The organism is Geodermatophilus sp. URMC 62, from assembly GCF_052931475.1.
The window spans coordinates 689,920-746,410 of record NZ_JBRFHY010000001.1 but is presented as its reverse complement, the minus strand read 5'-3'; the positions used below and the strand labels follow the sequence as shown (position 1 = coordinate 746,410).

At 75.3% G+C, this 56,491-nt stretch carries 55 protein-coding genes and 1 tRNA gene (2 of these 56 running past the window's edge); 27 read left to right on the top strand and 29 right to left on the bottom strand.

What is annotated here, in order from left to right:
- The 5 genes in view from ACU616_RS03530 to ACU616_RS03510 are tightly spaced (at most 34 nt apart) and all read right to left on the bottom strand, a layout consistent with a single transcriptional unit that may run on beyond the window.
- Nucleotides 1-179 carry the 5' end (the start) of a hypothetical protein gene (locus ACU616_RS03530; RefSeq protein ID WP_446757110.1) on the bottom strand. 253 nt of this gene lie to the left of the window's left edge, so 179 of the gene's 432 nt are visible here — the first part of the coding sequence; it begins with the start codon at nt 177-179; its stop codon lies beyond the left edge, outside the window.
- Nucleotides 180-198: 19 nt separating this feature from the next.
- Entirely contained in the window at nt 199-1,146 is a 948-nt protein-coding gene (locus tag ACU616_RS03525; protein ID WP_446757109.1) for an NAD-dependent epimerase/dehydratase family protein, read from the bottom strand.
- Entirely contained in the window at nt 1,143-1,739 is a 597-nt protein-coding gene (locus ACU616_RS03520) for a hypothetical protein (RefSeq protein ID WP_446757108.1), read from the bottom strand. Before ACU616_RS03520 ends, ACU616_RS03525 begins: the two co-directional genes overlap by 4 nt.
- Before the next feature lie 5 nt (nt 1,740-1,744).
- The gene (locus ACU616_RS03515; RefSeq protein ID WP_446757107.1) at nt 1,745-2,455 is read right to left on the bottom strand and encodes a hypothetical protein; all 711 of its coding nucleotides are present in this window, start codon (nt 2,453-2,455) and stop codon (nt 1,745-1,747) included.
- A gap of 34 nt (nt 2,456-2,489) precedes the next feature.
- Nucleotides 2,490-2,816 carry a hypothetical protein gene (locus ACU616_RS03510; RefSeq protein ID WP_446757106.1) on the bottom strand — a complete coding sequence of 109 codons (327 nt, stop codon included), beginning with the start codon at nt 2,814-2,816 and terminating at the stop codon, nt 2,490-2,492.
- Nucleotides 2,817-2,883: 67 nt separating this feature from the next.
- Here ACU616_RS03510 and ACU616_RS03505 point away from each other — a divergent pair, with 67 nt between their 5' ends.
- The gene (locus ACU616_RS03505; RefSeq protein ID WP_446757105.1) at nt 2,884-5,790 is read left to right on the top strand and encodes an AfsR/SARP family transcriptional regulator; all 2,907 of its coding nucleotides are present in this window, start codon (nt 2,884-2,886) and stop codon (nt 5,788-5,790) included.
- A gap of 289 nt (nt 5,791-6,079) precedes the next feature.
- On the opposite strand, the gene ACU616_RS03500 is transcribed toward ACU616_RS03505, so the two are convergent.
- From ACU616_RS03500 to ACU616_RS03480, 5 genes are all read right to left on the bottom strand, one after another.
- Complete coding sequence (locus tag ACU616_RS03500) at nt 6,080-7,057, bottom strand: NAD(P)-dependent alcohol dehydrogenase (protein WP_446757104.1); 978 nt, start codon at nt 7,055-7,057, stop codon at nt 6,080-6,082.
- 94 nt (nt 7,058-7,151) lie between these two features.
- A complete protein-coding gene (locus ACU616_RS03495) occupies nt 7,152-7,916 on the bottom strand; it encodes a DUF4386 domain-containing protein (RefSeq protein ID WP_446757103.1) in 765 nt (254 codons plus the stop codon).
- A gap of 28 nt (nt 7,917-7,944) precedes the next feature.
- Nucleotides 7,945-8,205 (bottom strand): hypothetical protein, encoded by a 261-nt coding sequence (locus tag ACU616_RS03490; protein WP_446757102.1) that lies wholly within the window; start codon nt 8,203-8,205, stop codon nt 7,945-7,947.
- A gap of 223 nt (nt 8,206-8,428) precedes the next feature.
- Nucleotides 8,429-9,181, bottom strand: a complete 753-nt coding sequence (locus ACU616_RS03485; protein WP_446757101.1) for a DUF4389 domain-containing protein — start codon at nt 9,179-9,181, stop codon at nt 8,429-8,431.
- A 238-nt stretch (nt 9,182-9,419) separates the two neighbouring features.
- Entirely contained in the window at nt 9,420-12,194 is a 2,775-nt protein-coding gene (locus ACU616_RS03480) for a LuxR C-terminal-related transcriptional regulator (protein ID WP_446757100.1), read from the bottom strand.
- A 595-nt stretch (nt 12,195-12,789) separates the two neighbouring features.
- Between ACU616_RS03480 and ACU616_RS03475 the strand changes: the two genes are divergently transcribed.
- Together ACU616_RS03475 and ACU616_RS03470 are read left to right on the top strand one after the other, a co-directional pair.
- Complete coding sequence (locus ACU616_RS03475) at nt 12,790-14,478, top strand: SpoIIE family protein phosphatase (RefSeq protein ID WP_446757099.1); 1,689 nt, start codon at nt 12,790-12,792, stop codon at nt 14,476-14,478.
- 500 nt (nt 14,479-14,978) lie between these two features.
- Nucleotides 14,979-18,323 (top strand): SpoIIE family protein phosphatase, encoded by a 3,345-nt coding sequence (locus ACU616_RS03470; RefSeq protein WP_446757098.1) that lies wholly within the window; start codon nt 14,979-14,981, stop codon nt 18,321-18,323.
- 508 nt (nt 18,324-18,831) lie between these two features.
- Here the strand turns inward: ACU616_RS03470 and ACU616_RS03465 are convergent.
- The 7 genes from ACU616_RS03465 to ACU616_RS03435 all read right to left on the bottom strand — a co-directional run bounded on the left by ACU616_RS03465 (nt 18,832) and on the right by ACU616_RS03435 (nt 25,341).
- Complete coding sequence (locus ACU616_RS03465; protein WP_446757097.1) at nt 18,832-19,299, bottom strand: hypothetical protein; 468 nt, start codon at nt 19,297-19,299, stop codon at nt 18,832-18,834.
- A 235-nt stretch (nt 19,300-19,534) separates the two neighbouring features.
- A complete protein-coding gene (locus ACU616_RS03460) occupies nt 19,535-20,305 on the bottom strand; it encodes a DUF4389 domain-containing protein (RefSeq protein WP_446757096.1) in 771 nt (256 codons plus the stop codon).
- Nucleotides 20,306-20,385: 80 nt separating this feature from the next.
- Nucleotides 20,386-20,799 (bottom strand): four-helix bundle copper-binding protein, encoded by a 414-nt coding sequence (locus ACU616_RS03455; protein WP_446757095.1) that lies wholly within the window; start codon nt 20,797-20,799, stop codon nt 20,386-20,388.
- Nucleotides 20,800-20,813: 14 nt separating this feature from the next.
- Nucleotides 20,814-21,947, bottom strand: a complete 1,134-nt coding sequence (locus tag ACU616_RS03450) for a flavin-containing monooxygenase (protein ID WP_446757094.1) — start codon at nt 21,945-21,947, stop codon at nt 20,814-20,816.
- A gap of 164 nt (nt 21,948-22,111) precedes the next feature.
- Entirely contained in the window at nt 22,112-22,486 is a 375-nt protein-coding gene (locus ACU616_RS03445) for a hypothetical protein (protein ID WP_446757093.1), read from the bottom strand.
- A 105-nt stretch (nt 22,487-22,591) separates the two neighbouring features.
- Nucleotides 22,592-23,278, bottom strand: a complete 687-nt coding sequence (locus tag ACU616_RS03440) for a response regulator (protein WP_446757092.1) — start codon at nt 23,276-23,278, stop codon at nt 22,592-22,594.
- On the bottom strand, nt 23,275-25,341 hold the full coding sequence (locus tag ACU616_RS03435) for a GAF domain-containing protein (RefSeq protein WP_446757091.1): 2,067 nt from the start codon (nt 25,339-25,341) through the stop codon (nt 23,275-23,277). The genes ACU616_RS03440 and ACU616_RS03435 overlap by 4 nt, the downstream gene beginning before the upstream one ends.
- A gap of 274 nt (nt 25,342-25,615) precedes the next feature.
- Between ACU616_RS03435 and ACU616_RS03430 the strand changes: the two genes are divergently transcribed.
- The 11 genes from ACU616_RS03430 (at nt 25,616) to map (ending at nt 35,069) form a co-directional block, all read left to right on the top strand.
- Nucleotides 25,616-26,737: a glycosyltransferase family 4 protein gene (locus tag ACU616_RS03430; protein WP_446757090.1), complete on the top strand. Its 1,122-nt coding sequence runs from the start codon at nt 25,616-25,618 to the stop codon at nt 26,735-26,737.
- On the top strand, nt 26,734-27,714 hold the full coding sequence (locus tag ACU616_RS03425; RefSeq protein ID WP_446757089.1) for a Gfo/Idh/MocA family oxidoreductase: 981 nt from the start codon (nt 26,734-26,736) through the stop codon (nt 27,712-27,714). Before ACU616_RS03430 ends, ACU616_RS03425 begins: the two co-directional genes overlap by 4 nt.
- A 246-nt stretch (nt 27,715-27,960) precedes the next feature.
- Nucleotides 27,961-28,869, top strand: a complete 909-nt coding sequence (locus ACU616_RS03420) for a TauD/TfdA dioxygenase family protein (protein WP_446757088.1) — start codon at nt 27,961-27,963, stop codon at nt 28,867-28,869.
- Nucleotides 28,870-29,007: 138 nt separating this feature from the next.
- A complete protein-coding gene (locus ACU616_RS03415; RefSeq protein ID WP_446757087.1) occupies nt 29,008-29,958 on the top strand; it encodes a glycine betaine ABC transporter substrate-binding protein in 951 nt (316 codons plus the stop codon).
- Nucleotide 29,959: 1 nt separating this feature from the next.
- A complete protein-coding gene (locus ACU616_RS03410) occupies nt 29,960-31,165 on the top strand; it encodes a quaternary amine ABC transporter ATP-binding protein (RefSeq protein ID WP_446757086.1) in 1,206 nt (401 codons plus the stop codon).
- Entirely contained in the window at nt 31,165-32,103 is a 939-nt protein-coding gene (locus tag ACU616_RS03405) for an ABC transporter permease (RefSeq protein ID WP_446757085.1), read from the top strand. Before ACU616_RS03410 ends, ACU616_RS03405 begins: the two co-directional genes overlap by 1 nt.
- Before the next feature lie 108 nt (nt 32,104-32,211).
- Nucleotides 32,212-32,285 (top strand) — tRNA-Met (locus tag ACU616_RS03400).
- Nucleotides 32,286-32,371: 86 nt separating this feature from the next.
- Nucleotides 32,372-32,659: a GNAT family N-acetyltransferase gene (locus tag ACU616_RS03395; protein ID WP_446757084.1), complete on the top strand. Its 288-nt coding sequence runs from the start codon at nt 32,372-32,374 to the stop codon at nt 32,657-32,659.
- 160 nt (nt 32,660-32,819) lie between these two features.
- A complete protein-coding gene (locus ACU616_RS03390; protein ID WP_446757083.1) occupies nt 32,820-34,100 on the top strand; it encodes a cytochrome P450 in 1,281 nt (426 codons plus the stop codon).
- Complete coding sequence (locus ACU616_RS03385; RefSeq protein ID WP_446757082.1) at nt 34,100-34,285, top strand: ferredoxin; 186 nt, start codon at nt 34,100-34,102, stop codon at nt 34,283-34,285. The genes ACU616_RS03390 and ACU616_RS03385 overlap by 1 nt, the downstream gene beginning before the upstream one ends.
- A gap of 13 nt (nt 34,286-34,298) precedes the next feature.
- On the top strand, nt 34,299-35,069 hold the full coding sequence (gene map / locus ACU616_RS03380; RefSeq protein ID WP_446757081.1) for a type I methionyl aminopeptidase: 771 nt from the start codon (nt 34,299-34,301) through the stop codon (nt 35,067-35,069).
- Nucleotides 35,070-35,152: 83 nt separating this feature from the next.
- On the opposite strand, the gene ACU616_RS03375 is transcribed toward map, so the two are convergent.
- Both ACU616_RS03375 and ACU616_RS03370 read right to left on the bottom strand, forming a co-directional pair.
- Nucleotides 35,153-36,310, bottom strand: coding sequence for a cystathionine gamma-synthase (locus ACU616_RS03375; protein WP_446757080.1), 1,158 nt, complete (start codon nt 36,308-36,310; stop codon nt 35,153-35,155).
- Nucleotides 36,307-37,716: a cystathionine beta-synthase gene (locus ACU616_RS03370; RefSeq protein ID WP_446757079.1), complete on the bottom strand. Its 1,410-nt coding sequence runs from the start codon at nt 37,714-37,716 to the stop codon at nt 36,307-36,309. The genes ACU616_RS03375 and ACU616_RS03370 overlap by 4 nt, the downstream gene beginning before the upstream one ends.
- Before the next feature lie 96 nt (nt 37,717-37,812).
- On the opposite strand from ACU616_RS03370, the gene ACU616_RS03365 reads away from it, so the two are divergent.
- Nucleotides 37,813-38,634, top strand: a complete 822-nt coding sequence (locus tag ACU616_RS03365) for an alpha/beta fold hydrolase (protein WP_446757078.1) — start codon at nt 37,813-37,815, stop codon at nt 38,632-38,634.
- A 41-nt stretch (nt 38,635-38,675) separates the two neighbouring features.
- Complete coding sequence (locus ACU616_RS03360) at nt 38,676-39,455, top strand: aldo/keto reductase (protein WP_446757077.1); 780 nt, start codon at nt 38,676-38,678, stop codon at nt 39,453-39,455.
- 16 nt (nt 39,456-39,471) lie between these two features.
- Here ACU616_RS03360 and ACU616_RS03355 read toward each other — a convergent pair whose 3' ends face one another.
- Nucleotides 39,472-39,996 carry a hypothetical protein gene (locus ACU616_RS03355; protein ID WP_446757076.1) on the bottom strand — a complete coding sequence of 175 codons (525 nt, stop codon included), beginning with the start codon at nt 39,994-39,996 and terminating at the stop codon, nt 39,472-39,474.
- Nucleotides 39,997-40,095: 99 nt separating this feature from the next.
- On the opposite strand from ACU616_RS03355, the gene ACU616_RS03350 reads away from it, so the two are divergent.
- The 4 genes from ACU616_RS03350 to ACU616_RS03335 all read left to right on the top strand — a co-directional run bounded on the left by ACU616_RS03350 (nt 40,096) and on the right by ACU616_RS03335 (nt 43,859).
- The gene (locus ACU616_RS03350; protein WP_446757075.1) at nt 40,096-41,106 is read left to right on the top strand and encodes an aldo/keto reductase; all 1,011 of its coding nucleotides are present in this window, start codon (nt 40,096-40,098) and stop codon (nt 41,104-41,106) included.
- Entirely contained in the window at nt 41,103-41,891 is a 789-nt protein-coding gene (locus ACU616_RS03345; protein ID WP_446757074.1) for an alpha/beta fold hydrolase, read from the top strand. The genes ACU616_RS03350 and ACU616_RS03345 overlap by 4 nt, the downstream gene beginning before the upstream one ends.
- 73 nt (nt 41,892-41,964) lie before the next feature.
- Nucleotides 41,965-42,468, top strand: a complete 504-nt coding sequence (locus tag ACU616_RS03340) for an XdhC family protein (RefSeq protein ID WP_446757073.1) — start codon at nt 41,965-41,967, stop codon at nt 42,466-42,468.
- On the top strand, nt 42,465-43,859 hold the full coding sequence (locus ACU616_RS03335) for an FGGY family carbohydrate kinase (RefSeq protein WP_446757072.1): 1,395 nt from the start codon (nt 42,465-42,467) through the stop codon (nt 43,857-43,859). Before ACU616_RS03340 ends, ACU616_RS03335 begins: the two co-directional genes overlap by 4 nt.
- A 17-nt stretch (nt 43,860-43,876) precedes the next feature.
- Here ACU616_RS03335 and ACU616_RS03330 read toward each other — a convergent pair whose 3' ends face one another.
- A complete protein-coding gene (locus ACU616_RS03330; RefSeq protein ID WP_446757071.1) occupies nt 43,877-44,050 on the bottom strand; it encodes a hypothetical protein in 174 nt (57 codons plus the stop codon).
- Between the two features lie 164 nt (nt 44,051-44,214).
- Here ACU616_RS03330 and ACU616_RS03325 point away from each other — a divergent pair, with 164 nt between their 5' ends.
- Nucleotides 44,215-44,409 (top strand): hypothetical protein, encoded by a 195-nt coding sequence (locus ACU616_RS03325; RefSeq protein WP_446757070.1) that lies wholly within the window; start codon nt 44,215-44,217, stop codon nt 44,407-44,409.
- Between the two features lie 70 nt (nt 44,410-44,479).
- On the opposite strand, the gene hisN is transcribed toward ACU616_RS03325, so the two are convergent.
- Together hisN and ACU616_RS03315 are read right to left on the bottom strand one after the other, a co-directional pair.
- Nucleotides 44,480-45,331, bottom strand: coding sequence for a histidinol-phosphatase (gene hisN / locus ACU616_RS03320; protein ID WP_446757069.1), 852 nt, complete (start codon nt 45,329-45,331; stop codon nt 44,480-44,482).
- Nucleotides 45,332-45,353: 22 nt separating this feature from the next.
- Nucleotides 45,354-45,530, bottom strand: a complete 177-nt coding sequence (locus ACU616_RS03315) for a DUF2795 domain-containing protein (protein WP_446757068.1) — start codon at nt 45,528-45,530, stop codon at nt 45,354-45,356.
- 54 nt (nt 45,531-45,584) lie between these two features.
- On the opposite strand from ACU616_RS03315, the gene ACU616_RS03310 reads away from it, so the two are divergent.
- Nucleotides 45,585-46,121 carry a DUF2087 domain-containing protein gene (locus ACU616_RS03310; protein WP_446757067.1) on the top strand — a complete coding sequence of 179 codons (537 nt, stop codon included), beginning with the start codon at nt 45,585-45,587 and terminating at the stop codon, nt 46,119-46,121.
- Between the two features lie 630 nt (nt 46,122-46,751).
- On the opposite strand, the gene ACU616_RS03305 is transcribed toward ACU616_RS03310, so the two are convergent.
- The 4 genes from ACU616_RS03305 to ACU616_RS03290 all read right to left on the bottom strand — a co-directional run bounded on the left by ACU616_RS03305 (nt 46,752) and on the right by ACU616_RS03290 (nt 50,990).
- Nucleotides 46,752-47,183: a VOC family protein gene (locus ACU616_RS03305; RefSeq protein WP_446757066.1), complete on the bottom strand. Its 432-nt coding sequence runs from the start codon at nt 47,181-47,183 to the stop codon at nt 46,752-46,754.
- 9 nt (nt 47,184-47,192) lie between these two features.
- Nucleotides 47,193-48,065 (bottom strand): ribosome small subunit-dependent GTPase A, encoded by an 873-nt coding sequence (rsgA, locus tag ACU616_RS03300; protein WP_446757065.1) that lies wholly within the window; start codon nt 48,063-48,065, stop codon nt 47,193-47,195.
- Between the two features lie 140 nt (nt 48,066-48,205).
- The gene (aroA, locus tag ACU616_RS03295) at nt 48,206-49,486 is read right to left on the bottom strand and encodes a 3-phosphoshikimate 1-carboxyvinyltransferase (protein WP_446757064.1); all 1,281 of its coding nucleotides are present in this window, start codon (nt 49,484-49,486) and stop codon (nt 48,206-48,208) included.
- A 40-nt stretch (nt 49,487-49,526) separates the two neighbouring features.
- Nucleotides 49,527-50,990: an NAD-dependent succinate-semialdehyde dehydrogenase gene (locus ACU616_RS03290; RefSeq protein WP_446757063.1), complete on the bottom strand. Its 1,464-nt coding sequence runs from the start codon at nt 50,988-50,990 to the stop codon at nt 49,527-49,529.
- A 184-nt stretch (nt 50,991-51,174) separates the two neighbouring features.
- On the opposite strand from ACU616_RS03290, the gene ACU616_RS03285 reads away from it, so the two are divergent.
- Both ACU616_RS03285 and ACU616_RS03280 read left to right on the top strand, forming a co-directional pair.
- Entirely contained in the window at nt 51,175-51,921 is a 747-nt protein-coding gene (locus ACU616_RS03285; RefSeq protein WP_446757062.1) for an SOS response-associated peptidase, read from the top strand.
- Nucleotides 51,922-51,982: 61 nt separating this feature from the next.
- Nucleotides 51,983-53,479 carry a fused MFS/spermidine synthase gene (locus ACU616_RS03280; protein WP_446757061.1) on the top strand — a complete coding sequence of 499 codons (1,497 nt, stop codon included), beginning with the start codon at nt 51,983-51,985 and terminating at the stop codon, nt 53,477-53,479.
- Between the two features lie 80 nt (nt 53,480-53,559).
- On the opposite strand, the gene ybaK is transcribed toward ACU616_RS03280, so the two are convergent.
- A complete protein-coding gene (gene ybaK / locus ACU616_RS03275; protein WP_446757060.1) occupies nt 53,560-54,033 on the bottom strand; it encodes a Cys-tRNA(Pro) deacylase in 474 nt (157 codons plus the stop codon).
- A gap of 219 nt (nt 54,034-54,252) precedes the next feature.
- Between ybaK and ACU616_RS03270 the strand changes: the two genes are divergently transcribed.
- Entirely contained in the window at nt 54,253-54,969 is a 717-nt protein-coding gene (locus ACU616_RS03270) for a sigma-70 family RNA polymerase sigma factor (RefSeq protein WP_446757059.1), read from the top strand.
- Complete coding sequence (rsrA, locus tag ACU616_RS03265) at nt 54,966-55,301, top strand: mycothiol system anti-sigma-R factor (protein ID WP_446757058.1); 336 nt, start codon at nt 54,966-54,968, stop codon at nt 55,299-55,301. The genes ACU616_RS03270 and rsrA overlap by 4 nt, the downstream gene beginning before the upstream one ends.
- Nucleotides 55,302-55,387: 86 nt before the next feature.
- On the opposite strand, the gene ACU616_RS03260 is transcribed toward rsrA, so the two are convergent.
- Entirely contained in the window at nt 55,388-55,462 is a 75-nt protein-coding gene (locus tag ACU616_RS03260; RefSeq protein WP_014377707.1) for a 50S ribosomal protein bL37, read from the bottom strand.
- Between the two features lie 176 nt (nt 55,463-55,638).
- Here ACU616_RS03260 and ACU616_RS03255 point away from each other — a divergent pair, with 176 nt between their 5' ends.
- A protein-coding gene (locus ACU616_RS03255) for a biotin carboxylase N-terminal domain-containing protein (RefSeq protein WP_446757057.1) crosses the window boundary here: on the top strand, nt 55,639-56,491 show its 5' portion. Its footprint extends 197 nt past the window's final position; only the first 853 of its 1,050 coding nucleotides appear in the window; its start codon is at nt 55,639-55,641; its stop codon lies off the right edge, out of view.

Here is a 56,491-nt window from a genome sequence, read left to right as displayed (position 1 = left end):
TCGAGGATCTGCCTCGGGGTGATGGTCCTCAGCTTCGGGTTGGCGAATCCGGCGGCGCGGTGTGCTGCGGCAGCCCGTTCGGGCTCGTCGGGGCCGGGGAGGATGGCGACCAGGAGGCCCTTCGGGTGAAAGACCATCGGCCGGGAGCCGAGGTCCGGGTCCCGGTCGGTCGTGCCCACCGGTCAGACGACCTCGTCCTCAGTCATCGCGGTAGCTCTGCAGGGTGTCGGCGAGAGCCTGCTCGAGCGGGGTGGCCTCGACGCCGAGCTTGTTGGCGATCTTGCTGCTGTCGACGATGAACGGCTCGGCGAACTGGTACTGCATCTCCACCAGTTCCCGCATCGTCGGGTTGATCAGGCCGAGCGCCCGCAGCAGCAGCGGCGGCATCGCGCGGAACCGGCCGCGGGGTTGCCCGGCTTGGCGGAACGCGACGTCGACCAGTTGGCGGGTGGTGCGGGTGTCGGGGTCGTTGGGCAGGTGCCACACCTGCCCGGGGGCGTCGGGGTGTTCGCCGAGGACGGCGAGGCCTTCGCCGATGTCGGGGATGTAGGTGTAGGTGTGCGGCTGGTCGGGGTCGCCGAGCACGGTGGCGGTCCTGCCGGCCAGGGCGGCCGGGAGGAGGCGGTCGCCGAGGTTGGACTCGGCGCCGCCGTGAGGTCCGAAGTAGTCCGACGCGCGGCCGATCGCGACCTCGACGCGGCCGGCGTCGTGCGCGGCGAGCAGCTCGAGGGCCATCGCGCCGCGCAGCCGGCCCTTAGTGGTGTGCGCGTCGTAGGCGCGGTCCTCTGTCAACGGCCGCCCGGCTGGGCGCCCGTACATGTAGACGTTCTCCATGCTGACGAGGCGGGCGCCGGCGGCCTCGGCGGCGGCGAGCACGCCGGCCTGCAACCGGGGGAACTGCGCGGTCCACTCGGCGTAGGGCGGGTTCAGCGCCTGGTAGACCACCTCGGCACCCCGGGCAACGGCTGCGGTGAAGGCGGGGTCGCGGGCGTCACCGGCGACGACCTCCACGTCGTCGGGGACGCACGCCCGACCGGACCGGTTGACCAGGCGGGCGGTCTGGCCGCGGCGGCGCAGCGCGTCGAGGACGGCCAGGCCGATGGCGCCGGTGCCGAAGATGACGTGCCGGGGCGTCTTGGTGCTCATGCTCGTGCCTCACTCGGTGTCGGGTCCGCGGCGGAGTCGGCCGCGGTGCGGTCGGGCAGGAGGAGGGCGAGGAGCAGCCCGGAGAGGGCTGAGAAGGTGATCGCGCCGTAGGCGCCGAAGACGGTGAACTGCTCGTCGACGGCGATCCCGCCCAGGGTGGTCGTGGTCCAGCCCAGCGCCAAGAGCGCGGGCATCGCCGCGGCCCAGGCCCACCGCGGCCGAGCGCCGCGGGGCAGGGCCAGTGCCTGTACGGGTCCGAGGGCGAGCCCGGTGAGCGCGCCCATCAGGGCCAGGTCGGCCAGCGACGTGTCGTAGCCGACGGTGACCGCGCCGAGGAGCAGTCCCGAGCCCATGCCGATCACGGTGGCCGGGACCCACCTGCGGATGTCGAGCCGTCCCCGGCTGGCCAGCGTCTGGCCGGCGCCGATGGCGGCTCCGGCCACGGCTCCGCCGAGCAGCGCCGCGATCGGGTCGTCGACCCGGCCAGCGGCCGCGGTGCCGGCCAGGCCGGCAAGGGGAAAGGCGAGGAACCCGGCGGTCCAGATCAGCCAGGTGCGGACACGGGATGCTCGGGACGTTCCGCTGGTGGTCATGGGAGTCAGCTCCTGACGTCGGCGGTGGCCGGCGGAACGGGGACGGGGGACCGGCGGCGTTGCCGCAGGACGAGGGCGGCGGCGAAGAGGACCAGCCACACGCTCCACAGGACGTAGCCGGTGAAGTTGGCGGTGTCGATCAGCGGCAGGTCCAGGGGCGAGAGCACGCCGGCGAGGACCAGGGCCGCCGAGACCGATCCCAGCGCGAGGAACCAGGGCCCGGCGAAACCGGATCCGAGGGCGGCGAGGACGAGCAGCGTCCACCCGGCGGTGAGCACGTAGCCGCCGGTCTCACCGACCAGGTTGCCCAGGACGCGGTTGGCCGTGCCGAATGCGGCGCGGGCGACGGCGGCCGCTTCCGGGTTGCTGCCCGCGGCGGTGGCGGCCCAGCCGGGCACCAGCAGGGGCCAGCGCAGCAGGCCGACCACTTGGACCACGGCGGCGGCGATGCCGACGGGAACCGCCCAGCGCATCGGGCGCGCGGCCGACAGCCGGCCCACGCCCACGGCGACGGGGGCGAGCAGCGCCGCGCCCAGGGCGAGGGCCAGGAACCAGGCGCTGACGGCTCCCTGCGACTGGCGGAAGAGGGCGAGCACGTCCTCGGCGGGCTGCTTGAGCACGTCGGGGTAGTCGAAGACGCTGCCCAGGCCGGTGAAGGCCACGTTGAGCAGGACGGCGGCCGTGACCATCAGGACTGCGGTGCGGCGGGGTGTCATGGCGGACTCCTCGGAGGTGCACGGGGCGAGCAGGTCAGTGCTGCGTGGACAGCGCGGCGATGTGGGCGACCAGCACGGCGTCGGGGTGGTCAGCGAGGTGGTCGCGGGCCAGGAGCAGGGCGCGGTCGTGGTCACCGCACAGGTGCGCCGACGCCACGGCGACCAGTTGGCGGTCGCGGATGCAGGTGGCGGCCGCAGCGGCCCGGACGAGCAGCTCCGGCCGGCCGGGGGCAACCAGGGCGGCGGCGACGAGCACGGCCGGGTCGCGGCTCGTGCAGGCGGCCTCGACGAGCGCGTCGGTCGTGCCGGCGCTGCCCGCAATGAACTCCCTGATCAACTGTTGGGGGCTGGTGGCTGCCATGTGCGGAAGCCTCGAGGGGAGGGCTGACGACGCACTGACGACGGGCTGACGGCTCTAGGCTCGCCCGGTGCTCACCGTCGCGGTGCTGGGCCGGGTGGAGGTGCGGCGCGACGGGATGCCGGCTCCCGTTCCCGGCGGCCTGACCACGGAGCTGCTGGTGCGGCTGGCGCTGGACGCCGGCCGTCCGGTCCGCGCCGAGCGGCTGGTGGAGGAGTTGTGGCCAGGCACGACGGGAACCCGGCTCAACACATTGCAGGCAAAGGTGTCACAGCTGCGCCGGGCACTCGGCGACCCGGCCGCGCTGACCGGCGCCTCCGAGGGCTACACGCTTGCTGTCGACCCGGGCCGGGTCGACGCGGTGCGCGCCCTCCGGCTCGCGGACGAAGGCGCCGCCCTGCTGGCAGCGGGGAACCCCGCTGCTTCCGCGGCCGTCTGCCGGGAGGGGCTGGTCCTGTTCGGCGCCGAGGTGCTGCCCGCGGCGGGCGGAGCGGGCTGGGCCCTTCCGCACCGGGTGCGCCTGGAGGAGACACGGCTGCGGCTGCTGGAGGACGAGCTGGCCGCGCGCCTCGCTCTCGGGGCCACGGGAGAGATCGTGGGTGAGCTGGAGTCGCTGGTCGCCGTCCAGCCGCTGCGCGAGCGGCTGTGGGCGCTGCTGATCACCGCGCTGTACGGGGACGGGCGTCAGGCGGATGCGCTCGCGGCCTCCCGGCGGGTGGCCCGGATCCTGACCGACGAGCTCGGCGTGGACCCCGGCCCGGAGCTGACGGCCCTCGAGCGACGGGTGCTGGCGCACGACCCGGCGCTCATGCCCGATGTCGCGTCTGCGCCCACCGGGCGCCGCCACGGGAACATCCCGGTGCCGGCGACCCCGCTCGCCGGCCGCGTCGATGACCTGGCTGCGCTGCTCCTGGCCCTGGAGGACCACCGCCTGGTCACGGTCGTGGGTCCCGCCGGCGTGGGCAAGACCCGGCTGGCCGTCGAAGCCGCCGGCCAGACGTCCGCCCCGGACGGCGCGTGGCTGGTGCGGCTGGAGGGCGTCCGCACCGCCGGCGAGCTGCCCGTCGCGATCGCGGACGCCGTCCCGGGAGTGGACGGCTCCCGCGGGGACGTCGCCACGGATCTGCGCGGAGCCGACGTGCTCCTGCTGCTGGACAACTGCGAGCACCTGGCGGAGGGCGTCGCGTCGCTGGTTGCAGCGGTGCTTGCGAGCGCGCCCCAGGTGCGGGTGCTGGCCACCAGCCAGCGGTCACTCGGGCTCGATGGCGAGCAGGTCTGCCCGCTCGACCCACTGCCGGAGGCCGATGCCGTCGCGTTGTTCGCTCAGCGGGCTGGCGAGCGGCGGGCGTCGTTCGTGCTCACCGGCGATACCGCGCCCGCCGTGGCGCAGCTGTGCCGCGCTCTGGACTGCCTGCCGCTGGCGATCGAGCTCGCCGCGGCGCGGACCCGCATCATGACGGTGCCCGAGATCGCCCGGCGGCTCGACGACCGGTTCACGCTGCTCGCCGACCCGACGTCGACCCGCCCGGAGCGCCGGCGCACCCTCGCCGCGGCCTTGTCCTGGAGCTACGACCTGCTGTTCCCCGACGACCAGCGCGGCCTGTGGGCGCTCGCCCAGTTCCCCGGCGGGGCCACTCTGCCGGCGCTCGAGCACGTCCTGAGCGGACTCGGCGTTCCCCCCGGGACCGCCATCGACGTCGTCGACCGCCTGGTCGACCGTTCGCTGGTCACCGCGGACGCCGACGCGGCCGGAGCGACCCGGTACCGCCTGCTGGACAGCGTCCGCGCCTTCGCCGCCGACCGGGCGGCCGAGGCCGGCGCGTCCGGTGCCGCGGCCGACGCACTCGTCGCCTGGACCGCGCAGTTGGCGAGGACCGTCGCCGGGACGGTGCGCGGTGCGGACCAGGCCGCGCAGGTCGCCGCCACCGCGGCCGAGCGGGCCACGATCGACGCCGCCCTGGACCGGGCCCGCGTCACCGAGCCCGTCACGGGCCTGCGGATCGCTGTCGATCTCGGCTGGGCGTGGGTGCTGCTCGATGACGGGGCCGCGGCCGGCCGGCTGCGCGCCGCCCGCCTCGCTGTCGATGAGCCGCCCCGTGACCTCGAGGTGACGGCGCTGCTGCTGGAGAGCTGGCAGGAGGCGATGTCGGGTGACCTCACGGCGGCCCGCATCCTCCTCGACCGGGCTGCTGCTCTGGCCGAGGGGGACGCGTCACTGGCGGTCCTGGCCCGCTGGTACGGCGGCTTCATCCTGCCCCAGGAGGGCCGGGCGGGTGAGGCCCTGGCCGACCTCGCACGCTGCCGGGATGCCTACGCCGGCACCGGAGCTACCTGGGAGGAGGGCGGCAGCTGCCTGCTGGCGGCATTCGCCTTGCTGGCGCTCGGTGACACGGCCGGGGGCCGTGCGGCCTGCGAGGAGGCGATCGCCATCCTGCGGCCGCTCGGCGACGCCTGGGCGCTGCTGCACGCCGAGGGCGCGCTCGGCAGGATCGCGCACGCCGAGGAGCGCTTCACCGACGCCGCACGCCACCACGGGGACGCCGCCGAGTCAGCGGACCGGCTCGGTTTCGGCGGGGCAGCGGCGCTGCACCGCGTACAACTGGGACGCGCCCAGCACGAGGGCGGCGACCCGGCCGCGCCGGACACGCTGCAACGGGCGGTCTCCGGTGCCCAACTCGCCGGAGACCGACGGCTGCTCGCCCTGGCCCAGGTGGCCCAGGCGGAGGTCCTGCGTTGCGCCGGCAACCGATCCGCGGCACGGAACCTGCTGGAGGCCGCCCACCGCTGGTACAGCAAGTCCGGCGCCGGCGAGGGGGCCGCGCTGGCCGCCTGCCTGCGGGCCACTATGTGCGCCGAGGACGGCGAACCTGGCGCCCGGGAGGAGCTGCAGGCCATCCGCGACGCCGCCGAGACCGCCGGTGACCGCGAGGTCCACGCGCTGGCGACCGCCGCGCTCGGGGACCAAGCGGACTTCTGACTGTCCGGTGCGTACGCAGTCCTGGTGACCGGGCGGCCGATGCGCGGCCGCCGCACGAGGGCTCGGTCACGGGGGTGTCCTCCTGCGGTGCGGCACGGAACCGCACCGGCCGCCTGATCGGTCAGGCCCAGGGCATGTCCATCGCAAGGGTGAAAATCACAGCGGACCAGGCATTCGGCTAGGGCCGGCACGCTCCTCGGGACCGAACGATCCCGACGCCGACGCCGACCACACCGCGAACGGCACACCACAGGCCATCGCCGCTGGGGGCGGAGGTCGACCTGCGTCGTCAGGTGGCGGTGATGACGACCTTGCCGCGCGCGTGCCCGTCCTCTACGTGTCGTAGGGCGGCCGCGGTGTCGGCCAGTGGGTAGGTCCGGTCGAGGACGGGAGTGACCTGTCCGGCCTCGACGAGTTCGGTGACGGCGAGCAGGTGCTCCCGAGTCCAGGCGCTCGGCAGTGGCCGCAGCCGCTGGCGGACCAGACCGTTGAGCGCGGCCACGCGGAGGATCTGTCCGATCGGGCCGAGCAGGTGACCGGGTGAGCCGCCGGCGTTGAACACAAGGGTCCCGGTCGGGGTCAGCGCCCTGCGCAGCCGACGCAGCGGCTGGCTGCCGGCGTTGTCGAGGATCACGTCATAGCGCACACGCCCGTCGGAGAAGTCCTCGGCGGTGTAGTCGATGACGTGCGCGGCGCCCATCGAGCGGACCAGCCCGATGTTGCGCGTGCTGCACACGCCGGTGACCTCCGCGCCCAGCGCGGCCGCGATCTGGACGGCGAAGCTGCCGACCCCGCCCGCGGCGCCGTTGACCAACACCTGTTGCCCGGCCCGAACCTGACCGGCATCGCGGATTGCGCGCAGAGCGGTCAGCCCGGCCATCGGCACGGCCGCCGCCTGCTCGAAGGTCAGCCCGGCCGGCTCGGGCACCACCCGGTCCGCGGTGGTGCGCGCGTACTCGGCGAAGGCGCCGTCGAACCAGCCGAGCACCTCGTCGCCAGGTGCCAGGCCGCGCACGCGTGAGCCGACCGTCTCTACGCGTCCGGCCCCGTCGACTCCGGCGATCCGCTGCTTCGGCCGGGTCAGCCCGACACCGCCGATGAGCCGGGCGATGTAGGGGTCGCCGCGCAGCATGTGCCAGTCGTAGGGGTTGACCGCGGCGGCGTGCACGCGCACCAGCACGTCGTCGGGGCCGATGTGGGGGAGGCCGGTGTCCACGAACTGCAGGACGTCCGGGGGGCCGAACCGCTCCTGGACGATTGCCTTCATCGCTCCTCCTTCGTTCCTCGCGGGTGGTCGGGTCCGGGAGCCGGCCCGGCCTCCCCACGCGGGTGGGGCGGCCGGGGCCGGGAACGGCGTGCGCTCAGGCCGGGGAGAGCTGCGAGTTCCGGTCGCCGGCGGCGGAGGGGAGCGCGGCGACGGCTGCCGGCTTGAAGCCCTTGACTGTCAGGTAGACGCCGAGGGAGAACTCCCACGCGGCGATCGGGAGGGCGGCGAGCGCGATCGGGCCGGTCCGGTCGAAGACTCCGAAGAAGATCGCGATGTCGGCGGCCAGCAGCAGCGGGGCGCCGATGAGCCCGATGGTGGGCAGGACGCGGGGCACGAGGCCGGACCGGTACAGGACGTAGCCCAGGCACAGCGCGTTGAAGACCGGCGCGAGGCTCTGGCTGAGCAGGAACGTCCAGTCGTAGGTCGCGGCCAGGGTGTGGCCGGTGGTGACCAGCGACGCCGGGTCCGCGTCTGCGGTGCCGGCGACGTCGTTCCGCAGGGTGACGAGAGAGAGGACGCTGACGACGCCGACGATGATGAGCGCGCCCTCCACCACGCGGGATGTGACGAACCCGAGGGCGGCGGTCTCGCTGATCCGCTTCGCCACCGGGAACAGCACCACGGCGGTGCCGATGCCTGCCAACGCGACGATGACCTCGGAGAAGGCGCCCAGCAGCACGCCGGTGTCGCTGCCGGCGCCGAGAACGAAGTCGGCGCCGTTCCGCACCGGCCGGAACACGATGAGGGTGGGGATCGACACGAAGGTGATCAGGTACAGGATCCCGGCGGCCAGGGAGGTCCGGCGCATCCGGTCCATCGACGGTCGTGTCGCTGCGGGAGTGTCCACGGTCGTGCTCATGTCGGGTCCTTTGCGAGGGTTGGCTTGGTCACCTGGTGGAGTTGTGCGGCTGGTCTGGGCCGAGTTGGGTGACTGCGAGCAGCGGCAGGCCCAGGTCGCGGACCTTGCGCAGTACGCCGTGCAGGGCGGCCTGGTCGAGCACCGCGCCGGTGAGGACGGTGCTGCCGTCGTCGGCGGGGGTGAGGGTCATCCCGTCGAACCAGTCGGCCCATCGGGGGTCGAGACGGCCCCCGAGGCGGATCTCGTAGCGGCTGGAGTCGGCAGAGCGGCCGTTGGTCTGCCTCGTCATCAAGTCCCCCTGTCCGGTGCCGGCCGGGTGGCGCTCTACGAGTCAGCCGGCGCTTCGCGCGGTCTCGCGTGCCGAGGTCACCTGAGATCTCCGGCGTCGAGAGTGGAGGTGTGCCGTCACCGGTCCGCCTCGCTGCTGGGCGCACGCGGGGTCGTGTGCGGGCCGGACAGGCTCCCCGGACACCTGACCGCCCCCGGGGACCACGTGCCGGGACGAGCGGGGTTCACCGCGCGGGCGCGGTCGGGGCCGGTGGGTTGGTCGCCGGCGCCACAACCGGGGACGGCGGCAGGGGGCTCGCCGGCACCGAGCCCGGGTCGGTGCCGCCCATGTCCAGCCGGAACGGCGGATAGCGGTCGGTCATCAGCGCGGTGTAGGCGGCCACCCGCAGCATCCAGCGGTCCACGCCCAGGATGAAGTCGTACAGCGGCTTGGGGTAGCGGCCGGTGATCAGCAGCACGATCGCGGCGATGCACACCAGCAGGGACAGCAGGCTGACGCTGGCCGCCCAGCTGCGGTTGGCGTCTCCGGCCCCGGTGGCCAGCCAGATCCCGCCGCCGACGAAGATCGACACGATCAGGTAGTGCGGAATGGCCAGCAGCCACCACTTGATCAGCACCAGGCCGCGGGAGAGCCGCTCGGGATAGGCAACGTCGAGATGGGCGGGATAGTTCGGCACGTCGGCGAGGGTGAACGGCGGGTAGCGGTCGGTGCCCAGCGCCCAGTACCCGTAGTAGTGCACCCGCCAGCTCCACCGCAGGACGCCGACGTTGAAGTCGAACAGACCCCGCGGATAGCGCGCGGTGAACAGGATGGCGACGAACGCGATCACGCCGACCACGTAGAAGGCCAGCCACAGAAACGCCAGCACGACGAAGTGTGGGATGAGCAGCAGCCACTTCACCAACCACAACCAGCGCGACGGCGCGTCCTCTGACGCGTCCACGCGGACCGGGTAGGGCGTTCGGTTCTCCGTCACGTCTCCTCCTCACATTGCAGGTGCTGTTTGCCTGTGGCGTGCGCGGTCGGTCGCCGCGGGGCGCCCCGGTCGTCATGGCCGGCGGTCCGGCGTGTGCCGGTACGGAGGAACGTAGGAAGGGGGAGGGTGAGAAGGGATCACCATGTTTGGTGATCCATGTGGTGATCCGGATTGAGCGGGGACGCGGTGAGCAAGACCGGAGCCGGCCCCGGCAGCGGGCCGGACGGCCGGCCGGTGTCTAGCGGTCGGCGACCGCGCGCCCGGGGCGGTGGTCGCGATGCCGCGACATCAGGTCGAGCTCCTCGCCCCGGCGGACCGCCGCGCGGCGGTTGGTCACGCCGAGCTTGGCGTAGATGTTCTTGGTGTGCGTCCGGACGGTGTTCACTGACACGAACAGCTCGCGGGCGATGTCCGGGCCGTCGAGGTCGCTGCCGAGCAGCCGGAGCACGTCGAGCTCCCGCGCGCTCAGCGGGTCCACCAGGCCCACCAGGCCCACCGGGACCGGCCCTCTGTCCGCGCCCGGCGCCAGGGCCGCCAGGATCCGGCGGGCGTAGCCCGTGGCGGTCCCCGCCGCGGCCGCTCGCAGCAGGACGGTCATCGGTGCGCCCTCGTCGGCGAAGATCCGGACGTGGCCCTGGGGTTCGGCCAGGGAGAGCGCGCGGCGCAGTGCCGCGAGCGCAGCGGGCAGGTCGCCGCGCGCCTGCTCGGCGAGCGCCTGCACGACCAGCACGTCGAGGACGCTGGCGGTCCTGCCTCCCGCCTCTGCCGCGGGAAGGAGGCGCTCCAGCAGCTGCACGGCCTGGGAGGCCGCGCGATCGTCGCCCTCGGCCGTGCATCGGGCCACGAGGGCCCGGGCCAGGGTGATGTACTCGAACTCGCGCAGGTAGGTCAGGTCGTCCCCGACCGACACCTCCCGCTCCTCCGCCCAGGCCAGCGCGTCGGCCCACCGGCCCTGCCGGGCGTGCACCCGCGCCCGCAGCGCCGGGACCGGCCGCACCTCGGGGAAGTAGTCGCTGACGTAGCGGCGCTGCGCCTCGTCGAGAAGGGCGAGCGCGCCGTCGAGGTCGCCCTCCGCCGCGCGGATGCGGGCCATGACGACCCGCCAACGGTAGGGGTTCTGCGGCATGCCGGCGTGCTCGCCGAGGTCGCTGCTCCTGGCGAGGTGCCGGCGGGCGGCCTCGAGGTCACCGCGTTCCAGCAGCACCCCGGCGATGCCGACGTGCATGTCCGCCGCGCCGCGCAGCGCCGGGCCGGTCTCGGGGGTCACCAGCCGGAGCGCCCGCTCGAGCGTGCTCATCGCCTCCCGGAGCCGGCCCTGGGCGATCCGGATGTCGGCCAGCGCGATCGTGCAACCGGTCACGTCGGACAGGTGCCCGGCCTTCTCCAGGTGCGCCGCGGCGTCGGCGTACCACCGGTGCCCGGAGTCCAGGTCCCCGCTGCTCCAGTAGGCGAGCCCGAGCAGACCGGCGGCGGGACCGCGGCTGAGATGGTCGTCGTCGGCGCCGGCGAGGTCGAGCGCCGCCCGGGCGTGCGTGATCGTGCCGGCGGCGTCGCCGGACAGCAGGGCCTGTCCGGCGCGGTACAGGGAGACCGCGCTGGGGATCCGGCGGAACGCCTCCTCGTCGACGACGACCATCTCCGCCGACGGTGCCCGGAGGGCCTGGCCGCCGCGCGGGGCCGTGGTCAGCCACCGCTCGGCGTCGCGCAGGTGCGCTTCGACGCCGTCGACTCGGCCGCTGACCATGAGGGCCGCGGCGTAGCCGATGCTCAGCACTGGCCGGACCCGTAGCACCTCCTCCGGCAGCGCCTCCAGCCAGCGGCGGATCGTGGCCTCCTGCCGGCCCTGCTGCAGCGCCGGCAGCGCCAGCTCGACCAGGTCCGCCGCGCGCGCGGCGTCCCCGCCAGCCAGCGCGTGGTGGATCGCCTCGGGCCGCGCGCCGTTGCGCTCGTACCAGTCGCCGGCCCGCCGGTGCAGGCCGGCGACGGCGTCGGGCTGCTCGGCTTGCAGGTGCACTTGCAGCACGTCGGCGAACAGGTGGTGGTAGCGGTACCACCGGCGGCGGTCGTCGAGCGGGACGAGGAACAGGTTCGCGCGGTCGAGGGCGTCGAGCAACGCTTTGCCCCCGGTGGTGCCGGTGACGGCGTCGCACAGCGGGCCGGTCAGCCGGCTGAGGATGGACGTCTGCAGCAGGAACGTGCGGACCTGCTCAGGTTGGCGCTGCAGCACCTCCTCGGCCAGGTAGTCGACGATGTAGCGGTCGTCGCCGGCGAAGTCGGCGAGGAAGCTGGCGATGTCGCCGCGGCCCTGCATCGACAGGGCGGCCAGCTGCAGCGCGGCGATCCACCCTTCGGTGCGCTCGTCCAGCGCGGCGACATCGCCGGCAGTCAGCGCCAGCCCCATCGACCCGTTGAGGTACGCCGCGGCTTCCTCGGCCGTGAACCGCAGATCGGCGGCGCGGACTTCGACCAGGTCACCGCGCCCGCGCATCCGCGCCAGCGGCAACCCTGGGTCGGCGCGGCCGGCGATCACCAGGTGCACCTGCGGCGGGAGGTGTTCCACCAGGAACGCCATCCCGTCGTGCACCTCGGGCCCCTCGATGACGTGGTAGTCGTCGAGGACCAGCACGAGATCGTCGGAGAGGCTGGAGAGGTCGTTGACCAGCGTCGCGAGCACCGCGTCCAGGGACGACTGGGGCGACTGCAGCAGTGCCAGCGTCCCCGCGCCCACCTCGGGCGCCACCGTCCGCAGGGCGGCGACCAGGTACGTCCAGAACAACGCGGGATCGTTGTCCCGCTCATCGAGCGACAGCCACGCGACCGACCGCTTCTGAGTGGGGAGCGTGGCCAGCCACTCTGTCAACAGAGTCGTCTTGCCGAACCCCGCCGGCGCCGACACGAGCGTCAGCGACGACTCCTCCGCCCGGCTCAGGCGCTCGGCCAGCCGCGGACGCTCCACCACGCCGCGTCGCCGCCGCGGGACGTGCAGCTTGGTCTCGATCAGCGGGCCGGCCATGACCATCTCCCCTGGGGAGCCGGTTCTCACGCGCCTGCGACAGGCACGCCTCGCCAGCGACACCGGTGGCTCACGGCGATCGTGTCAGCACGACCTGGGTGGTGTCGATGGAGCTCCGCCTGTGCAGGTGCGCGGACCCCGCGCTCCGTCGCGTCGGAAGGCGGGGTTCGAATCCTGCTGGTACGCGGGTGGCCGCGGGCAGCTGCCGCCGGTGGGCGGTCAGATCGGCGGGGGTCGTCGGCTCCCACAGCCCACCGCCCTCGCGTCCGGGCTCGGCGTCGGTGGAGGCTGCTGCCCCCACAGCGCCTCGCTCACCATCCGCCTCCCAGATCCCCGTCACGGCTCCGACGCCGCGTGCCGTTCCCTCCGTCATCGGCAGCTCCGCCGTGACCGGGATCGTCCGGGAGCAGTGCCGGTACCGCTCGCCGGGGCAAGGTACTCCGCCAATGCACGGCAGCCCTCCCCACTGCGGATGCCGGAGGGCCGCGATTGTCGCTCCGGACCCGAGGAACGCCCGGGGTCGCAGCCCCCTCGAGTACCCTCCGGGTTCGTCCTCTGCCGTGGGACATCCGCCGAGCGTCGCGATGGAGCACAGGTGAGTCAGCCCGCCGCAGACCGACTGCCGCAGGCGTGGCTGGCCGCGGCGATGGGGCGGCTGCCCGACGGCGTGGCCGTCTTCGACGGTGACTGGATCATCCGCTATGCCAATCCGGCCGCCGTGCGGTTGTTGAGCGCCGGCACTGCCGAGCTGGCCGGCCGCAACCTGTGGGTCGCGCTGCCCGAGGTGGCCGGCAGCGTGTTCCACAGCTTCCTGCTGCATGCCCGGACCGTGGGCACCCCGGTGACCTGGCGCGGCTTCTACGCCCCTGCCGGCAGGTGGCTGTCGGCGACCGCCGAGCGGGTCGACGACCTGCTGCAGGTCTGCTTCCGCGAGGCCGCCGACCTGCCTGCCGAGGGACCCGCGGACGCAGCCGCCGAACAGGTCGCCGCCTCCGGCGAGGGCGCCGATCGCGACCGGCTGCGCTTCCTCGCCGAGGTCAGCGAGGCGCTGATCACCACTCTGGACCGCGACGAGTCGGCCAGCCAGCTGGCCGAGCTGGTGGTGCGGCGGCTGGCGGACTGGGCGGTCGTCGTGCTGGTCGGTGAGGACGGCGGGCCCGGTGAGGAGGCCTGGGCACACCGGGATCCGGGTCGCCGCGTCGACCTGGACACCTACATGACCGGGCGGCTGCGCGGCACCGGCGATGACGCCGTGATGGTCGACGCGCTGCTCACCGGTGAGCCGGTGCAGATCATCTCGATCCCCGAGGAGCAGGTTGCTCCGTCGCTGCCTACCGAGGAGGTGCGGGCGGCGTGGCGGCGGCTGGACACGCGCAACTGCATGATCGTTCCGCTGCGCGCCCGCGGCGAGACGTTCGGGGCGCTGGCACTGATGAACGCCGGTGCGCGGCCGCCACACACCGAGATGGAGATCGCCACCGCCGTCGAGGCGGCCCGCCGTGGCGCGCTGGCGCTGGACAACGCCCGGCTCTACGGCCGCCAGCTGAAGGTCGCCGAGACACTGCAGCGCAGCCTGCTCACGCCGCCGCCACAGCCGGACCAGCTGAAGATCGCCGTGCGCTACCGGCCCGCCAGCGCGCATGCGCTGGTCGGCGGCGACTTCTACGACGCGTTCCTCCAACCCGACGGCGCGACCCTGCTCGTCGTCGGCGACGTGGCCGGGCACTCCGTGGAAGCGGCCGCCGCGATGAGCCAGTTGCGCAGCGCAGTGCGCACGCTGGCCTACGACCGCCCGGACAGCCCCGCGCAGACCCTGAGCCGGGTCGACCGGGTGCTGACCGGCCTGGGCTTCGGCACCCTGGCCACCGCGCTGGTCGCCCGGATCGAGCAGCCGGCGGAGCAGGCCCGCGCCGGGCTGCGCACGCTGCGCTGGTCCTCGGCCGGGCACCTGCCGCCGCTGCGGGTGCACCCCGACGGCACGATGGACCTGCTCGACAGCGCCCCGGAGCGCCTCCTCGGCGTCGGCGAGCCGACCGTCCGCACCGACCACGAGGCGATCCTGCGGCCGGGCGACACCGTGCTGTTGGTCACCGACGGGCTGGTGGAGCACGGGCGGGTGGACATCGACACCGGGCTCGCGCGGCTCACCGGCGTGCTCGCCGAGCTGGCCGACCTGCCCGTCGACGAGCTGTGTGACCGGCTGCTCGACCGCATCGTCCCAGGCCGCGCCGACGACGACGTCGCCCTCCTCGCCGTCCGCTGCCATCCGGAGAGCGACAGCTAGCCGTCTGCTAGCCCTCCGCGGCCAGACGGGCGCGGTCCGCCTGCACGCTCCCGGGCCGCACCCCGCCCCACCCTGCGACACGGCCGGTCGCCGGTCCAAGTGGTGGTGTCGACACCAGCCGTGGTTGGTTGCTCGACGTCAGCGACACGGCGGCCGACCAGCCGCTCCGCCCCGGCAGTCGGCCGGGATCCGGCCACCGGCGGCCTGGGCCCTGTACATGGTGGCAAGACCCTGCGCCGCGCGCGGTTGGACGATCAACAGCGAGTGCAAGCACGTCTGGGTGCGCATGGACGCCGCCACCGACGCGGCCGGCTCCGCCGTCCGGTCGCTGCCGCGACCGCGGCCGCGCCGCTCCACCGAAGAGGCATCACACTCGGACTGACCGCGGGCGCCCATCGGCGCGGGCGGGCACACCTCCAGCGCGGCCGCCGCACCGTCCGGCGGGCGGCATTCGGTCCGGCTACCGTTCCGGTGTCGGAATCGGGGTCGGGGTGGTGGCGGTGGACGATCGGGTCGAGCCGCCGCCGGCCGATCGCCGGATCGGCCCCGGCGCCGACGACGACGTCCGGGTTCAGCTCCAGCGCTACGCGGCCCTGGTCGAGCATGCTCCGGACGCGATCGTGGTGCTCGATGTGACCGCCGGCCGCCTCGTCGAGGTGAACCCGGCCGCCGAACAGCTGTTCGGACTGCCCCGCGAGGAGCTCCTGAGGGTGGGGCCGGCGCAGCTGAGCCCACCGGTGCAGCCCGACGGCCGGCCGTCGGCGGAGGCCGCCGCGGAGTACATCGCCCGCGCGGTCGCCGGTGAGCGTCTCCGGGTCGACTGGACCCATCGCCGCGCCGACAGAAGGGCGGTGACCTGCGAGATCACCTTGTTCCGGCTGCCCGGTGGGGAGCGGCAGCTGGTCGGCGGCAGCATCCTGGAGTGCGCCGAGCGCCGGGAGGCGGCGTCCGCCCGCCGGGCCGCGGACCAGGCGCACGCGGCTCGCGAGGCGGCCGAGGCCGGCGCCGCCCGGCTGCAGGCGATGGTCGCCGGGCTGAACGTGATCGTCTGGGAGCGCGACGCCGCCTCCTGGCGGATCCGGTACATCAACCAACGCGCCGACGGGCTGCTGGGCTACCCCGTGTCGCGGTGGCTGACCGACGAGAACTTGTGGACCGAGATCATCGACCCGGCCGACCGGGACCGGGTGCTGGCGGCGGTGGCCGAGGGCATCGCCGCCGGCGGGGATTTCGCGTTGGACTACCGGGTGCGGGCCCGCGACGGGCGGCGGGTGTGGCTGCAGCAGCTCGGCCACGTGACGCACGGCGCGGACGGGGCGCCGACCGTGCACGCGGTGCTCATCGACATCACCGAGCACAAGCGGCGCGAGCAGGCCGCGGCGCTGCTCGCGGCGGCCGGGCGCCTGATCGCCGGCCCTGGCACGGTCGAGCAGCGGCTCACCGCGGTCGCCGATCTGGTCGCCGGCGAACTCGGCCACTGGGCGGCGGTGTGGCTGCGCGGCGAGGACGACCGGTACCGGGCGGTGGCCGCCGCCCCGGCCGAGGCCGCTGCACGGGTACTCGCGCTGCCCGCGTGGCGGGTTCCCGACCCGCTCCAGCCCCGACTCGCGGCCGGCCGGGCGGTCGCCGTGCCCGAGGTCAGCGAGCCGATGCTGCGTGCGGCCACCGACGACGTCGGGTTCGCGGCGCTGGCCGACCTGGATGGCAGCGCGTGGCTGGTGGCGCCGCTGACCACCGGCGGGCCCGTCGTCGGGCTGCTCACTCTGACCGCGGGTCGGGGTACCGGCTTCGACGACGCCGATGTCGCCTTCGCCGCCGACCTCGGGCAGCGGCTGGCCACGATGGTCGCCGCCGAGCGGGCCGCCGCCCAGCGACGGCAGCTGCACGACCTCACCGTGCAGCTCGCCGCGGCCGGGTCGGTCGCCGACGCCGCCGCCGCGGTCAGTGCCCGGCTGCGCACCGTGCTGGGCGCGGAGGTGGTGTCGGCGTGCACGATCGGCGGCGACGGGCTGCTGCACACCGTCGACGTCTCCGGCTACCCGGTCGAGCGGCTGGGTCCCTTCGCCGCGATGCGGCTGACCGCGGCGCTGCCGCTGACCGACGCCGCCCGCACGCATCGCCCGGTGTGGCTGCCCGACCGGACCACGGCCGTGCAGCGGTACCCGCTGCTGGCGCCCGCCCTGCAGGCCGAGACCCAGGCGCTGGCGGCGCTGCCGCTGCTGGCCGGGCAGCGGCTGGTCGGCGCCCTGGGCGTGACCTTCACCCGGCCCCGGCCCTTCGACGACGAGGAACGCGGCTTCCTGCTCACCGTCGCCGGGCAGGTGGCGATGGCCTTCGAGCGGGCAACGCTGGCCGACGCCCGTCGCGAGATGGCCGAGACGCTGCAGCGCAGCCTGCTGCCCGGTCAGCTGCCCGCGCTGGACGGGGTCGCCGTCACCGCCCGCTACCTGCCGGCGGTGGAGGGCACCCGCGCCGGCGGGGACTGGTACGACGTGCTCACCGTCGACGGGGGCCGGGTGGCGGTGGCCGTCGGGGACGTCGTCGGGCACGGCGCGGCCGCCGCGGCGGTGATGGGCCAGCTCCGCGCCGCGCTGGCCACCCTGCTGCTGGCCGGCTTCTCCCCGGCCCGCGCGCTGGAGCATCTGGACCGGTTCGCCGCGGAGGTGCCCGGGGCGCGGGTGAGCACCGTCGCCTGCCTGCTGCTCGATCCGCGGACCGGCCGGCTGTCCCACAGCAGCGCCGGGCATCCACCGCCGCTGCTGCTCCGCCCCGACGGAGACGCAGCACTCGCCGACGGGCTCGGTCCGGCGCTGGGCGTCGCCCCGGCCGGACCGCGGCCGGAGGCCCGGACGTCGCTGCCGACCGGCGCGACCCTGCTCGTCTACACCGACGGGCTCATCGAGCGGCGCGGCGCGGACCTCGACGACGGCCTGCACCGGCTGACGGTCGCCGTCACCGCTCGCCGATCTGACTCCCTACCGGCGCTGGTCGACGGCGTCCTGGCCGACCTGACCGACCCGGGCGGTGCTGCCGACGACATCGCGCTGGTCGCCCTCCGACTGCTGCCCGCGCCGCTGCGCCTGGGAGTCCGCGCCGACCCGGGGCAGCTGGCGGCGATCCGGCGGACCGTGGCCCAGTGGGCGGCCGGCGCCGGGCTGGACCCCGACAGCATCGAGGACCTGCAGCTGGCGCTGGGAGAGGCCGCCGGCAACGCCGTCGAGCACGCCTACGCCGGGGCCACGGTGCCCGGCCGGGTGATGATCGAGATGGACGTCGACGAGGAGGGCGCGCTGACCGTCGGGGTCACCGACACCGGCACCTGGCGGCCGGCGCCGGCCGATCCCGGGCACCGCGGCCGTGGCCTGCAGATCATCTCCGCACTCGCGCAGCACGTCGACCTCAGCCACGGCCCCGCCGGCACCGTCGTCCGGTTCCGCTTTCGCCCCACCGGCCCTCCCGCCCCGGCGACACCCACGGTGGCGGAGCCGCCGGACGAGGCGCCCGCCGCAGTGGTGGTGTCCCAGCTGGACGGCGAACACCGCGTCCACCTCGCCGGCGACCTCGACCTGGCCGGGGTCACCGCGGTGCGCGACACCCTGCTCGACGCGCTGAACGGTGAGAACCCACCCCCGCTCACGGTGGACCTCACCGCGCTGGGCTGGGTGACCAGCGTCGGCCTGGGCCTACTGCTCGACGTCGCCGAGCAGGCCGGTGCGCGCGCGGCCTTCCTGTTGCCCCCGCCGGGCCCGGCCCGCCAGGTGCTGGACCTCACCGGGGTGACCACGCTCCTCGGCGATGCCGAGGCCCGAGGCGGCTGGGACGAGCCCGGCGCGGGCGGGCACTGACCACGGCGACAGCGTCGGCGCCGAAGGCCCCGACCGGGTGGCCCGTCAGCCGTCCGCGAACAGCGAGGCGACGCCCGACACTTCCAGCACTCGCGGTGCGGAGGTGTCACCAGGCCGGCTCCGTCGGCGCCCTGTCGGCCCACACGGTGGCACCTCTGACCGGGCAGGGATCGTGCTGGAGATCGACATGTCCGGCGCGCGTGTCAAGATCACTGGGTATCCCGATGCGCCGAGGTGGTAGGTCGAGAAACGGACCGGACGGGGGTGTGCAAGTGCCCATGCAGAAGGCTCTGACCTGCGGGAACGAGCCAGAACCCACAGGAGGAGCGGTGGTTCGGCCGGTCCCCCCGCTACTCGTGTGGTGTCCCAGGACATCGCGAACGCCCGGACCCACGGATCGTGGGTCCGGGCGTTCGTCGTCTCTGGGCCGGGTGGCCGGCCGGGGGCCGGTGGTCGCGGATCGGGTCGATGGTCCACCGCGGGGCAGCGTCGGCGCTGCCGGACCGGGTCACCAGCCGATCCGGATCCCGGCGAGCAGGGCGACGGCGATGAGCGTGGCTGCGACGAGGTCGACGGTGGCGCAGAACGGTGGCCACCAGCGCGTGTTGGCCACGAAGCCGGTGCGGTGCTGCCACAGGTCCTTCAGACCGTGGCCGGCCAGGCCGGCGACGATCAGCCAGGCGGTTCCGGTGACCGCGGCCGCGGCGACGACCACGAAGGCCGACGCGACGGCCGTCTCGACGACCAGGACGTGCCGGCGCCCGTCGGCGACGGCGAAGCCGATGTAGATCGCGGCGATCAGTGCGAGCCCCAGCGCGTAGACGGTCGCCGCGTCGAGCCAGGGGAGGACCAGTGGGGATGCGGCCTGCAGGCCGCCCCAGACGACGCCCCAGGCCACCGGTGCGCGCAGCGCCCGGCCGCGGACGGCGGTGTCGGCACGGGGCTGCAGCCCGGGGGCGCCGGCGGACGCGGTCATGGCCGTCCGCCGCCGATCCGGTCGGCGAGGACCACGGCGTCGTGCTCGGCAGTGGTCATGGTGCGGTCCTTCCGTCGTCGGGGGAGGACGTCCGACGTCGAGCGAGGAGGAGCGCCGGGGCCGGTGCGGTCACCGGCCCCGGGACACCGGGACCGCGACGGTGACCCCGGCGGGGGTGACCCGGTCGATCGGGTCGCCGCTACCGGGGCCAGCGCTCGGCACCACCCGCCAGGGGCTATCCGCGGATGCCGACGGCGGGGCCGGTCGCACCCGGGGTGGCCGCCGAGGGGGACGGCGGGCCGCCGGGTGCGGCCGGGGCTCCGGCCGGTGACGGCGGCAGAGGCGGCGGCACCGCCGGGACGGAGCCCGGGTCCGGTCCGCCCAGGTCCAGGCGGAAGGGCGGATACCGGTCGGTCATCAGCCCGACGTACGCGGCCACCCGCAGCGCCCACCGGTCCATGCCGAGGACGAAGTCGTACAGCGGCCGCGGATAGCGGCCGGTGAACAGCAGCACGACCGCGGCGATGAACACGAGCAGGCCGACCAGGCCGCCGCCGGCGCTCCAGTCGTCCCACCCGTTGTCCGTCGCGCTGCGGGTGGTCAGCCACAGGCCGCCCCCGACGAAGACCGCCAGCACCAGGTAGTGCGGGATGGCCAGCAGCCACTTCACGAAGATCAGGCCCCGCGAGAGCCGTTGTGGGTAGGCGACGTCCAGGTGGGCGGGGTAGTCCGGCACGTCGGCGAGGGTGAACGGCGGATAGCGGTCGGTGCCGTTGGCTCCGTAGCCGTAGTAGTGCACCCGCCAGCTCCAGCGCATCACGCCGAGGTTGAAGTCGAACAGACCCCGCGGGTAGCGCGCGGTGATCAGGATGGCGACGAACGCGATCACGCTGACGACCGAGAAGGCCAACCACAGGAAGGCCAGCACGACGTAGTGCGGGACGAGCAGCAGCCACTTGACCAGCCACAGCCCCCGGGAGGCGTCGGCATCCTCCGACGCGTCCACGCGGACCGGGTAGGGCGTTCGGTTCTCCGTCACGGTTGGGTTCCTCTCTCGGCAGGTGCGGACCAGGCGCCGGTGCGCCGTCAGCCCAGGGCGGCCATCAGGTCCCGGCAGGCCTGCTCGCAGCGGCGGCACGCGTCGGCGCAGATCCGGCAGTGGTCGTGCATGGACGCGTGCTGCGAGCACTCGTCGCCGCAGGCGCGGCAGGCGGTCGCGCAGGCCTCGAGCACGGCGCGGGTCAGGTTGGCGTCGTAGCCGGTGTGGCGGGACAGCACCCGGCCGGTGGTCCCGCAGACGTCGGCACAGTCGGTGCAGGTGCGGATGCACGTGGTCAGCTCCGCCACCATGTCCTCGCTGAGGCAGGCGTCGGCGCACGCGGTACACGCCTCGGCGCACTCGAGGCACTCGTCGATGCAGGCCCGCATGCGCTCCCGGTCGACCCCGCCGAGGTCCTTCGGGTACGTGTCGAGCATCTGGGCGGTGATGGTCGTGGTCATGGCGTCTCTCCTCTTCAGGGGTGGTGCTGACCGCTCCGGATGGCCGTCGGTTCCGCGCGTCGGCCTCCACCGGCGCTGCTGATGTGCTCGGCGAGGTGGGCGGCGTCCTCGTGCACGAAGCCGAGCAGGGCGGAGCCGCGGGTGTGCTGCCAGGGCAGGCCCAGGACGTACAGGCCCGGGACGTCGGTGACGCCACGCCGGTGGACGATCCGGCCGTCGCGGAACGCCTCCGGCACCTGGATCCAGGTGTGGTCGGTGCGGTAGCCGGTCGCCCAGACGACGACGCCGACGTCGAGGATGCTGTCGTCGGCGAAGCGCACCGTGCGCCCCTCGGCGCCGGTCAGCCGCGGGCGGAACCGGACGCCGGCCTGCTGCAGCCGTCTGTGGTCGGTGCCGATCACGAACTCACCGCGCGCCTGCATCCGCTGACCGAGACGGGAGTCGGCGGTCACCCGCATCGCGCCGAGGCGGGTGAGCCACCAGAACAGGTCCCGGCCCAGGATCCGCTGGGGCAGCACCGGCAGGCTGGTGCCCACCGCGACGTCCACCGGGCGCGTGCCGATCAGTTCCTCGGCGATCTGCAGGCCGGAGTTGCCCCCGCCGACGACCAGTACCGGTCCGTCCGGCAGCCCCGCAGGGTGGCGGTAGGCCGCGCTGTGGACCTGGGTCACCGCGGCGTCCAGTCCTGCCGCCAGGGGCGGCACGGCGGGCACCTGGAACGGCCCGGTGGCGACCACCACCTGCGGGGCCCGCCACACGGCGTCGGCGGTCCGAAGCTCGAACCCCTCCGCGGTCCGGTCCAGGCGGAGGACGCGGCTGTCCAGGGCGACCGGGACGCCGAAGGCGGAGGCGTACGACTGCAGGTAGTCGGCGACCGCGTCCTTGCCCGGGTAGGTGTCGGCGGGCGCGGGGAAGGCCATGCCGGGCAGGGCGTCGAACTGTGCCGGGGTGAACAGGCGCAGCGACTCCCACCGGTCGCGCCAGGACCGGCCCACGTCCCCGGCGGCCTCCAGGACGACGAATCGCAGCTCGCGCCGGGCCAGGAGCCAGGCCATCGCCAGGCCGGCCTGTCCCGCACCGACGACGACCACGTCCACGAGCCGGTCGGGGGAGGGGGCGTCCCGAGGACCGCGGGTCTGCTGCGTCATGCCGGCCCTCCGCAGGTCAGTGCGTGGGAGCGGTCCTCGTGGTCTGGGGTCCGCCGCGGCGTCCAGCAGCAGTCTCGGGGTCGGTCCGCGGCCAGGGCATCGGCGGGATGACCGGGCCGGAGGGGGATCTTTGACGTAGTCCCGCCGTCGGACCCGTCCGGCCGTCACGCCGGGGGAGGGGGCGGCAGGGGTCCGGCCACCGCCCGGACCACCTGGGCGAGTCGGTCGGGGAAGTCGGAGTCCTCCTCCAGACACGCCCGTGCACCCGCGGCGAGGACGGCGGCACTCCGGGTCGATCCGCTGGACACGGCGATCACCGCCCGTCCCCGACGGACGAGTTCCCCGACGACCCGGAGGTCCCGCGGGTCCTCCCGCCGGTCCAGTTCCAGGACGACCACGTCGGGACCCACCTGGTCGTCCAGCTCGGGCAGCAGGCCCAGCGCGTCGGTGGCGCCGACGACCCGGCCTCCGTCCAGCTCCAGCAGCCTGGACAGTGCCCGACGGACGCGGACGTCCCGAGCGGCGATCAGCACCTTCACGCTGCCCCCTGGACCGGAGAGCCTCCGGACGAGCCCACCACTCGCCGGGGCGGCCGTCATCGGCGCGATGTCCTGCCGCGGCAGGGCGGAATGTCCGAGGCCGCTTCAGGCGGACGGGGGTGCGGGTGCCAGGCCCTGCTGGATCGCGTACAGCGCCGCCTGGGTGCGGGACCGCACCCCCAGCTTGTCCAGGATGTTGCTGACGTGGGTGCGGGCGGTGCGCTCGCTGATCGACAGACGGGAGGCGATCTCCCGGTTCGACAGCCCGGCCGCGAGCAGGGCGAGGACCTCGTGCTCGCGGCCGGTGAGGGGGTCGCGTGCCGCTCGACCGGGTGCGCGGAAGGCACGGGCGAGCTGGCGGGCGACCGCCGGTCCCAACGGCATCTCCCCGCGCTGGGCCTGGCGGATGGCGTCGACGACCTGGTCGGCCTCGGCGTCCTTGAGCAGGTAGCCCGAGGCGCCGGCCTCCAGGGCGCTGCGGATCCGGTCGACCTCGCTGTAGCTCGTCATGGCCACGACGGCGATCCCGGCGTACCGCTGGGTGAGCAGCCGCGTGGCGGTGACCCCGTCCGTGCCGGGCATCAGCAGGTCCATCAGCACCACGTGCGGGGCCGCTCCGTCGGCGACCAACGCGGCCACCACGTCGAGAGCGGTGTGTCCGTCGGCGGCCTCACCGACGACCTCGATGTCCTCGACGAGCTCGAGGTATCCGCGCAGTCCCCGCCGCACCACCGCGTGGTCGTCGACGAGGCAGACCCGGACGGGGTTCCCGCCCGCTCCGGGTCCGGTCACCGCCGGCCCTCGGCCGGCGTCCCGGCAGCCGGCGCCACCCGGGTCCTGACGGGGGACAGGGGGATGGTGGCGGAGATCCGCGTGCCTCGTCCGGGACGGGGGTCCACCAGCAGGGAGCCACCCAGCTGTTCCATCCGCTGCGCCATCGTGCGCAGGCCGAGGTGGCCGGGTTGGGAGGTGGACGCGTCGAAGCCCACGCCGTCGTCGGTCACCTCCACCAGCAGCTCGTGCCCGTTGCGCCGGCGACGCAGCCGCACGACCGCACGGTGCGCCGCGGAGTGCTTCGCGACGTTGGCGAGGGCCTCCTGCACCAGCCGGTAGACCTGCTCCTCGACGTCGCCGGGCAGGGGGATGCGCCTCGTCGGCAGGCGGACCTCGACGGCGATCTCGCTGCGCGCGCTGATCCCCTCCGCCTGCTTGCGGATGGCGGCGGCGAGACCCTCCTCCCGCAGTGCCTCCGGGCGCAGCTCGAAGATCAGCGCCCGCATCTCCGCGAGTGCGCCCTGCGTCAGCTGCCGCAGGTTGGCCAGCCGCTCGCCCAACGGGCCGTCGGCGGGCAGGCCGGCGCGTTCGAGCAGCAGCTGCGCCCCCCGGGTCTCCAGCGTCATGGAGAACAGCGCCTGCGACACCGAGTCGTGCAGTTCACGGGCGAGGCGGTGACGGGCCTCGAGCGCGAGTCGCTGCTGCGCCTCGTCGAACAGGCGGGCGTTCTCGATCGCGACACCGGCCTGTGCGGCGAGGGTGACCACCGCGCGCTCGTCGTCGTCGGTGAAGTCGGACTCCCCGCGCTTCTCCGTGAGGTAGAGGTTGCCGTAGACCCGCCCGCGCACGGTGATCGGCACGCCCAGGAAGGAGGTCATCGGGGGATGGTGCGGCGGGAAGCCGACCGAGCGGGGGTCGTCCTGGATGCGGGCCAGCCGCATGGGGTGGGCGTCGGAGATCAGGGCCCCGAGGATGCCCCGGCCGATGGGCAGGGGTCCGATCGCGACGCGCTGCTGCCCGGGGATGCCGTGCGTGATGAAGTCCTCGAGGCGACCGTCGGGGCCGAGCACCCCCACGGCGCCGTACTGCGCGTCGGCCACGTCGCAGGCCAGCTCGACGATGTTGGTCAGCACCGCGGGCAGGGCCAACTCGGAGGCCAGCGTCAGCCCGGCGGCGATGAGCCCCTCGTCGCGGCGGGACGACGCGGCGGCGTCGGCGAGCAGCCGGGCGTTGTCCACGGCGGTGGCGGCCTGGTCGGCGACCGCGGCGAGGAAGCGGAGTCCGTCGCCGTCCGGCGGCGGGCCCGGCCAGAACGTCTTGATGGCACCGACCGGGTGGCCGCGGGCGATCATCGGGAAGGAGGCGATGCTGCGCCACGGCAGGTCGCCGTCGAGGTCCTCCATCGTGCGGAGGACGGGTTCGTCGCGGGTGCGGTCCACCACGACCGTGCGCCGGCTGCGCCAGGCCGACACCGCCGGCAGGACCTCGCTGCCGCCTGCCAGCGCTCGCTGGAACCGCGCGGCGTAGTCCACGGGCAGGCCCGCGGTCCCGGCGACCCGCAGGCGGGTCGGTTCGCCGTCGAAGACGATGGCGGCGCAGCCGCTCATCCCGGTGGACTCCCTCAGGCAGGTGGCGACCGTCTCGAGGGTGGCCTCCAGCGACTCGGCCATCGCCACCCGCGCCGCGACGTGGCTGAGCGTGGCCAGCTCGCGGACCGCGCGCTGCTCCTCGGCGACGTCCCGGAACACCCGCAGGAGCAGGCGTCGCCCCTCGACGTCGACCGGCGTGTCGGAGGAGTCCACCCCCCGTCGTCCGTCGCCGCCGGGGCGGGCGAGCTCCGCGGGCGTCGTCGTCGTCGTCGCACCTCCCGGCGGGTCGGGTCCGGTGCCGGCGAGGGCGCAGCCCGCCGGGTTGACGTGCAGCGTGCGCAGGTCCTCGGTGAGCAGGGCGACCCCGAAGGGGAGGAGGTCGACCGCCCCGACCAGGGCGTCGAACCCGGGCGTCGCCGGCCGGTCACCGGGGCGCAGAACGGCACGGGCATCGGCACGGGCATCGGCACGGGCATCGGCAGCACCCACCACGGCCCCACCACCCAACGGTCGGCTGAGCCGACCGTACTCGGGGCCGCGGTCTCCTGATCGGCGCAGGCGCTGCGGCCTGGAACCGGAGCGGGGTGTGCACCTGCCCGTGCCCCCGGCCCCTCGGGGGCCGGGGGGACGGTGCTGTCGCGGTGCGGGGTGGGCGTCCGACGGGTGGGCACCGGTTCCCGCAGCTCCACGCGGTGCCGTACGCGCGCCGAGCCAGTAGGTTCGGCCGCTCCCGGAGACGCCGGGACCCGGACCGCGAGGAGGGTGGGTGTCGCCTTCCCTGTGCCTGTACACGCCGTCGACGGACCCCTCGGGGATGGGCGCACACGTCCTCGATCTGGTGGCCTCGTTCGCCGAGTCGATGGACGTGTCGCTGATGGGCCGCGCGACGTCCCGGGCCCGGTGGCTGCTCGACCGGGCCACCGCGCTGGGCGCCCGCACGCTGGGCCTGCCGTCCCCCCGCGACCCGGCGTTCGCCCCCACGGTGTCGCGGTTCCTCGCCGCACACCCGGCCGACGTCTTCCACTGCCACGTCGGGACCGGCGCCGAGAACTGGGACGGCGTCCGCCTGGCCCGCGCCGCCGGCTGCCGCGCCGTCGTGCAGACCCAGCACCTGCCCTACCTGCTGTCCTCGCCCCGCAAGCGCCGCGCCTACCACGAGGCCGTCGAGCCGGTCGACCGGCTGATCGCGGTCTCGGAGGCGCTGCGCCGGACCTACGAGCGGATCGGGGTGCCGCCCGAGCGGTTCACCACCGTGCTCAACGGGATCGCCCCCGTCCGGGTGCGGACGCAGCGGCCGGCGGCCCGGGAGGCCCTGGGCCTGGACCCGCGGCAGCCCGTCGTGATGACCATCGGCCGACTCACCCACATGAAGGGGCAGTGCCACCTCGTCGACGCCGTCCCCGACCTCGCCACGCGGTTCCCCGACCTGGCCGTCGTCGTGCTGGGCGACGGCCCGCTGCGCGAGGCCCTGCCCAAGCAGGCCTCCGGGCTGGGTGTCGCCGACGTCGTCCGGTTCGCCGGGCACCGCGCCGATGCCCGGCTGCTGCTGGCGGCGGCCGACGTGTTCGTCCTGCCGTCGCGGCACGAGGGCCTGCCGCTGGTCGTGCTGGAGGCCATGGAGGCCGGGCTGCCCGTCGTCGCCACCCGGGTGGTCGGCAGCTCGGAGGCCGTCGACGACGGGGTCACCGGCATCCTCGTGCCCCCGGCCCGTCCCGCCGCCCTGGGTGCCGCGATCGGGGACCTGCTCGCCGACCCGGAGCTGCGCCGCCGTCAGGGCGCCGCCGGGCGGCAGCGCTACCTGACCCGCTTCGGCCGCGGGCGGATGGCGGCCGAGACGCTCGCCGTCTACGAGTCGGCGCTGCGCCCGGCCCGCGGGGGCCGGGCGTGAGGGCGCTGCGGGTCGGCTGCGTCGGCACCGGCTTCATCGCGGGGTTGCACCTGCAGGCGCTGGCCGGCTTCCCCGACGTCGAGGTCGTGGCGGTCGCCGACGTCGATCCGGAGCGGGCCGGGCAGACCGCCGCCCGGTACGGGGCGCGGGCCTACGACGACGGGCTGGCCCTGCTCGCGACCGAGGACCTCGACGCCGTCTGGCTGTGCGTCCCCCCGTTCGCCCACGGGCCGCTGGAGACGGCGGCGATCGACCGCCGGCTGCCCTTCTTCGTCGAGAAGCCGCTCGCGGCGGACCTCCCGGCCGCCGAGGCGGTGGCCGCGCGGCTGGCCGGCAGCGGCCTGACCACCGCGGCCGGGTACCACTGGCGCCACCTCGACGTCGTCCAGCGGGCCGCCGACCTGCTCGCCGCGGCCCCCGCGCACCTGGTCACCGGCTACTGGTGGGACCGGACGCCGAGGGTGCCGTGGTGGACCCAGCGGGCGCGGTCGGGCGGTCAGGTGGTCGAGCAGACGACGCACCTGTTCGACCTGGCCCGCCACCTGGTCGGCGAGGTCGGGACCGTGGTGGCGGCCGAGCGCGCGGCCGACGGGGGAGCCGGCGACGTCGCCACCGCGGCCGGCGCCCTCCTGCGCTTCCGCTCCGGGGCCGTGGGCAGCATCTCCTCCGCCCGCGTGCTCGGCTGGCGGCACCGGGTCGCCCTGCACGCCGTGGCCGACGGCCTGGTCGTGGAGGTGTCCGAGCGGGGGCTCACCGACCACGAGCTGCGCGTCGTGACGGCGGACGGCGAGGAGGTCGTGCGCTCCGACCAGGACCCGATCGCCGCCGAGGACCGCGAGTTCGTCGACGTCCTCCGGGGGCGCGCGCCCCGGGTCCGGGTGCCCTACGCGGAGGCACTGCGCAGCCACGCGCTCGCCTGCGCCGCCGACCGGGCCGCGCGCGACGGCGTCCAGGTGGACCTGCCGGCCGGGGACTGAACGGGTCGGCCGCAGGGGAGCGCGGCGAGGTCCGGGAGCCCGGGAGGGCCGTTCCCGGGGACGCGCGCGGACCCGCTGACGCGGCGGCGCCGGCGCACGCTACGGTAATCCCTATGTCTCTGGTCGGGATTGTGCGGATTGCGCTCGTCGAGCGCCGGCACGTCGACCTGCTGCGGTGCGCGAGCGCTCTCTGTACGGCCTGAACGTCCGTCCAGACCCGCCCCACCCAGTTCCCGGAGCCCTCAGATGACCCTGCTCGCAGCCGCCACAACCACCATCGCTCCCCTCGTCCAGCACGCCACCGCACCGGCCGGCCTCGACCTCGAGCGCCTCGAGCCGACCATCGGCGCCCGCGTCCACGGCGTCGACCTCAGCCGGGCCACCGACGACCAGGTCCGCGCCATCCGGACCGCGCTCGCCGAGTACAAGGTGCTGTTCTTCTCCGGCCAGCACGACCTGCACCCCGACGGCCAGATCGCGCTGGGCCGCCGCCTCGGTGAGGTCACCGAGTCGCACCCCGTCGTCCCCGGCGTCGACGAGGAGCACCCGGAGATCTACGCGCTCGACAGCTCCACGGGGGGCTTCGCCGACGTCTGGCACACCGACGTCACCTTCGTGCGCCGCCCCCCGCTGGGCTCGGTCCTGCGGGCGGTCGTCCTGCCGCCCACCGGCGGCGACACCCAGTGGGCCGACCTCGAGCTGGCCTACGAGTCGCTCAGCGAGCCGGTGCGGCGCCTGGCCGACCAGCTCGTCGCGGTGCACGACGGCACGCGGGAGTTCGGCTACTACCTCGCCCAGCGCGAGGAGCGGACCAAGTGGGAGGGGGAGCAGTTCCAGGCCCTCGTCCCGATCGAGCACCCGGTCGTGCGGGTGCACCCGGAGACCGGCCGCAAGGGCCTGTTCGTCAACCCCGGGTTCGTGTCGCACCTCAAGGACGTCTCCGACGCCGAGAGCCGTTACCTGCTCGACCTGTTCTACGCGCACATCACCAAGCCGGAGCACATCGTGCGGCACCGGTGGTCGGTCGGCGACGTCGTCATGTGGGACAACCGCTCGACCGTGCACTACGCCAACCGCGACTACGGCGACCAGCGGCGGGTCATGCACCGCATCACGCTCCGGGGTGACCGGCCGATCGGCCCGACTGGCGCCTGACCGGACACCTGCACGACGCTCGTACCCGAGAACTGACCGCACGGCGAGGCGCAGGTCCCCTCCGAGGGGGCCTGCGCCTCGTCGCACGACCACCCGCCGGGTGAGCACGCACCCGGCGCCACACCGGAAGAAGACCCCATGCTGCGCACCACGATCCGTCCCCGCGCATCCGCGGTGGCCCTGGCCGCCCTCCTCGCCGCGACCGTCACCGGGTGCAGCGCCGAGGAGGACGCCGGCAGCGCCGACGGCATCACCGTCCAGACCGCCCAGTTCAGCTGGACGGCCGCCGGCCTGACCAACTCCATCATCGGCGAGATCGCCTCCGACCACCCCGAGCTGGGTGTGGCGTCGCTGCAGACGACGCAGCTGGACCCGGCCGCGGCCTGGGCGGGTGCCCAGCGCGGCGACATCGACCTGCTGACCGAGGTCGCCCTGCCCAACCAGCAGGAGCTCGCCGACAGCGCGAGCGACCAGGTGGAGATCGTGTCGCAGACCTACGGCGACGCCGCGCAGGGCTGGTTCGTGCCCGCCTACGCCGTCGCACCGGGCGGGCCACTGGAGGGCCTGACCAGCGTCACCCAGCTCAACGACTACGCCGACGCGCTGGGCGGGAAGTTCTACGACGCCGACCCCGGCTACATCACCACCGAGCAGAACACCAAGCGGCTGCAGGGCTACGGGATCGACCTGGAGCACGTCGTCGCCAGCGAGGCGGCCGAGCTGGCGCAGCTGGAGAACAGCTACAGCCGCGAGGAGCCGATCGTGCTCTACCTGTACCACCCGCACGCGGTCTTCGCGCAGTACGACATGGTGCAGCTCGAGGAGCCCACGCCCTACACCGAGGGCTGCCTGGCCCCCGAGGGCGACGGCGCCTGCGCCATGCCGTCGTACAGCGCGAACATCGCCGCCAGCACCGAGCTGCAGGACCAGGCCCCCGAGTTCGCCGGCCTGCTGACCGACCTGCGCATCTCCGTCGAGGAGATGGAGCAGATGCAGAAGCAGGTCGACGTCGACGGCGAGGAGGTCCCCGACGTCGCCCGGCAGTGGGTCGACGACCACGGCGACCAGATCGACGAGTGGGTCGGCTGACGTGACGCCGCCCGTGCTGAGCGTCTCGGGCCTGACGAAGGTCTTCGGGGCGCGCGAGCAGGAGGCGCTGCGGCTGGCCGGCGAGGGTCTCGGGCGTGACGAGATCCAGCGGCGGACCGGGGCGACCCTCGCGGTCCACGACGTCAGCTTCTCCGTCCTGCGCGGGGAGCTGTTCGTCGTCATGGGCCTGTCGGGGTCGGGCAAGTCCACCCTCGTCCGCCTGCTCAACCGGCTGATCGAGCCCAGCGCCGGCACCGTCGAGGTCGAGGGCCGCGACCTGCGTGCCCTCGACGACGCGGCGCTGCGCACGGTGCGCAACGAGAAGATCAGCATGGTCTTCCAGCACTTCGCGCTGCTCCCGCACCGCACGGTGCGGGAGAACGCCGCCTACGCGCTCAAGGTGCGCGGTGCCCCCGCCGCGCAGCAGCGCGAGCGCGCGGACTGGGCGCTGGAGACGGTGGGGCTGCTCGAGCGGGCCGACGCCCGGCCCGACCAGCTCTCCGGCGGCATGCGCCAGCGCGTGGGCCTGGCCCGCGCGCTGGCCGCCGACTCGGAGGTGCTGCTCATGGACGAGCCGTTCTCCGCGCTGGACCCGCTGATCCGCCGCGACATGCAGGACCTGCTGGAGCGGCTGCAGTCGGAGCTGTCGAAGACCATCGTCTTCATCACCCACGACCTCAACGAGGCCATGCGGCTCGGCGACCGGATCCTCATGCTCAAGGACGGGCGCACGGTCCAGCTGGGCACCGGGCCGGAGATCATCTCCGCGCCCGCCGACGCCTACGTCGCCGACTTCACCTCCGACGTCGACCGCACCCGCGTGCTCACCGCGGGGGACCTGCTGCGCGAGCCGCGGATGACCGCCCGGCTCGGCCAGTCCCCGGGGGAGGTGCTGCGCGCCCTCGGGGCCGCGGAGGCCAACGGCGTGTACGTCCTCGACGACCACCGGCGCATCGCGGGCGTGGCGCGCGACGACCTGCTCGCCCGGGCGCGCCAGGAGGGCCGGACGGCCGTGGGCCCGCGCGAACTGGTCGGCGACTACACCACGACCGCGCCGGACCGCCCGCTGGTCGAGTTCGTCCACCTCGTCGGGCGGCACCCGGTGCCGCTGGGTGTCGTGGACGACGACGGGCGGCTGCTGGGCGTGGTGCCACGGGCGGCGGTGCTCGACGCGCTCGCCGCCGTCCCCGCACGACGGGAGGGCTGATGATCCCGCACATCCCCCTGGGCCGGTGGGTGGCCGACCTCATCGACTGGCTCCTGGCCACGGTGCCGTGGCTCTTCGACGCCGTCTCGACGGTCATGTCCGCCCTCGTCGACGGCCTGACCGACCTGCTGGTCACCCCACCGCCCGTGGTGTGGCTCACCGTCTTCACGCTCGTGGCGCTCGTCGTCCGCGGGTGGGGACTGGCGGTCTACACGGTGGTGGCGTTCCTGCTCGTGGTCTCCCTCGAGCTGTGGACGGAGACGATGCAGACCCTCGCGCTGGTCCTCGTGGCCGCGGTGATCGCCACGGCGATCGGGGTGCCGATCGGGATCCTGGCGGCCCGCAACCGCGCGCTCAGCGTCGCCGTCCGGCCGGTCCTGGACTTCATGCAGACGACGCCGGTGTTCGTGTACCTGATCCCGGCCGTCTTCTTCTTCGGCGTGGGCGTCGTGCCCGGCGTCGTGGCGACCATCCTGTTCGCCATCCCGCCCGGCGTCCGGCTGACCGAGCTGGGCATCCGGCAGGTCGACCGGGAGGTCGTCGAGGCGGCGCACGCCTTCGGCGCCCGGCCCGGCCAGGTCCTGCGGGAGGTCCAGCTGCCGCTCGCGCTGCCGTCGATCATGGCCGGCGTCAACCAGGTGATCATGCTGGCGCTGTCGATGGTCGTCACGGCCGGGCTGCTCGGTGCCGCCGGCCTCGGCGCGGTGGTGGTGCGGGCGGTGACCCAGCTCGACGTCGCCTCCGGGTTCGAGGGGGGCCTCGCCGTCGTCCTGCTCGCGATCTTCCTCGACCGGCTCACCGCGGCCTTCGGCCAGCCGACGGCGCTGTCGCGGCTGCTGCGGGCCCGGACCCGCCGGGTCCCCTCCGGCGGCGCGGCCGAGCAGCCGGGCCGGCGGGCGGAGGAGCCGGCGGCGGCCGGCGCGCGCACGGCCGCCTGAGGACGACCGGCCGACCCGGCCCTCCGGAGGGCCGGGTCGGCCGGTGTCCGGCCGGTGTCCGGCCGGTGCCGAGGGGCGGGCAGGAGCGTGTACAGTCGGTCTCACCGACGCGGGGTGGAGCAGCTCGGTAGCTCGCTGGGCTCATAACCCAGAGGTCACAGGTTCGAATCCTGTCCCCGCTACTGGCGCGAGGGCCCCGGAGCACCTGCTCCGGGGCCCTCGTCGTGTGTCCGGAACAGCCCGGGCGCCGCGGCGGTTGGCGCACGGCATGGAACCGACCGTGCACGACGCCCCGGACGCCGAGCGCTACGAGATCCGCGACGGCGACCGCCTGCTGGGCCTGGCCGCCTACCAGCGCCACGGCGAGCAGGTGGTCTTCACCCACACCGAGATCGACCCCGACGCCGAGGGGTCGGGCCTGGGCGGGAAGCTCGTCCGGGCCGCTCTCGACGACGTCCGGGAGAAGGGCGGCCGGGTCGTGGCGCGCTGCTCGTTCGTCCGCGGCTGGATCGAGCGCCACCCGGAGTACGGCGACCTGGTCGACGCCACCTCCTGACGCGCGGGGCCGCCGGCCGGGAGGGCGGTGCTGCGGCGCGTGAGTGGCCGGCCGCCTCGGGAACCGAGCCGGCGCGTACGGCCCGGTGTGTTGCCCGTCACGCGCTGTCGTCTCTAGCGTGGCCTGGCCGCCGTCAGCCGCGCCGAGGAGGCCCCCGCCCGTGACCGTCGCACCCCAGGACGTCGACCTGGCGTCCGTCGACCTGTCCGACCGCGACTGGTGGGTGCGCCCGCCCGCCGAGCGGCACGCCGCCTTCGACCGGCTGCGCGCCGAGCGCCCCTTCGCGTTCTTCGCCGAGGCGGAGATCCCGGGCATCCCGGCCGGCCCCGGCTACACCGCGATCACCCGCTACGCCGACCTGGAGGCGATCAGCTCGCAGCCGGCGGTGTTCTGCTCGGGGCAGGGCGCGGTGTCGATGCAGGACGTCCCGGCCGAGCTCAACGAGTTCTACGGCTCGCTGATCAGCATGGACGACCCGCGGCACGCCAAGATCCGCCGGATCGTGTCCAAGACGTTCACCCCGCGGATGCTGGAACGGACGCTGGACTCGGTGCGGTCGGTCGTCGACGACGTCCTGGCCCGCGCCCGGGCGACGGCGGAGGCGGACGGCGGGGTCCTCGACGTCGTCGCCGACATCGCCGCGCCGATCCCGCTGCGGGTCATCTGCGACATGATGGGCGTCCCCGAGGAGGACCGGCCCGGCGTGCTGGCGCGGTCCAACGTCATCCTCTCCGGCGGCGACCCCGACCTGATCGAGGACGAGGAGGACACCCTCACCGCGTTCCTCACCGCCGGCATGGAGATGGCCGCGCTCATGGAGCGCCTGGCCGCCGAGCGGCTGGCCGACCCGCGCGAGGACCTCACCACCGCGCTGGTCACCACCGAGGTCGACGGCGAGCGGCTGACCCACCAGGAGATCGCCTCGTTCTTCATCCTGCTGCTGGTGGCCGGCAACGAGACCACCCGCAACGCCATCTCCCAGGGGCTGCTGGCGCTCTCCGAGCACCCGGAGCAGCGGGCCCGCTGGGCCGCCGACCCCGGCCTGGACCGCACCGCCGTCGAGGAGGTCGTGCGCTGGGTGAGCCCGGTGACCTGGATGCGCCGCACCGCCACCTGCGACGGCGAGCTCGACGGCCACCGCTTCCGCGCCGGCGACAAGTTCCTGCTCTTCTACGCCGCGGCCAACCGCGACCCGGCGGTCTTCCCCGACCCGCAGGTCCTCGACGTCGGCCGCGACCCCAACCCGCACGTGGGCTTCGGCTCCAAGGGCCCGCACTTCTGCCTCGGCGCGCACCTGGCCCGCCGGGAGCTGCAGGTCACCTTCCGCGCGCTGTTCGACCAGCTGCCCGACCTGGAGGTGACCGGCCCGCCCGACCGGCTGCGCTCGTCGTTCGTCAACGGGCTCAAGCACCTCCCGGCGCGGCTGACCGGGCTGCGCTGATGCGGGTCACCGCCGACCGCGAGATCTGCGTGGGCTCGGGACAGTGCGAGCTGCTCGCGCCGGAGGTGTTCGAGGTCGACGACGACGGCGCGGTGCGGGTGTTGCAGGAGGAGCCGGACGACGACACCGCCGTCCACGACGCGGTCTCCCAGTGCCCGACCGGAGCGCTCTCCGTCGAGGGGTAGGCGGAGGACACCGATGATCGAGCTGCGCACGCCGGGGGAGCTGGAGGCCATGCGCGCCGCCGGGGCGGTCGTGGCCGACGTGCTGGCCGCCGTCCGTGCCGCCGCCGCACCGGGTGTCCGGCTGACCCGGCTGGACGAGGTCGCGCGTGATGTGCTCGCCGACGCCGGTGCCGGCTCGCCGTTCCTCGGCTACGCCCCGCTGTCCACCACGCCGCCGTTCCCTGGGGTGGTCTGCCTGTCGGTCAACGACGTCGCGCTGCACGGCATCCCGACTCCCCAGGAGCTCGAGGACGGCGACCTGCTGAGCGTCGACGCGGGCGCCACCCTCGACGGCTGGGTGGGCGACGCGGCGACCACCTTCCTGGTGGGCACACCGCGGCCGGAGGACCTCGGGCTGGTCGCGACCGCCGAGCGCGCGCTGGCGGCCGGGATCGCCGCGGCGGTCGTCGGCAACCGGGTCGGCGACGTCTCGGCCGCCATCGGCGCGGTCGGCCGCGCCGGGGGCTGCGGCATCAACACCGACCAGGGCGGTCACGGCGTCGGCCGTTCGATGCACGAGCCGCCGTCCGTGCCGAACGAGGGCCGCCCCGGCCGCGGGCTGCCGCTGCGCCCGGGGCTGGTCATCGCCATCGAGCCGTGGTTCCTCGCCGGCGGGAGCGACGACTACCGGGTGGACGCCGACGGCTGGACGCTGCGCAGCGCCGACGGCAGCCGGGCCGCGCACGTCGAGCACACGGTCGCGGTCACCGACGACGGGCCCCGTGTCCTCACCGCACCGAGGTGAGGACGGCGGGATCGGGCGAGGCCGTCGGCCCCCTCCCGGTCCCGCCCCGAGCGTGCGAGGGGCGGGGAGGAGGGGGTCCTTCGTCAGGCCAGCGCCTGCTCCAGGTCGGCGAGCAGGTCCTCGACGTCCTCGATGCCCACCGAGAGCCGCACCAGGTCGGCCGGCACCTCCAGCGGGGAGCCCGCCGCGCTGGCGTGGGTCATCCGGTGCGGGTGCTCGATCAGCGACTCGACCCCGCCCAGGGACTCCGCCAGCGTGAACAGCCGGGCCCGCTCGCAGACCCGCAGCGCCGCCTCCTCCCCGTCGGCCAGCCGGAACGACAGCATCCCGCCGGGGCCCGACATCTGCTTCGCCGCGATGTCGTGCCCGGGGTGGTCGGGCAGGCCCGGGTAGAGGACGCGCGACACGGCGTCGTGGGCGAGCAGGTGCTCGGCGATCCGCCCGGCGTTGTCCTGGTGGCGGTCCATGCGGACGCCGAGGGTCTTGATGCCGCGCAGCACCAGCCAGTCCGACAGGGGGCCGGAGACCGCGCCCATCGCGTTCTGGTGGTAGGCTAGCTGCTCGGCGAGCTCCTCGTCGTCCCCGACGACCAGCGCGCCGCCGACGACGTCGGAGTGCCCGCCCAGGTACTTCGTCGTCGAGTGGACGACGACGTCGGCGCCGAGGGTCAGCGGCCGCTGCAGGTAGGGCGAGGCGAAGGTGTTGTCGACCACGAGCAGCGCCCCGGCGGCGTGCGCGACCTCGGCGACCAGCGCGATGTCGGCGACGTTGAGCAGCGGGTTGGTCGGCGTCTCGCACCAGACCAGCCGCGTCTCCGGACGGATCGCCGCCCGCAGCGCGTCGACGTCGTTGAGGTCGGCCGGCGTGTGCTCCACCCCCCAGCGCGAGGCCACCCGGGAGATGAGCCGGAACGTGCCGCCGTAGGCGTCCCCGCCGAGGACGACGTGGCTGCCCGGCCGGCACACCGTGCGCAGCAGGGTGTCCTCGGCGGCCAGGCCGGAGGCGAACGCCAGCCCGGTCCGGCCCTCCTCCAGGGCGGCCAGCGCCTCCTGCAGCGCCGTCCGGGTGGGGTTGCCGCTGCGCGCGTACTCGTACCCCCCGCGCAGGCCGCCGACGCCGTCCTGCTTGAAGGTCGTCGCCAGGTGCAGGGGGACGACGACGTCGCCGGTGGCCGGGTCCGGGTCCTGCCCGGCGTGGATGGCGCGGGTGTTGAAGCCGGGGGTGCCGGCCGAGGAGGTCATGTCCCGACGGTAGGGGCCGGTGCCGCGGAGGACGTGCCGGCCAGGTGCCCGAGCACGTCCTGCCGGGTGACCACGCCGGCCGGCTTGCCCTCCTCGTGCACGAGCAGCGCGTCCGCCGTGCCGAGGGCCGCCACCGCGGCGCTGACCGGCTCGCCGGAGCCGATGATCGGCAGCGGCGGGGACATGTGCCGCTCCACCCGGTCGGCGAGACTGGCCCGCCCGGCGAACAGCGCGTCGAGCAGCGTCTTCTCCTCGACCGACCCGACGACCTCACCGGCGGTCACCGGCGGCTCGGCGCGCACCACCGGCAGCTGGCTGACGCCGTACTCGCGGAGGATGTCGATGGCGTCGCGCACCGTCTCGTTCGGGTGGGTGTGCACCAGCTCCGGCGTCGCCCCGCCCTTCTGGGCGAGCAGCTCGCCGACGGTGCCCTGCGTGGCCTGCTCCAGGAAGCCGTAGTCGGCCATCCAGTCGTCGTTGTAGATCTTGCCGAGGTAGCCGCGCCCGCCGTCGGGGAGGAGGACGACGACGACGTCGTCCCGCGTCAGGCGCTCGGCGGCGCGCAGCGCGCCGGCCACCGCCATGCCGCACGAGCCCCCCACCAGCAGCCCCTCCTCGCGGGCCAGCCGCCGGGTCATCGCGAAGGAGTCGCCGTCGCTGACGGCGACGATCTCGTCGGCGATGCTGCGGTCGTAGGCGTCGGGCCAGAAGTCCTCGCCCACCCCCTCGACCAGGTAGGGCCGCCCGGTGCCGCCGGAGTAGACCGAGCCCTCCGGGTCGACGCCGACCACGCGCACCCGCCCGCCGGAGGCCTCCTTGAGGTAGCGGCCGGTGCCGCTGATCGTGCCCCCGGTGCCGACACCGGTGACGAAGCAGGTCACCCGCCCCTCGGTCTGCGCCCAGATCTCGGGGCCGGTGCTCTCGTAGTGCGACCGCGGGTTGGCCGGGTTGGCGTACTGGTCGGGCTTCCACCCGCCGGGCGTCTCGCGGGCCAGCCGGTCGGAGACCGAGTAGTAGGAGCGCGGGTCTGCCGGGTCGACGGCGGTCGGGCAGACGTGCACCTCGGCGCCGTAGGCCTTGAGCACGTCGATCTTCTCCTTGCCCACCTTGTCGGGGCAGACGAAGACGCAGCGGTAGCCGCGCTGCTGGGCGACCAGCGCCAGCCCGATGCCGGTGTTGCCGCTGGTCGGCTCCACGATCGTCCCGCCGGGCCGCAGCGCGCCGCTGGCCTCCGCGGCGTCGACCATCCGCACGGCGATGCGGTCCTTCACCGAGCCGCCGGGGTTGAGGTACTCGACCTTGGCCAGCACCAGCGGCGCGTCTGCCCCGAGGTGACGGGTCACGGACGTCAACCGGACCAGCGGGGTGTTCCCCACCAGCTCGATGACGTTCTCGACGTACTGCACGCAGACCCTCCTCGCCGGGGCCCCGGGCGGGCGCCTTCGACCCCTGTCATCCCACCACCTCCGATGAGTTCCGGCGGGTCCGGCCGTCCACCCCACATGACGACGACGGACCTGCGGGTCGACGAGGGGTACGCACCGGTGACCGGGGGCGTGCGGGCGTACTGGCGGAGCCTGGGGGAGGGCGGCACGCCGCTGGTGGCGGTGCACGGCGGCTTCGGGGTGGTCGAGGCGTGGGGCGGGGTCCTGGAGCGGCTGGCCGCCTCCCGACGGGTGGTCGCGGTCGAGCCGCAGGGGCACGGCCGCACCGCCGACGTCGACCGGCCCTTCACCTGGGACGCCCTGGCCGACGACGTGGCCGCCCTCGTGCGGCACCTGGACCTGGGGCCGGTCGACCTGATGGGCTACTCCCTCGGTGGCGGGGTGAGCCTGCGCGCCACGATCCGGCACCCGGAGCTGGTGCGCCGCCTGGTCGTGGTGGCGGCGCCGTGCCGCCGCGGGGGCTGGCTGCCCGACGTCCTGGAGGGGATGGCCGGCGTCAGCAGCGCCGGGTTCGAGTGGATGCGGCAGTCGCCGGTCTACGACGCCTACGCCGCCGTGGCGCCCGACGTCGACGCGTTCCCGGCCCTCATGGACAAGACGGGCGACCTGCTGCGCACCCCCTACGACTGGAGCGACGAGGTGCGCGCGATCACCGCCCCCGTGCTGCTCGCCTACGGCGACTGCGACAGCGTCCCGCCGGCGCACGCCGCGGAGTTCTACGGGCTGCTCGGCGGCGGGCTGCGCGACCCCGGCTGGGACGGTGCCGGGCGCCCGGCGTCCCGGCTGGCGGTCCTGCCGGGCCGGACGCACTACGACGTCGCCACCGCCCCGGAGCTGGCGACGGTGGTCGACGGGTTCCTGACCGCGTCCGTCCGCTGAGGGCACGTGTCGCCGCCGGCGGGCACGGGCAGGGCAGCGGGGTGACCGCGACCCTCCCCACCGTGCCGCTCGACGGCGGCGGCGGCATGCCCCTGCTCGGCTTCGGCACCTGGCAGATGACCGGCGCCGGGTGCTACGACGCCGTCCGGACCGCCCTGGACGCCGGGTACCGGCACCTGGACACCGCGACGATGTACCGCAACGAGGCCGAGGTGGGGCGGGCGCTGCGCGACTCGGGGGTCGACCGCGACGAGGTCTTCGTGACCACCAAGCTGCCGCCTCGCGAGGCCGGCCGGGCCGAGCGGACGCTGACGGCGTCCCTCGACGCGCTCGACGTCGACGCGGTCGACCTGTGGCTGGTGCACTGGCCGCCCGGGGGTGCCGGGGAGGACCTGTGGGAGCGCTTCGTCGAGGCCCGCGAGGCCGGGCGGGCCCGGGCCGTCGGCGTCAGCAACTACTCGCTGGACCAGGTCGACCGGCTCGCCGAGGCGAGCGGCGTGCGGCCGGCGGTCAACCAGGTCAGCTGGGCGCCGTCGCGCTACGACGCCGCCGTCGAGGCCGGGCACCGGGAGCGCGGCGTCGTCCTGGAGGGCTACAGCCCGTTCAAGAACACCGACCTCGCCGACCCGGTGCTGCGCGAGGTGGCCGAGGCCCACGGCGTGACCCCGGCGCAGGTGGTGCTGCGCTGGCACGTCGAGCACGGCGTCGTCGTCATCCCCAAGTCGGCGACCCCGGAGCGGATCCGGGCCAACCTGGCGATCGGGGACCTCTCCCTGTCGGACGACGAGGTGGCGCGGATCGACGGCCTGGCCAGGGGCTGACCGCGGGCGGGCGCGCCTACGGGGCGTCGGGCATCCGCGCGGCCGGGACGTCGGGCCGCGGGGCCACCGGCCGCCGGGGCTCGCCGGCCAGCGCCGCCCGGACGTCGACCAGCGGCGCCACCAGGCCGGTCCTCGGCCGGGTCACCGGCGTGAGGTCGGGCGCGGTGGTGCGGGCGCGCCGGGAGGCCAGCGCCGTCAGCAGGTCCAGCACGGCCAGGGCGGAGGCGCCGACCACGACGGAGCGCAGCCGGCGCTCGCGCTCGCCGCGGCGGTTCTGCAGTGCCATGCCCAGGACGGTCAGGTCCACGGCGTCGCCGAGGACGCGGGTCCAGGCCCACCCGGGCCGGCCGGCGAGCAGGCCGGCGGCGTGCGCCAGCTCCCGGGCCCCGACGGCGGTGACCACCGGCAGGGCCACGGGGGAGTCGTCGACCCCGGCGAACCGGGCGACGCCCGCCGGGTCCACGAGCATCGAGGTGCCCAGGCCCAGGCTGGCCAGGCCGAGCAGGCGGGCGGTACGGCGGCGGGGCGGGCTCGAGCTCATGGGTCCTCCCGGAGGTCGCTGCCCGGAGCGGCTACCCGGTCGGACCGGGGCACAACCGGGCGGTGGCGGGGTGTCGCGCGCGGCGACGAGGATGCGGGCATGACCTCTCCCGTCGGTACCCGCACCCTCGGCCGGAACGGCCTCGTCGTCTCCGCGCTCGGCCTCGGCTGCATGGGGATGAGCCAGATGTACGGCACGGCCGACCGCGACGAGTCGGTCGCGACGATCCACCGGGCGCTCGACCTCGGCGTCACCTTCCTCGACACCTCCGACGTCTACGGCGACGGGCACAACGAGGAGCTGGTCGGCGAGGCGATCCGCGGCCGCCGCGACGAGGTGCAGCTGGCCACGAAGTTCTCCCTGTCGCGCAACGACCGCGGCGGCATGGACATCGACGGCCGCCCGGAGAACGTGCGGGCCCGCGCCGAGGCCAGCCTGCGCCGGCTCGGTGTCGACGTGATCGACCTCTACTACCAGCACCGGGTCGACCCGCAGGTGCCGATCGAGGACACCGTCGGCGCGATGGCCGAGCTCGTGCAGCAGGGCAAGGTCCGCCACCTCGGGCTGTCGGAGGCCTCGGCCACCTCGATCCGCCGCGCCGTCGCCGTCCACCCGGTCGCGGCGCTGCAGAGCGAGTGGTCGCTGTGGACCCGCGACCTGGAGGCGGAGGTGCTCGGCGTGGCCCGCGAGCACGGCATCGGCATCGTGCCGTTCAGCCCGCTGGGCCGCGGCTTCCTCACCGGCGCGATCCGCAGCCCGGAGGACTTCGGCGAGGACGACTGGCGCCGCGGCCACCCGCGCTTCACCGGCGCGGCGTTCGCCGCCAACCTGCGGCTGGTCGACGCCGTCCGGGCGATGGCGGAGGAGAAGGCCGTCAGCCCCGGGCAGCTGGCGCTGGCGTGGGTGCTGGCGCAGGGCGACGACGTGGTGCCGATCCCCGGCACCAAGCGGCGCCCCTACCTGGAGGAGAACGTCGGCGCGGCGGCCGTGCGGCTCTCCGACGCCGACCTGGCGCGCCTGGGCGAGATCGCCCCGCCGGGGGTCGCGCGGGGCGGCCGGTACGTCGACGCGTCCTACGCCTACGGCGACAGCCCCGAGCGCGCCGCGTGACCGTCTCCACCGGCACCCTGCGCGTGCCCGGCGCCGACGGCGTCGAGGTCGCCGTGCACCGGTGGGGCGCCGCCGGTGACCTGCCGCCGGTGTACCTCCAGCACGGCTTCGTCGCCGACACCCGGCTCAACTGGGTCGGCACCGGGGCGGTCGCGGCCCTCCTGTCGGCCGGGCGGGAGGTCGTCGGCGTCGACGCCCGCGGGCACGGCAGGTCGGACAAGCCGCACGACCCCGCCGCCTACGGGGAGGCCCGGATGTCCGACGACCTGCGGCGGGTGGCCGACGCGCTCGGCCACGACTCCTTCGACCTGGCCGGCTACTCGATGGGAGCGACGGTCGCCATGCTGACCGCGGCCACCGACGCGAGGGTGCGCCGGCTGGTGGTGTGCGGTGCCGGCGCCGCGTTCGTCGAGCCCGGCGGCCCCGAGCGCCGCTCGGTCCTCATGGCCGGGCTCGCCGCGGCGCTGGAGGCGGCCGACGTCGCCGACGTGCGCGACCCCGCCACCGTCTTCCACCGCCGGCTGGCCGACGCCCTCAACGCCGACCGGCGTGCCCTGGCCGCGCACGCCCGGGCGGTGCACGTCCACGGCGCGGACCTGGCCGCCATCACCGCGCCCACGCTGGTCCTCGCCGGCGACGCCGACCCGCTGGCGGTCCGTCCCGAGGTGCTCGCCGCGGCCATCCCCGGCGCCCGGGTGACGGTCGTCCCCGGCGACCACTCGACCGCGCTGCGGGCGCCGGCCTTCGCCGCGGCACTGGTCGGCTTCCTGGGGGAGGACACGTGACCGAGCTCGCGAGGTCACCCATGGGCACAGCACCGCCGGGCACGTGTCCGACGAGCGCCAGCGAGGAGGAGACGTGACCGACGCGACCTGCGGCGTCGCGCACGGGGCGCCGGCGGAGGCGCCCACCGGCCGGGTGCTGGTCGCCGTCTTCGCCTCGCCGGTGGCCGAGGTGCTGCAGCGCTGGGCGCCGGAGCTCGGCTTCCGCACGGTGCTGCTCGACCCCGACCCGGCCCGCGGGGCCGGCGTCATCGCCCTCGACGACCTGACCGAGGACCTCTCCGACGCCGACGTCGTCGTCACCGACCACCACCGTCCCGAGCTGGGCGAGGTGCTGCGCGACGCGCTGGCCCGCCGGGTGCGCTGGGTGGGCGTGATGGGCAACCCGCGGCACGAGGGCCCGCACGTGGCCGCGCTGGCCGAGCTCGGCGTCGCACCCGAGGAGGTGGCGCGGGTGCACCGGCCGATCGGCCTGGACGTCGGCTCGCGCACACCGGCCGAGATCGCGCTGAGCACGCTGGCCGGGCTGCTCGCCGACCGCAACGGCCGCAGCGGCGGCTTCGCCCACTCCCCCCGGTGAGCGACGTCCTCCTCGGCGCGGACCTCGGGACCAGCGGGCTCAAGCTGCTCGCGCTCGACGCCGGCGGCGCGCCCGTCGCCGAGGCGGAGGTCGGCTACGCGGTCGACCGCCCGCAGCCCGGCTGGGCGGAGACCGCCGTCGGCACGTGGCGCGCGGCTCTGGACGCCGCGCTCGAGCAGGTGGCGCCGGCCCTGCGCGGCGCCACCGTCCGCGGGCTGGGGCTGTCCGGGCAGATGCACGGCGCCGTGCTGGTCGACGACGCGGGGACGGCGCTCGCCCCGGCGCTGCTGTGGCCCGACCAGCGGGCCGCTGCCGAGTTGCAGCGGTGGCGGGAGCTCCCCGCGGCCGACCGCGCCGCGCTGGCCAACCCGCTGGTGCCCGGCATGACCGGGCCGCTGCTGGCCTGGCTGGGCGCGCGCCGGCCCGAGCTGCTGGCGCGGGCCGCCGGGGTGCTGCTCCCCAAGGACGCGCTGCGCGCCACGCTCCTGCCAGGGGCCGACTGGCGCCGCACCGACCGCAGCGACGCCTCGGCGACCCTGCTCTGGGACGTCCCCGGCGACCGCTGGTCGACGGCGGCCACGGCGGCCGCCGGGATCGACCCGGGCCTGCTGCCCGCCGTCGTCCCCGGGTCGACCGTGGCCGGCGCCGCCGACCTGCCCGCCGCCGGCCTGCCCGGCGCCGAGGTGCCGGTCGTGGTCGGCGGCGCGGACACCCCGCTGGCCCTGCTGGCGGCCGGCACGCGGACCGGCGTCCAGGTCAACCTCGGCACCGGTGCGCAGCTGCTCCGGCCCGGGTGGCGGCCCGCCCCGGCCACCGACCCGGTCGTGCACTCCTACGCCGACACCGGACAGGGCTGGTACGGCATGGCCGCGCTGCAGAACGCCGGCCTGGCCTGGTCGTGGGTGGGCCGGGTCCTGGGTCTGGAGGACGCCGAGCTGTTCGAGGTCGCGGCGGGCGTGCCGGCGGGGGCCGGGGGCGTCGTCTTCCGGCCGTTCCTGACCGGCGAACGCGGCGGGGTGGCCGGCCCGGACGCGCGGGGGAGCTGGTCGGGGCTGACCGCCGGCACCACGCGCGCCGACCTCGCCCGCGCCGCGGTGGAGGGTGTCGTGTTCGCCGTCGCCGCGGCGGCGGACCTGCTGGGCGGCGGCGGTCCCGTCGTCCTCACCGGCGGGGGCGGGCGCTCGGCCGTCGTCCAGCAGCTCCTCGCCGACGTCCTCGGCGTCCCGGTGCGGTACCTGCCGCTGCGCAGCGCCTCGGCCGTCGGTGCCGCCCTGCTCGCCGCGCGCGGCACCGGGACGGCCGTCGCGGCCCGGCAGGAGCCCGGGCGGGTGGTGGAGCCCCGCACCGACCCGGGGCTGCGGGCGGCGGCCCGCCGCTGGCGCGAGGCCTGACCCCACTGTGCGGTGGGTCAGGTGGGGCGGGGCCTGCGGCGGACGACGGCGAGCGGGTGGTCGTACTCGTCCGCCCAGGCCCGGGCCAGCGTGGCGGCCCCGGGCACGATGCTGGCGCTCGCCCCGGCTCCGATGACCGGCGTGCACCGTGTCCCTGCACCGCGGCCGTCCCTGCCGATCGCGGTCAGCACGACCTCGGGAGGGGCGTCCTCCCAGTGCCCGTGACCCCGCGGTGACGCCGTGGTGACACCGGTCGGCCACCCGTGCCGCCGAGCGCGTGGAACGGCGGTGGCCGGGGGACCGTTGACCCAGCAGCGGGGCCCGGCGCGGGCTCCGGCGAGAGGAGGAACGCGACATGGCGTCGGTGTTCGACAAGGTGGCCCAGTTCGCCCGCAGTCCCAAGGGCCAGCAGGCGCTCCGGCAGGTGACCACGCGGGCCCAGCAGCTGGCGAAGGACCCGAAGACGAGGGCGCGGATCGACGACGCGCGCCGCCGGTTCTCCGGTGGGCGCGGCACGGGCGGCACCGGGGGCACGACCCCGACGGTGTGACCCACCCGCACACGACGGCGGCCCCTGCCCGGATCCCGGGGAGGGGCCGCCGTCGTCGTCAGGGCCGTCGTCAGGCGCGTCCGTCGCCGTCCGCAGCCCGGGTGTCGTCAGCCGCCCGGGCCGCCGGCTGGGACGGCCGCAGGTGGGCCAGCGCGGCGTCGTGCAGCAGGCCGTTGGTGGCCAGCGCGCTGCCGCCGGCCGGCCCGGCCGCACCGGACAGGTCGGTGAACCGGCCGCCGGCCTCGCGGACGATGACGTCGAGCGCGGCGAGGTCCCACAGGGACACCTCGGGCTCGCAGGCGACGTCGACCGCGCCCTCGGCCAGCAGCACGTAGCTCCAGAAGTCGCCGTAGCCGCGCGTCCGCCACACCGACCGGGTGAGGTCGAGGAAGCCGTCGAGCAGGTCGCGCTCCTGCCAGCCGGACAGGCTGGAGAACGACAGGCTCGCGTCGCCGAGGTCCGAGACGCCCGACACGCGGCAGCGGGTGGCCGACTCCAGGCGCCGGCCGGTCCACGCGCCGACGTCCTTGGCCGCCCACCAGCGGCGGTTGAGGGCAGGGGCCGAGACCAGCCCGACGACCGCCTCGTCGCCGTCGAACAGCGCGATGAGCGTCGCCCACACGGGCACGCCGCGGACGAAGTTCTTCGTCCCGTCGATGGGGTCGAGCACCCAGCGCCGGGGGCCGTGCCCGGTGACGCCGAACTCCTCGCCCAGCACGGCGTCGCGGGTGCGGGCCCGCGCGAGGGTGGTGCGCAGCTGCTCCTCGACGGCGCGGTCGGCGTCGGTGACCGGCGTGAGGTCCGGCTTGGTCTCGACCGTGAGGTCGAGCGCCCGGAACCGCTCCATGCTGATCGAGTCCGCCTGGTCGGCGAGGACGTGCGCCAGGTGCATGTCCCCCGTGAAGTCCCGGCCCGGTGTCATGGGCACCGAACCTAGCGGGCGGTCAGTCGAAGACCGCCGCACTGACCCCGCTGGGACCCTCGTACTCCCGGTCGTCGATCTTCTCCAGCGCGTCCAGCACCTCCTTGCCGCCGCCCTTGGCGTGCTCGAGGATCTGCTGCTTGCTGGCCGGGTAGTCCATGCCCTTGAGGGCCTTCTGGATGTCGATGGGGCTCACCATGCCGGTCGGCCTACCCCCGCCCACGTGGCTCGATGCGCGGATACCGTCGCGGGCGTGGAGGCGGCGAGGATCGCGGGGCTGCTGGCCGACCCCGCCCGGCTGAGGGTGGTGGCGGCCCTGGCGCTCGGCGCCGGGACGATCGAGGAGGTCGCCGACGCCTCCGGGCTGGCGCTCAAGGACGTCGCGCTGGCTGCCCGCCGGCTGGCCCGCGGCGGGCTGGTGCGCCGCGACGGGCACACCCTCGAACTGCTCACCGACCGCTTCGGCGCCGCGGCGCGGGCCGCCGCCGAGGCCGCGCCGGCGCCCGAGCCGCTGTCGGAGGACCCCGCGGAGTCCGGCGTCCTGGCCGCGTTCGTCCGCGACGGCCGGCTGGTGTCCATCCCGGCCCAGCAGAGCAAGCGCCGGGTCGTGCTCGAGCACCTGGTGCGGGTCTTCGACGTCGGCGTCCGCTATCCCGAGCGCGAGGTCAACGCGCTCCTGGCCGTCTGGCACCCCGACACCGCGGCGCTGCGCCGCTACCTGGTCGACGAGGGCCTGCTCTCCCGCGCGGCCGGGCTGTACTGGCGCTCCGGCGGCTGGGTCGACGTCTGAGGACCCGGTCCGGGGGCGGCTCGTGCCGCAGGGCTCGGGTCGGGCACGCGACCTGCCGAGGCCCGGCTCGACGGGCCCGACGACGGGCTGGGCCGGGGCGCCGTCCTGGCGGCCGGGGCCCGAGGACCCGCTGGTCATCCTGGACACGGTCCGCCTCGTGGACCTCACGGTGGAGGACGCCGGACGCGACGGCGGAGGCCGAGTGGCGGGTCCCGTGACCCCGCCGCCTCCCGTGCCATGCCGACTCGAGGGCGCACCTCCCAGCGTGGGTGGTCGTGCTCTGCCCACACCTGTGGGCAGAGCACGACCACTCGCGGGACACGTGCCGGCCTGCGGGGTCACTCTCCGGACGTGTCCGACGCCGACGCCTTCCGCGCGCTCGCCCGCTCCTCGCCGTGGCGGTGGACGACGCTGCGGTTCACCGTGCGCTGGCCCGGTCACCCGTGGCGGACCGAGCCGGTGCGTGCGTTACTGCGGCGGCCCGCCGGCTCCCCACCGGGTCCGGCTGGACGTGGCGACGGGCGTCTGCGTGTGGGTCGATGACCCGGAGTCGCTCGGACCTGGCCTGGACGTGCGGATCGAGGCGGTGGACGAGCCGATCGCCGACGTCCGGTTCCGAGACCGGCCGCGCTAACCGAGCCGCACGGTCCCGTCGGCGTCGACCGACCAGCCGGGGTTGTGCGCGACCTCCCAGACGACGCCGTTCGGGTCGCGCACCAGCGCGTGGAACACGCCGCCGAAGGCGCCCTCCTCCGGCGCGGTGAGGACCGTGCCGCCGGCGGCGGTCATCGCGTCGACCAGCGCCCGGACGGCGTCACGGTCACCGACGTTGTGCGCCAGCGTCACGCCGGAGACAGTCGGCCGCGCCGGGCCGCTGCCGAGGTCCTGCGCGAACTGCCCCGCCTCGAAGAAGGCGAGCACCGTGCCGGGCGCGATCTGGAAGAAGACGATCTCGCCAGGGACGTCGAGCAGCGGCGTCCAGCCGAGGCCCTCGACGTAGAACCGCCGCGCCGCGTCGAGGTCGGCGGTGGCCAGGGTGGTGAAGTGCACCTGCTGTTGCATCAGGCCTCCTCAATAGCCGGGGCCGAGCTGGCCGACGGCGTCGAGCAGCCGCCGCACGCTGGCCAGCTGCTCGGCTCGACCCGGCGGCCCGGCTGCCGCCCAGGCGTCGAGCGCGCAGTCGGGGTCCTGCGCGGAGTGCCCGCAGCCGGGCGGGCAGTCGACGGCGGCCTCGGCGAGGTCCTCGAAGGCGCCGACGACGTCGTCGGCGGTGACGTGCGCCAGCCCGAGCGAGCGGATGCCCGGGGTGTCGACGATCGTGCCGCCGCCGGGCAGGTCGAACAGCACCGCCGACGACGAGGTGTGCCGGCCCTTGCCCACCTTGCTCACGTCGCCGATGGCCCGGTCGGCCGCGGGCACCAGCCGGTTGACCAGCGTCGACTTGCCCACCCCGGACTGCCCGACGAAGACGCTGGTGCGCCCGGCGAGGCGCTCGAGCAGCGGGTCCAGCGGCGTCTCGCGCGACATCGGGACCGCGTCGACGCCGAGGCCGGCGTAGCGGTCGAGCAGCGGCTGTGCGCTGACCAGGTCGGTCTTGGTCAGGCAGAACAGCGGCTCGAGCCCACCGGCGTAGGCCGCGACCAGGCAGCGGTCCAGGAAGCCCAGCGCCGGGTCGGGGTCGGCCACCGACGTGACGACGACGAGCTGCTCGGCGTTGGCCACGACCACCCGCTCGGTGGGGTCGGTGTCGTCGGCGGTGCGCCGCAGCGACGTCGTCCGGTCCTCGATGACGACGATGCGGGCGAGGGTGTCGGGCCGGCCGGTGGTGTCGCCGACCAGCCGCACCCGGTCGCCGACGACGACGCCGTGCCGGCCGAGCTCGCGGGCGCGCATCGCGGTGACCTCGTGCGGGCCGCCGTCGGGCGCCTCGACGCGCACGGTCATCCGCCCGCGGTCGACCGCGACCACCAGCCCCGGGACGGCGTCGGCGTGCGCGGGGCGGGTGCGGGTGCGCGGCCGCGACCCGCGCCGGTTGGGCCGGACCCGGACGTCGTCCTCGTCCGACCGGCTGTCGTGCCGGCGGCTCAGGAGCCCACCCCGGCGGTCGCGCCGAGCATCCCGGCCCAGCGCTCGCGGAAGTCCGGCAGCGTCTTGGTCACCGCCTCCGGCCCCGACACCCGGACGCCGTCGACGGCCAGGCCGAGGACGGCGGCGGCGTGCACCATGCGGTGGTCGGCGTAGGAGTCCACCAGCGCCGGACGCCCCGGCCCGGGGGTGACCACCAGCCCGTCGGGCAGCTGCTCGACCCGCGCGCCGACGGCGCTGAGCACCTCGTCCAGAGCCTGCAGCCGGTCGGTCTCGTGCCCGCGCAGGTGGCCGATGCCGGTCAGCCGGGAGGTGCCGTCGGCCAGCGCGCACAGCGCCGCGAGCACCGGCGTCAGCTCGCCCACCTCACCGAGGTCGGCGACCAGCGGGGCGATCCGGCCGGTGCCGGTGACCCGCAGCCCGTCCGGCGTCCGCTCGACCTCGGCGCCCATCAGCGGCAGAAGCCGCTCCAGCTGTGCCCCGGGTTGGGTGGTGAGCCGCGGCCAGTCGGGGACGGTGACCCGCCCGCCGGTGACCAGCGCGGCGGCGAGGAACGGCGCGGCGTTGGACAGGTCGGGTTCGACCACCCGGTCCCGTGGTGCGACGCGTCCGGGCGCGACCTGCCACCCGCGCCCGGTGGCGTCCACGTCCACCCCGTGCTCGCGCAGCGCGACGACGGTCATCTCCACGTGCGGCATCGACGGCACCCCGCCGGCCAGGGCGAGGTCGATCCCGTCGCCGAAGCGGGCGGCGGCCAGCAGCAGCCCGGAGACGATCTGCGAGGACTCGCTCGCGTCGACGGTCACCGCCCCGCCGCGGACGGCGCCGGTGCCGTGCACGGTGAACGGCGCCCGGCCGCGCCCGCCGTCGTCGACCCGGACGCCGAGGGCGCGCAGCGCCGCGATCAGCCCGGCGTTGGGCCGCTCGCGCAGCCGCGGGTCGCCGTCGAGCCGGACCGGGCCGTCGGCCAGCGCGGCCACCGGCGGCAGGAACCGCAGCACGGTGCCGGCCAGCCCGGCGTCGACCTCGGCCGGCCCGCGCAGCTCCGCGGGGGTGACCAGCCAGTCGTCCCCGTCGTCGGCGATCCCGACGCCGAGCGCCCGCAGACCGGCGGCCATGAGGTCGGTGTCGCGGGCCCGCAGCGGCCGCACGACCCGGCCGGGCCCGTCGGCCAGCGCGGCCAGCACCAGCGCCCGGGCGGTGATCGACTTCGACCCGGGCAGCGGGACGACGGCGTCGACGGGGGTGCCGCGGTGCGGCGTCGTCCAGACCTGGCTCACGGGGGACCATCCTGCCCCGTCCGGACGACGCCGCTCACGCTCAGCCGCCGAGCGGGCGGTCGGCCTTCTTCACCGGCACCGTGCGGACCAGCCGCCGGTTGGCGAACTCGAACATCGCCAGCTCGGAGAGCTCGCGGCCGTAGCCCGACCGCTTGACGCCGCCGAAGGGCAGCTCGGGGGAGGAGCCGGTGGGCTGGTTGATCCACACCATGCCGGCCTCGAGCCGCTCGGCCACCGCCCGCGCGCGGTCGAGGTCGCTGCTCATGACGGTGGCGCCCAGGCCGAAGTCGCTGTCGTTGGCCAGCGCGACCGCCTCGTCGGCGTCCTTCACCTTGTAGACGACGGCCGCGGGGCCGAACAGCTCCTCGCGGAAGGCCCGCATCTCCGGGGTGACGTCGGTGAGGATGGTGGCCTCGACGAAGGCGCCCGGGTGCTCGGGCCGCTTCCCGCCGGCGACGACGGTGGCGCCCTTGTCGATCGCGTCCTGGATCTGCGCGTGCAGGTCCTGCGCGGCGCGCTCGCTCGACAGCGGGGCCAGCGATGTCGACGGGTCGGCCGGGTCGCCGGGGGAGAAGGTCGAGAAGGCCTGCTTGAGGCCCTCGACGAAGGGCTCGTAGAGCTCCTCGGTGACGATCAGCCGCTTGGAGGCGGTGCACGCCTGGCCGGTGTTCTGCATCCGGCCCATGGTCGCGGCCTTGACCGTGGCGCCGAGGTCGTCGGCGTCGAGCACGATGAACGGGTCGCTGCCGCCGAGCTCGAGCACCGACTTCTTGAGGTACTTGCCCGCCAGCGCCCCGACGGCGCTGCCGGCCCGCTCGCTGCCGGTGAGGGTCACGCCCTGGATGCGCGGGTCGGCGATGACCTGCTCGACGTCGGCGATGCGCAGGAAGGTGTTGGTGAAGACGCCCTCGGGGGCGCCGGCGTCGGTGAAGAGCTGCTCGATGGCCACCGCGCACTGCGGGGTGATCTCGGCGTGCTTGAGGATCACGGTGTTGCCCAGCACCAGGTTCGGGCCGGCCACGCGGACCACCTGGTAGAAGGGGTAGTTCCACGGCTCGATGGCCAGCAGGACGCCGATCGGCTGGGTCTCCACGACCGCCTCGCCCTTGCCCATCAGCGGCGTGATCTGCGTGGGCCGGAGGAAGCCGGGGCCGTTGTCGGCGTAGTACTTGAGGATCATCGAGCACAGGAAGAGCTCGCCCGTGGCCTCCTCGTGCCGCTTGCCCATCTCGGTGGTGATGAGCCGGGCGAGGTCGTCGCGGCGCTCGTCCATGAGCTCGGCGGCCCGGCGGACGACGGCGGCGCGGTCCTCGACCGACCGCTGCCGCCACTCCTGGTAGGCCGCGTGCGCCCGGCCGACGATCCCGTCGATCTCCTCGGTCGGGGTGAACTCGAACTCCTCCTCCGTCTCGCCGGTGAAGGGGTTGACCGTCGCGTAGCGGCGCTCGGCCGAGTCGCTGGCGGTCTTCGGCTGCTCGTGCGGGGGGTTCTGGGTAGCGGTCACGGGTCGATCCTCGCTCCTGGACGGCCCCCGTGCAGGCTCCCGCCGCGAGCCTGCGAGCGGGTGAGGGCACGGGGGCCCTTCCCCGGTCGCGTGTCGGTGGGCGCCCCTAGAGTCGGGCGGGGACCGTACCGGGCGTCCCGTCCGGACCGACCCCGTCGACACCGACCAGCCGGGAGGACCAGCCATGTGCGGTCGCTACGCCGCCACCCGCCGTCCCGAGGACCTCGTGGTCGAGTTCGAGGCGGTGCCCGCCGAGGGGCAGCAGCCGCTGCCGGCCGACTACAACGTCGCTCCCACCAAGGACGTCTACGTCGTGCGGACCAAGCGGGAGCGCGACCCCGAGGGCAGCCCCACCGGCGCCGGGCACCGCGAGCTGCGCAGCGTCCGCTGGGGGCTGGTGCCCTCGTGGGCCAAGGACGTCTCGGTGGGCAACCGGCTGCTCAACGCCCGCGTCGAGTCGCTGACCGAGAAGCCCGCCTTCCGCTCGGCCGCCCGCTCCCGGCGCTGCCTGGTCCCCGCCGACGGCTGGTACGAGTGGCAGAAGAGGCTCGACTCGCCGGGCAAGCAGCCGTTCTTCATCACCCCCGCCGACGGGTCGGTGCTGGCCATGGCCGGCCTCTACGAGGTCTGGGGCAAGGGGGAGGACCGGCTCTACACCTGCACCGTGGTCACCGCCCCGGCCACCGGTGCCCTCACCGAGATCCACGACCGGATGCCGCTGGTGCTGCCGCGCGAGCGGTGGGCCGACTGGCTCGACCCGGCCCGCGACGACGTCGAGACGCTGGCCGAGCCGACCCCGCCGGAGCTGGTCGAGTCCCTCGAGCTGCGCCCGGTGGGCACCGCGGTCAACAACGTCCGCAACAACGGCGCCGAGCTGCTGACCCGCGTGGAGGGCACCAGCGCCCCCGCCGACCAGCCGGCGCTCTTCTGAGGAGCGTCCCCTGAGCGAGCGCGCGACGGCCGCGGGGACCACCGGGCCCGCCACCGGGGCCGTGCTGCCCGGCTGGGTGGCCGCCGGCGTCACGTTCCTGGCCTCCGGTGCCGTGCTGGTGCTCGAGATCGTCGGGCTGCGGCTGATCGCGCCCTACGTCGGCATCACCCTGCAGACCAACACCGCCGTCATCGGGTTCGCGCTGGCCGCCATCGCCATCGGCGCGTGGGCCGGCGGCGCGACCGCCGACCGCCGCGACCCGCGGCAGCTGATCGCGCCGCTGCTCGTGGCCGGCGGCGCGCTGGTGGTCGCCGTCCTGCCGCTGGTGCGCTTCGCCGGGTCGCTGCTCACCGGCGCCGACGCCGGCAGTGTGCTGCTGCTGGCCGCCGTCGCGATCGTGGTGCCGGCGTCGCTGCTCTCGGCGGTGCCGCCGATGGTGGTCAAGCTGCAGCTGGCCAGCCTGGCCGAGACCGGATCGGTGGTCGGGCGGCTGTCGGGCATCGGGACCCTCGGCGGGATCGCGGCCACCTTCGTCACCGGGTTCCTGCTCATCGCCGTCTTCCCGAGCAGCGGCATCCTCGTGGGCACCGGGCTGGTCACCGCCGTCGCCGGGGTCGCCGTCTTCGTGCTGCTGCGCCGCCGGGCGCCGGGGTCGGCCGGCCGGCTGCCGGCGGCGCTGCTGCTGCTCGCCGTGGGCGGGACGCTGCTGGCGGCGGTGGCCCCGACGCCGTGCGAGGAGGAGACGGCCTACCACTGCGCCCGCGTCGTGGCCGATCCCGAGCGCGCGACCGGGCGGGTGCTGCTGCTCGACACGCTGCGGCACAGCTACGTCGACCTCGCCGACCCCACGCACCTGGAGTTCGCGTACGTGCAGGCCGTCGCCGCCGTCACCGACGCGACGGCCCCGGCCGGGGAGCCGCTGTCGGCGCTGCACCTGGGCGGCGGCGGGCTGACCGTGCCGCGCTACCTCGCCGCGGTCCGGCCCGGCACGCGGAGCCGGGTGCTGGAGGTCGACCCCGGCGTGGTCGGGATCGACCGCGCGCAGCTGGGCCTGCAGACCTCGCCCGACCTGCAGGTACGGGTCGGCGACGCGCGGGTCGGGCTGGCCGCCGAGCCGGCGGGGGAGCGCGACCTCGTCGTCGGCGACGCCTTCGGGGGGCTGTCGGTGCCGTGGCAGCTCACCACGGTGGAGGCGCTGGAGCTGGTCGACCGCGCGCTCACCGACGACGGCGTCTACGTCGCCAACCTCATCGACCACCCGCCGCTGGCCTTCGTCCGCGCGGAGCTGGCCACGATGCGCCAGGTGTGGCCGCACGTGCTGCTGCTGGCCCGCGCGCCGGTGCTGGCCGGGGAGGACGGCGGCAACCTGATCGCCGTCGCCTCGCCCCGGCCGCTGGACACCGCCGCCCTCGCCGCGGCCCTGCGGGCGCAGGGCTCGACCTGGCAGGTCGCCCCGGAGGAGGAGGTGGCCGCCTTCGCCGGCGACGCGCAGGTGCTCACCGACGACGCCGCTCCCGTCGACCAGCTGCTCACCCCCTACGGCGCCCCCGGATCCTGAGCCCGTCTGCCCGCGATCATGGCGGCGTGACCACCGTGCAGGTCGCCGGAGTGGTCACGGCGCCGTGATCACGGTGGCCCTCAGCGGCCGATGGGTGCGGTGCGGGCGCGGGTCAGGCGGACCAGGTCGGCCGGCGGCAGCTCCACCTGCAGCCCGCGGCGGCCGGCGCTGACCATGACCGTGGGGAACGCCAGCGCCGACTCGTCGACCACCGTCGGCAGCGCCTTGCGCTGGCCGAGCGGGCTGATCCCGCCGACGACGTAGCCGGTCGTGCGCTCGGCGTCGGCCGGGTCGGCCATGGTCGCCCTCCGCCCGCCCGCTGCCGCCGCCAGCGCCTTGAGGTCCAGGTTCCCGCTGACCGGGACGACGGCCACGGTCAGCGCACCGTCGACCCGGGTGACCAGGGTCTTGAACACCCGCCGCGGATCGGCGCCGAGCGCGGCCACCGCCGCCTCGCCGTGCCCCTGGTCGCTCGGGTGCTCGGGGTCGTAGGGGTGCAGGGTGTGTGCCACCCGCGCCCGCTCCAGGGTCCGCACCGCGGGGGTCGCCGCCACGGGCCGGGAGCGTAGCGACGTCGTCGGGCGGTCGCCGCCGAGCCGGCCGGCCCGGGAATGCGCGCCGTCGCCGGCGCGGTTGCAGGGACCGTGAGCAGCACCGTCTCGAGCGCGCGGACCCGCGCTCCGCACCGGCGGCCCCCGGGCCGTCCCGACGCCGCGCGACTAGGATCGTCCGATGTGGTCGCCCGCCTCCGGGCGCCGCAGAGAGGACGGTCGGTGCCTGAGGAGTCCGCGGGCGGGAGCCCCGCCGTCGAGCCCGTCGAGACCCCGCAGGGACGGGCCGTCGGGGCTCCGGTGGACGTGCCCGAGGCCCGCGAGGGCGGTAGCCGCACGGAGGTCGCCGAGACCCGCGCCGAGCGCGACGCCCGGTTCGAGCGCGACGCGCTGCCCTACCTCGACCAGCTCTACCCGGCGGCGCTGCGGATGACCCGCAACCCCGCCGACGCCGAGGACCTGGTCCAGGAGACGTTCGTCAAGGCCTACTCCGCGTTCCACCAGTTCGCCGAGGGGACCAACCTCAAGGCCTGGCTGTACCGGATCCTGACCAACACCTACATCAACAGCTACCGCAAGAAGCAGCGCCAGCCGCAGCAGTACCCCACCGACCAGGTGCAGGACTGGCAGCTCTACGCCGCCGAGGAGCACAGCTCCAGCGGCCTGCGCTCGGCCGAGATCGAGGCGCTGGACCACCTGCCGGACTCCGACATCAAGGACGCCCTGCAGCAGCTGCCCGAGGACTTCCGGCTGGCGGTGTACCTCGCCGACGTCGAGGGCTTCGCCTACAAGGAGATCGCCGAGATCATGGGCACGCCCATCGGCACGGTGATGTCCCGGCTGCACCGCGGCCGGCGGGGGCTGCAGAAGCTGCTGGCCGACTACGCCCGCGAGCGCGGCTTCGTCCGCGCGGGCGCCGGAGAGGGGACCGGGTCGTGAGCGCCGAGCAGGAGCACCCGGCCGAGATCTCCTCGTGCGACGACGTCCTGTCCCACGTCTTCGAGTTCCTCGACCACGAGACCGACGACGCCCGCCGCGCGGTCATCGCCGAGCACCTCGAGGACTGCTCCGGGTGTCTGCGGGAGTTCGGCATCGAGCAGGAGTTCAAGGCCCTGGTCCGGCGCCGCTGCGGCGGGGACAAGCCGCCGATCGGCCTCAAGGACCGCATCAAGATGCAGCTGACCACCGTCTCGTTCGAGGAGGACGGCACGCACGTCAGCGTCGAGCAGGTGAGCACCGAGGTCGTGCGGACCGACTGGTCCGAGGACTGAGGGAGCCCCACGACGAGGCCCCGCTCCGGATCTCCGGAGCGGGGCCTCGTGGCTTCAGGCGCTCGTGGCTTCAGGCGCTCGTGGCTTCAGGCGTTGGGGCGCTTGCCGTGGTTGGCCTTGTTCCCCTTGCGGGAGCGCCGCTTGCGTCCACGCTTGGACATCGCTGCCCTCCTCTCCTCGTCGTCGGGTGGGTCGGCGGGGACCGCCGGTTCTGCCCCCAGGGTCCCACAGCCGGGGGAGTCGCCCCCGGCCGGTGCGGCGGGTGTCGGTCCCGAGGAGCACCATGCAGGGAGGCCGGGGGAGCCGACCCCGGCACCGGACGGGAGGACGCGCGGACGTGGCCCAGCACGGGATCGAGAGCGTGCTCGTGGCGGGGCGGGGGCCCGCCGCCTGCGCGGTGGTCGCTGCCTGCACCCGCCTCGGGGTCAAGGCGGTGGCCGTCTACTCCGAGGCCGAGCGGTCGGCCCGCCACGTGCGGCTCGCCGACGACGCGGTGCTGCTCGGGCCGGCCCCGGCCGCCGAGTCCTACCTGGCCGTCGACCGGATCGTCGAGGCCGCCCGCCGCAGCGGCGTGGCCGCCGTCCTGCCCGTGCCACCGGCGCTGGCCGGCAACGCCGCCCTGGCCGGCGAGGTGACCGCCGCCGGGCTGACCTGGGTCGGACCGCCGGCCGAGGTGCTCGAGCGGCTCGGGGGCGACGGCGTGGAGCCGGCCAGCGAGCACGGACTGCTCGCCCTGGTCACCGAGGACGGCCTGCAGTTCACCACGCCGGTGGCCCGCGACCGCGCCGCGGGCATCGCCCGGGTCTCCTGGACGCCCGACCCGGGCGGGGAGGTCCCGCCGGGGGCCAAGCGGCTGGCCGAGGTGGGCTGGCGGGGGCTGGTGACCGTGGGGGTCTCCGAGGACGGCGAGCTCGGTGAGGTCGCGGCCGGCTTCTCCCTCGACGTGTCGGTCCTGGAGCGGGCGCACCGGGTCGACGCCGTCGACCTGGCGCTGGCCGCGGCCGCCGGGGAGCGCGCGCCGCGCCGGCGGGTCCGTGACGACCACCCTCCCCGCGCCGCCGTCGCCGTCCAGCTGCGCGCCACGCTGCCCCCCGGGCGGGCCGGCCGGGTGACCGGCCCGCTGCCGGACTCCGGCCGGCTGCGCGGCACCACCGGCCAGACCGAGGTCGTGGCGGTCAGCGGCTACGACC

Bases quoted from the DNA above. Each gene is read 5' to 3' on its own strand.
- ACU616_RS03525 (WP_446757109.1), bottom strand. From the start codon at position 1,146: ATGAGCACCAAGACGCCCCGGCACGTCATCTTCGGCACCGGCGCCATC.
- ACU616_RS03520 (WP_446757108.1), bottom strand. From the start codon at position 1,739: ATGACCACCAGCGGAACGTCCCGAGCATCCCGTGTCCGCACCTGGCTG.
- ACU616_RS03515 (WP_446757107.1), bottom strand. From the start codon at position 2,455: ATGACACCCCGCCGCACCGCAGTCCTGATGGTCACGGCCGCCGTCCTG.
- ACU616_RS03510 (WP_446757106.1), bottom strand. From the start codon at position 2,816: ATGGCAGCCACCAGCCCCCAACAGTTGATCAGGGAGTTCATTGCGGGC.
- ACU616_RS03500 (WP_446757104.1), bottom strand. From the start codon at position 7,057: ATGAAGGCAATCGTCCAGGAGCGGTTCGGCCCCCCGGACGTCCTGCAG.
- ACU616_RS03495 (WP_446757103.1), bottom strand. From the start codon at position 7,916: ATGAGCACGACCGTGGACACTCCCGCAGCGACACGACCGTCGATGGAC.
- ACU616_RS03490 (WP_446757102.1), bottom strand. From the start codon at position 8,205: ATGACGAGGCAGACCAACGGCCGCTCTGCCGACTCCAGCCGCTACGAG.
- ACU616_RS03480 (WP_446757100.1), bottom strand. From the start codon at position 12,194: ATGGCCGGCCCGCTGATCGAGACCAAGCTGCACGTCCCGCGGCGGCGA.
- ACU616_RS03465 (WP_446757097.1), bottom strand. From the start codon at position 19,299: ATGACCGCGTCCGCCGGCGCCCCCGGGCTGCAGCCCCGTGCCGACACC.
- ACU616_RS03455 (WP_446757095.1), bottom strand. From the start codon at position 20,799: ATGACCACGACCATCACCGCCCAGATGCTCGACACGTACCCGAAGGAC.
- ACU616_RS03450 (WP_446757094.1), bottom strand. From the start codon at position 21,947: ATGACGCAGCAGACCCGCGGTCCTCGGGACGCCCCCTCCCCCGACCGG.
- ACU616_RS03420 (WP_446757088.1), top strand. From the start codon at position 27,961: ATGACCCTGCTCGCAGCCGCCACAACCACCATCGCTCCCCTCGTCCAG.
- ACU616_RS03415 (WP_446757087.1), top strand. From the start codon at position 29,008: ATGCTGCGCACCACGATCCGTCCCCGCGCATCCGCGGTGGCCCTGGCC.
- ACU616_RS03405 (WP_446757085.1), top strand. From the start codon at position 31,165: ATGATCCCGCACATCCCCCTGGGCCGGTGGGTGGCCGACCTCATCGAC.
- ACU616_RS03395 (WP_446757084.1), top strand. From the start codon at position 32,372: ATGGAACCGACCGTGCACGACGCCCCGGACGCCGAGCGCTACGAGATC.
- ACU616_RS03385 (WP_446757082.1), top strand. From the start codon at position 34,100: ATGCGGGTCACCGCCGACCGCGAGATCTGCGTGGGCTCGGGACAGTGC.
- map (WP_446757081.1), top strand. From the start codon at position 34,299: ATGATCGAGCTGCGCACGCCGGGGGAGCTGGAGGCCATGCGCGCCGCC.
- ACU616_RS03375 (WP_446757080.1), bottom strand. From the start codon at position 36,310: ATGACCTCCTCGGCCGGCACCCCCGGCTTCAACACCCGCGCCATCCAC.
- ACU616_RS03365 (WP_446757078.1), top strand. From the start codon at position 37,813: ATGACGACGACGGACCTGCGGGTCGACGAGGGGTACGCACCGGTGACC.
- ACU616_RS03355 (WP_446757076.1), bottom strand. From the start codon at position 39,996: ATGAGCTCGAGCCCGCCCCGCCGCCGTACCGCCCGCCTGCTCGGCCTG.
- ACU616_RS03350 (WP_446757075.1), top strand. From the start codon at position 40,096: ATGACCTCTCCCGTCGGTACCCGCACCCTCGGCCGGAACGGCCTCGTC.
- ACU616_RS03325 (WP_446757070.1), top strand. From the start codon at position 44,215: ATGGCGTCGGTGTTCGACAAGGTGGCCCAGTTCGCCCGCAGTCCCAAG.
- hisN (WP_446757069.1), bottom strand. From the start codon at position 45,331: ATGACACCGGGCCGGGACTTCACGGGGGACATGCACCTGGCGCACGTC.
- ACU616_RS03315 (WP_446757068.1), bottom strand. From the start codon at position 45,530: ATGGTGAGCCCCATCGACATCCAGAAGGCCCTCAAGGGCATGGACTAC.
- ACU616_RS03305 (WP_446757066.1), bottom strand. From the start codon at position 47,183: ATGCAACAGCAGGTGCACTTCACCACCCTGGCCACCGCCGACCTCGAC.
- rsgA (WP_446757065.1), bottom strand. From the start codon at position 48,065: ATGACCGTGCGCGTCGAGGCGCCCGACGGCGGCCCGCACGAGGTCACC.
- ACU616_RS03285 (WP_446757062.1), top strand. From the start codon at position 51,175: ATGTGCGGTCGCTACGCCGCCACCCGCCGTCCCGAGGACCTCGTGGTC.